This is a genomic window from Klebsiella sp. KE9456, from assembly GCF_043832615.1.
Taxonomy (GTDB): Bacteria; Pseudomonadota; Gammaproteobacteria; order Enterobacterales; family Enterobacteriaceae; genus Klebsiella; species Klebsiella indica.
Genome location: NZ_JBDYQK010000012.1, coordinates 1 through 57671, shown reverse-complemented (window position 1 = coordinate 57671; position 57671 = coordinate 1). Strand labels below are relative to the sequence as shown.

General features: G+C 53.7%; 51 protein-coding genes and 2 pseudogenes (1 of these 53 running past the window's edge). 29 read left to right on the top strand and 24 right to left on the bottom strand.

The genetic code is table 11. The features are described from left to right. From ABK821_RS13870 to ABK821_RS13860, 3 genes are all read right to left on the bottom strand, one after another. A protein-coding gene (locus ABK821_RS13870; protein WP_343178741.1) for a xanthine dehydrogenase family protein molybdopterin-binding subunit crosses the window boundary here: on the bottom strand, positions 1-2066 show its 5' portion. The gene continues 250 nt to the left of window position 1, outside the view; only the first 2066 of its 2316 coding nucleotides appear in the window; it begins with the start codon at positions 2064-2066; the stop codon falls past the left edge of the window. Next, entirely contained in the window at positions 2067-2570 is a 504-nt protein-coding gene (locus ABK821_RS13865; protein ID WP_308563326.1) for a 2Fe-2S iron-sulfur cluster-binding protein, read from the bottom strand. A gap of 708 nt (positions 2571-3278) precedes the next feature. Then, a complete protein-coding gene (locus tag ABK821_RS13860; protein WP_260607817.1) occupies positions 3279-3890 on the bottom strand; it encodes a substrate binding domain-containing protein in 612 nt (203 codons plus the stop codon). On the opposite strand from ABK821_RS13860, the gene ABK821_RS13855 reads away from it, so the two are divergent. Beyond that, positions 3798-4013, top strand: coding sequence for a hypothetical protein (locus tag ABK821_RS13855; RefSeq protein ID WP_260607821.1), 216 nt, complete (start codon positions 3798-3800; stop codon positions 4011-4013). The genes ABK821_RS13860 and ABK821_RS13855 overlap by 93 nt on opposite strands. 27 nt (positions 4014-4040) lie before the next feature. On the opposite strand, the pseudogene ABK821_RS13850 reads toward ABK821_RS13855, so the two are convergent. After that, positions 4041-4151 (bottom strand): annotated as a pseudogene (locus tag ABK821_RS13850) (LysR family transcriptional regulator); the annotation flags it as partial. 629 nt (positions 4152-4780) lie between these two features. Then, complete coding sequence (gene dcp, locus ABK821_RS13845; RefSeq protein ID WP_343178755.1) at positions 4781-6826, bottom strand: peptidyl-dipeptidase Dcp; 2046 nt, start codon at positions 6824-6826, stop codon at positions 4781-4783. A 172-nt stretch (positions 6827-6998) separates the two neighbouring features. Here dcp and ydfG point away from each other — a divergent pair, with 172 nt between their 5' ends. Further along, positions 6999-7748, top strand: a complete 750-nt coding sequence (gene ydfG / locus ABK821_RS13840; protein ID WP_138362178.1) for a bifunctional NADP-dependent 3-hydroxy acid dehydrogenase/3-hydroxypropionate dehydrogenase YdfG — start codon at positions 6999-7001, stop codon at positions 7746-7748. Positions 7749-7838: 90 nt separating this feature from the next. Further along, a complete protein-coding gene (locus tag ABK821_RS13835; protein ID WP_138362177.1) occupies positions 7839-8525 on the top strand; it encodes a GntR family transcriptional regulator in 687 nt (228 codons plus the stop codon). A 62-nt stretch (positions 8526-8587) separates the two neighbouring features. On the opposite strand, the gene ABK821_RS13830 is transcribed toward ABK821_RS13835, so the two are convergent. The 6 genes from ABK821_RS13830 to ABK821_RS13805 all read right to left on the bottom strand — a co-directional run bounded on the left by ABK821_RS13830 (position 8588) and on the right by ABK821_RS13805 (position 15900). Beyond that, complete coding sequence (locus ABK821_RS13830; RefSeq protein ID WP_142501331.1) at positions 8588-9019, bottom strand: universal stress protein; 432 nt, start codon at positions 9017-9019, stop codon at positions 8588-8590. 279 nt (positions 9020-9298) lie between these two features. Then, positions 9299-10762, bottom strand: a complete 1464-nt coding sequence (locus ABK821_RS13825; protein WP_343178742.1) for a fructuronate reductase — start codon at positions 10760-10762, stop codon at positions 9299-9301. Between the two features lie 175 nt (positions 10763-10937). Beyond that, complete coding sequence (locus ABK821_RS13820; RefSeq protein WP_343178743.1) at positions 10938-12488, bottom strand: MFS transporter; 1551 nt, start codon at positions 12486-12488, stop codon at positions 10938-10940. A 26-nt stretch (positions 12489-12514) separates the two neighbouring features. Then, positions 12515-13921 carry a glucuronate isomerase gene (gene uxaC, locus ABK821_RS13815; protein WP_343178744.1) on the bottom strand — a complete coding sequence of 469 codons (1407 nt, stop codon included), beginning with the start codon at positions 13919-13921 and terminating at the stop codon, positions 12515-12517. A 217-nt stretch (positions 13922-14138) separates the two neighbouring features. Next, positions 14139-15353 carry a D-mannonate dehydratase ManD gene (gene manD / locus ABK821_RS13810; RefSeq protein WP_138362170.1) on the bottom strand — a complete coding sequence of 405 codons (1215 nt, stop codon included), beginning with the start codon at positions 15351-15353 and terminating at the stop codon, positions 14139-14141. A gap of 220 nt (positions 15354-15573) precedes the next feature. Next, the gene (locus ABK821_RS13805; RefSeq protein WP_142501334.1) at positions 15574-15900 is read right to left on the bottom strand and encodes a YnfA family protein; all 327 of its coding nucleotides are present in this window, start codon (positions 15898-15900) and stop codon (positions 15574-15576) included. A gap of 136 nt (positions 15901-16036) precedes the next feature. Between ABK821_RS13805 and ABK821_RS13800 the strand changes: the two genes are divergently transcribed. Both ABK821_RS13800 and speG read left to right on the top strand, forming a co-directional pair. Then, on the top strand, positions 16037-16378 hold the full coding sequence (locus ABK821_RS13800) for a DUF1283 family protein (RefSeq protein WP_138362168.1): 342 nt from the start codon (positions 16037-16039) through the stop codon (positions 16376-16378). Between the two features lie 56 nt (positions 16379-16434). Continuing rightward, positions 16435-16995, top strand: coding sequence for a spermidine N1-acetyltransferase (gene speG / locus ABK821_RS13795; protein ID WP_138362167.1), 561 nt, complete (start codon positions 16435-16437; stop codon positions 16993-16995). Here speG and ABK821_RS13790 read toward each other — a convergent pair. After that, on the bottom strand, positions 16989-17675 hold the full coding sequence (locus ABK821_RS13790; RefSeq protein ID WP_374043519.1) for a YnfC family lipoprotein: 687 nt from the start codon (positions 17673-17675) through the stop codon (positions 16989-16991). The two genes, speG and ABK821_RS13790, sit on opposite strands and share 7 nt — an antisense overlap. A gap of 127 nt (positions 17676-17802) precedes the next feature. On the opposite strand from ABK821_RS13790, the gene ABK821_RS13785 reads away from it, so the two are divergent. From ABK821_RS13785 to clcB, 6 genes are all read left to right on the top strand, one after another. Next, positions 17803-18054, top strand: a complete 252-nt coding sequence (locus ABK821_RS13785; RefSeq protein WP_138362165.1) for a DUF1161 domain-containing protein — start codon at positions 17803-17805, stop codon at positions 18052-18054. 272 nt (positions 18055-18326) lie between these two features. Beyond that, entirely contained in the window at positions 18327-20762 is a 2436-nt protein-coding gene (ynfE, locus tag ABK821_RS13780) for a selenate/tellurate reductase subunit YnfE (protein WP_343178745.1), read from the top strand. Between the two features lie 10 nt (positions 20763-20772). Further along, positions 20773-21390 carry a DMSO/selenate family reductase complex B subunit gene (locus tag ABK821_RS13775; RefSeq protein WP_138362163.1) on the top strand — a complete coding sequence of 206 codons (618 nt, stop codon included), beginning with the start codon at positions 20773-20775 and terminating at the stop codon, positions 21388-21390. A gap of 1 nt (position 21391) precedes the next feature. Next, positions 21392-22249 (top strand): DmsC/YnfH family molybdoenzyme membrane anchor subunit, encoded by an 858-nt coding sequence (locus tag ABK821_RS13770; RefSeq protein ID WP_343178746.1) that lies wholly within the window; start codon positions 21392-21394, stop codon positions 22247-22249. A 34-nt stretch (positions 22250-22283) separates the two neighbouring features. Continuing rightward, the gene (gene dmsD / locus ABK821_RS13765; RefSeq protein WP_138362161.1) at positions 22284-22889 is read left to right on the top strand and encodes a Tat proofreading chaperone DmsD; all 606 of its coding nucleotides are present in this window, start codon (positions 22284-22286) and stop codon (positions 22887-22889) included. A gap of 151 nt (positions 22890-23040) precedes the next feature. Then, a complete protein-coding gene (gene clcB, locus ABK821_RS13760; RefSeq protein ID WP_343178747.1) occupies positions 23041-24336 on the top strand; it encodes a voltage-gated ClC-type chloride channel ClcB in 1296 nt (431 codons plus the stop codon). On the opposite strand, the gene bioD is transcribed toward clcB, so the two are convergent. The 3 genes from bioD to ABK821_RS13745 form a co-directional block, all read right to left on the bottom strand. Continuing rightward, positions 24289-24984 (bottom strand): dethiobiotin synthase, encoded by a 696-nt coding sequence (gene bioD / locus ABK821_RS13755; protein WP_138362159.1) that lies wholly within the window; start codon positions 24982-24984, stop codon positions 24289-24291. The genes clcB and bioD overlap by 48 nt on opposite strands. Positions 24985-25111: 127 nt before the next feature. After that, positions 25112-26332, bottom strand: coding sequence for a sugar metabolism global transcriptional regulator Mlc (gene mlc, locus ABK821_RS13750; RefSeq protein WP_395033968.1), 1221 nt, complete (start codon positions 26330-26332; stop codon positions 25112-25114). A gap of 133 nt (positions 26333-26465) precedes the next feature. After that, positions 26466-27359: a LysR family transcriptional regulator gene (locus ABK821_RS13745; RefSeq protein WP_138362157.1), complete on the bottom strand. Its 894-nt coding sequence runs from the start codon at positions 27357-27359 to the stop codon at positions 26466-26468. Between the two features lie 118 nt (positions 27360-27477). Here ABK821_RS13745 and ABK821_RS13740 point away from each other — a divergent pair, with 118 nt between their 5' ends. The 4 genes and pseudogenes from ABK821_RS13740 (at position 27478) to ABK821_RS13725 (ending at position 32650) form a co-directional block, all read left to right on the top strand. Next, complete coding sequence (locus ABK821_RS13740) at positions 27478-28728, top strand: MFS transporter (RefSeq protein ID WP_138362156.1); 1251 nt, start codon at positions 27478-27480, stop codon at positions 28726-28728. 276 nt (positions 28729-29004) lie between these two features. Next, complete coding sequence (locus tag ABK821_RS13735) at positions 29005-30492, top strand: carboxypeptidase M32 (RefSeq protein ID WP_343178748.1); 1488 nt, start codon at positions 29005-29007, stop codon at positions 30490-30492. Positions 30493-30667: 175 nt separating this feature from the next. Then, positions 30668-30973, top strand: a pseudogene (gene asr, locus ABK821_RS13730) (acid resistance repetitive basic protein Asr); the annotation flags it as partial. 864 nt (positions 30974-31837) lie between these two features. Beyond that, positions 31838-32650: a trypsin-like serine peptidase gene (locus tag ABK821_RS13725; RefSeq protein WP_395033967.1), complete on the top strand. Its 813-nt coding sequence runs from the start codon at positions 31838-31840 to the stop codon at positions 32648-32650. An 81-nt stretch (positions 32651-32731) separates the two neighbouring features. On the opposite strand, the gene mdtI is transcribed toward ABK821_RS13725, so the two are convergent. The 3 genes from mdtI to ABK821_RS13710 all read right to left on the bottom strand — a co-directional run bounded on the left by mdtI (position 32732) and on the right by ABK821_RS13710 (position 33716). After that, positions 32732-33064, bottom strand: coding sequence for a multidrug/spermidine efflux SMR transporter subunit MdtI (gene mdtI, locus ABK821_RS13720; protein ID WP_142501342.1), 333 nt, complete (start codon positions 33062-33064; stop codon positions 32732-32734). Then, complete coding sequence (gene mdtJ / locus ABK821_RS13715) at positions 33048-33413, bottom strand: multidrug/spermidine efflux SMR transporter subunit MdtJ (protein ID WP_142501343.1); 366 nt, start codon at positions 33411-33413, stop codon at positions 33048-33050. The genes mdtI and mdtJ overlap by 17 nt, the downstream gene beginning before the upstream one ends. Positions 33414-33530: 117 nt before the next feature. Next, complete coding sequence (locus tag ABK821_RS13710) at positions 33531-33716, bottom strand: hypothetical protein (RefSeq protein ID WP_241675643.1); 186 nt, start codon at positions 33714-33716, stop codon at positions 33531-33533. Between the two features lie 229 nt (positions 33717-33945). Here ABK821_RS13710 and ABK821_RS13705 point away from each other — a divergent pair, with 229 nt between their 5' ends. From ABK821_RS13705 to mdcH, 9 genes are all read left to right on the top strand, one after another. After that, complete coding sequence (locus ABK821_RS13705; protein ID WP_138362151.1) at positions 33946-34980, top strand: AI-2E family transporter; 1035 nt, start codon at positions 33946-33948, stop codon at positions 34978-34980. A 292-nt stretch (positions 34981-35272) separates the two neighbouring features. Next, the gene (gene mdcA, locus ABK821_RS13700) at positions 35273-36928 is read left to right on the top strand and encodes a malonate decarboxylase subunit alpha (RefSeq protein ID WP_138362150.1); all 1656 of its coding nucleotides are present in this window, start codon (positions 35273-35275) and stop codon (positions 36926-36928) included. Then, a complete protein-coding gene (locus ABK821_RS13695; protein ID WP_138362149.1) occupies positions 36928-37770 on the top strand; it encodes a triphosphoribosyl-dephospho-CoA synthase in 843 nt (280 codons plus the stop codon). Before mdcA ends, ABK821_RS13695 begins: the two co-directional genes overlap by 1 nt. 17 nt (positions 37771-37787) lie before the next feature. Next, positions 37788-38087 carry a malonate decarboxylase acyl carrier protein gene (gene mdcC / locus ABK821_RS13690; protein ID WP_138362148.1) on the top strand — a complete coding sequence of 100 codons (300 nt, stop codon included), beginning with the start codon at positions 37788-37790 and terminating at the stop codon, positions 38085-38087. Continuing rightward, positions 38080-38913, top strand: coding sequence for a biotin-independent malonate decarboxylase subunit beta (locus ABK821_RS13685; protein WP_138362147.1), 834 nt, complete (start codon positions 38080-38082; stop codon positions 38911-38913). Before mdcC ends, ABK821_RS13685 begins: the two co-directional genes overlap by 8 nt. After that, positions 38913-39713, top strand: a complete 801-nt coding sequence (mdcE, locus tag ABK821_RS13680) for a biotin-independent malonate decarboxylase subunit gamma (protein WP_308563289.1) — start codon at positions 38913-38915, stop codon at positions 39711-39713. The genes ABK821_RS13685 and mdcE overlap by 1 nt, the downstream gene beginning before the upstream one ends. Before the next feature lie 127 nt (positions 39714-39840). Further along, positions 39841-40800: an AEC family transporter gene (locus ABK821_RS13675; protein ID WP_138362145.1), complete on the top strand. Its 960-nt coding sequence runs from the start codon at positions 39841-39843 to the stop codon at positions 40798-40800. Between the two features lie 2 nt (positions 40801-40802). After that, a complete protein-coding gene (locus ABK821_RS13670; RefSeq protein WP_138362144.1) occupies positions 40803-41423 on the top strand; it encodes a malonate decarboxylase holo-ACP synthase in 621 nt (206 codons plus the stop codon). Then, entirely contained in the window at positions 41420-42322 is a 903-nt protein-coding gene (mdcH, locus tag ABK821_RS13665) for a malonate decarboxylase subunit epsilon (protein WP_395033966.1), read from the top strand. Before ABK821_RS13670 ends, mdcH begins: the two co-directional genes overlap by 4 nt. Here the strand turns inward: mdcH and ABK821_RS13660 are convergent. The 4 genes from ABK821_RS13660 to ABK821_RS13645 all read right to left on the bottom strand — a co-directional run bounded on the left by ABK821_RS13660 (position 42303) and on the right by ABK821_RS13645 (position 47801). Beyond that, a complete protein-coding gene (locus ABK821_RS13660) occupies positions 42303-43238 on the bottom strand; it encodes a LysR family transcriptional regulator (RefSeq protein WP_138362142.1) in 936 nt (311 codons plus the stop codon). The two genes, mdcH and ABK821_RS13660, sit on opposite strands and share 20 nt — an antisense overlap. A 414-nt stretch (positions 43239-43652) precedes the next feature. Further along, the gene (mqo, locus tag ABK821_RS13655) at positions 43653-45263 is read right to left on the bottom strand and encodes a malate dehydrogenase (quinone) (protein WP_374043517.1); all 1611 of its coding nucleotides are present in this window, start codon (positions 45261-45263) and stop codon (positions 43653-43655) included. Between the two features lie 481 nt (positions 45264-45744). Next, the gene (locus ABK821_RS13650) at positions 45745-46650 is read right to left on the bottom strand and encodes an N-acetylmuramic acid 6-phosphate etherase (protein ID WP_142501349.1); all 906 of its coding nucleotides are present in this window, start codon (positions 46648-46650) and stop codon (positions 45745-45747) included. A gap of 410 nt (positions 46651-47060) precedes the next feature. Further along, positions 47061-47801 carry an SDR family oxidoreductase gene (locus ABK821_RS13645; RefSeq protein WP_395033965.1) on the bottom strand — a complete coding sequence of 247 codons (741 nt, stop codon included), beginning with the start codon at positions 47799-47801 and terminating at the stop codon, positions 47061-47063. Between the two features lie 119 nt (positions 47802-47920). Between ABK821_RS13645 and ABK821_RS13640 the strand changes: the two genes are divergently transcribed. The 3 genes from ABK821_RS13640 (at position 47921) to dcuR (ending at position 51333) form a co-directional block, all read left to right on the top strand. Beyond that, complete coding sequence (locus tag ABK821_RS13640; RefSeq protein ID WP_138362139.1) at positions 47921-48808, top strand: LysR family transcriptional regulator; 888 nt, start codon at positions 47921-47923, stop codon at positions 48806-48808. A gap of 195 nt (positions 48809-49003) precedes the next feature. Continuing rightward, complete coding sequence (locus ABK821_RS13635; RefSeq protein ID WP_138362138.1) at positions 49004-50617, top strand: sensor histidine kinase; 1614 nt, start codon at positions 49004-49006, stop codon at positions 50615-50617. After that, entirely contained in the window at positions 50614-51333 is a 720-nt protein-coding gene (gene dcuR / locus ABK821_RS13630; RefSeq protein ID WP_138362137.1) for a two-component system response regulator DcuR, read from the top strand. Before ABK821_RS13635 ends, dcuR begins: the two co-directional genes overlap by 4 nt. On the opposite strand, the gene ABK821_RS13625 is transcribed toward dcuR, so the two are convergent. Further along, entirely contained in the window at positions 51314-52264 is a 951-nt protein-coding gene (locus ABK821_RS13625; RefSeq protein ID WP_138362136.1) for an FAD:protein FMN transferase, read from the bottom strand. The two genes, dcuR and ABK821_RS13625, sit on opposite strands and share 20 nt — an antisense overlap. A 70-nt stretch (positions 52265-52334) precedes the next feature. Continuing rightward, on the bottom strand, positions 52335-55112 hold the full coding sequence (locus ABK821_RS13620) for a flavocytochrome c (protein WP_138362135.1): 2778 nt from the start codon (positions 55110-55112) through the stop codon (positions 52335-52337). A 626-nt stretch (positions 55113-55738) separates the two neighbouring features. On the opposite strand from ABK821_RS13620, the gene ABK821_RS13615 reads away from it, so the two are divergent. Beyond that, a complete protein-coding gene (locus tag ABK821_RS13615; protein WP_138362134.1) occupies positions 55739-57244 on the top strand; it encodes an anion permease in 1506 nt (501 codons plus the stop codon). 54 nt (positions 57245-57298) lie between these two features. Continuing rightward, a partial coding sequence (locus ABK821_RS13610; protein WP_395033964.1) for a fumarate hydratase occupies positions 57299-57671 on the top strand: 373 nt, incomplete at its 3' end.

Sequence of the window (57671 nt, the reverse complement as noted above, 5' to 3'; positions counted from 1 at the left end):
TGAGTGATGGGATCGATAATGTGTTCTTCGTAAATGGCGGTATCAAGAGATGCGGCCCCGATACCTCCCTGGCACTGCATTTCCAGCATCGACGGGTCGATTGTCTGGCCGGAGTCCGTCCCGCCCACCATGCGAACGACATCCACTTTTCCGGTTTCTTTGTTTACCTCCACTTCGATAAGCACCATAAAAAAGTTGGGGGTGGAAAAGTTTTCCAGATGCTGGCCGTAGCCTGTCAGGGTCAGATCCGGCGGAATCAGTTTCTTCCAGCTAACAAACTGGTCAGGCCGCGCTTTACTGCTCACGCCAAAATCGCGTAATTCCATAGCGTCCATCGATATATCAAGATGGTGCACAGCCAGTTCGCACAATTTCTTTTTCGCGTTTTCCGCGGCATTACTGACGGCATGGCCATATGTAATGGTGCCGCGGCTACCGCAAAGGCCGAAACCGGTCGGGTTGATTTTCGTGGACGGCGGCGTCAGCTCAACGCGCTCATAGGGGACGTTAAGTATTTCGGCCACCATTTTCGCTATATTGCTGCGCTGCCCCATGCCGGACTCGGTGATGTCCGTTTGCAGAATGACCCGAGCCTTATCGCCAACCATATCGGGCACGATGCGTACATAAGCTTCGGTGTTATCTTCGCCAACGTCGGCATTACCGATAATGCTGCATCCTACGCCCCGCACCCGAGTCCCGTCTTCGCTGGTCCAGGTCGGCACGCCCCATCCTTTCCACTTGTCTTTCCAGCCAAATTTCGCGGCGGCCGCTTCAATGGCCGGAACATAATTAATGGAATGGGCGATCCACAATCTGCCATCGCGCCAGATATAGGGGTCGCCGTCTGAAACGTAGTTTTTCTTATAGCACTCGACAGGATCAAAATTGCCCGCCTGCATGGCTCTGGCCATCAGGAGCGAGAGACAACTGTTCAGCTCCTGGCCGCCATATCCGCGCACAATACCAGCCGGCTGTTTATTGGTGACAATGCAATAGGTGTCCAGATCCCAGTTGGCGCATTTAGCCATCACTAACTGCGCCTCGCCAATGCCCACGCTGATCTGGCCTTGCGTCGTATTGCAAAAGGCGCCGGTATCGACAAACCACTGGGCTTTGACAGCCCGCACAACGCCCTCTTTGTCCATACCGATTTTCGCTTTAACCTGGCTGCCAAGACGGGTTTCAGAGCAGATCAACTGTTCTGCCTTCGTCTGGTAGAATTTGACCGGACGCCCCGTGTGCCGGGAAAGAATGGCCGCCGAAATCACCGGAACCACCATACTTTGCTTGTTGCCATAGCTGCCGCCGACGTTGAAGCTGCGGACATGAAGATTACAGTCCGGGATGACGCTGACGCCGAATACCTCCAGAATGCGGCAACTTTGCGTGGTGGCCCAAATGCTGTAATCGTTGCCCCCATCCCAACTGACGATTGCGCCGGGCGGTTCCGGTGCGAGCGGCGCGGCCATTTTCGCAAACTCGACGGTGTCTTCAGCGCAAATCGCGCACTCGTCAAACCCTTTTTCCACATCCCCACGGATGAGATGCCAGAACGGCCCGTCCTTCTGGAAGGGAGGATAGCCGGGCGTCACAATGTTATTTTTAAACTCTTTGTATAACTGCGTAACCCCCTCTTTCACCGCATCAATGCCGTTGGTGATAACCGGGAGTTGCTCGTACTCAACCTCGATCAGGTCGATCGCTTCCATCGCTATTTCTGCGCTTTCCGCAGCAACCAGGGCCACCGTATCGCCGATATACTGCATTTCTTGCCCGAGAATAGGTTTTGACGGCGGGTATCCCAGCAGCCAGGTCGGATCGGCCTCTTTATATGTCAATACCGCCGCAACGCCTTTCAACGCTTTGGCCTTTTCCGTATTAATAGAAATAATGCGTGCGTGCGCATAGGGAGACTTCAGGGATTTTCCTGTCAGCATTCTCGGCAGGCTGAAATCGTCGAGGAAGGTCGTCTTCCCGGTGACGATGCCCTGCGCATCTTTACGAGGAACATTGACTTTGCCGATGTAGCGGTAATTTTCAGGCTTGTAATCGTCAGAATACATTTACTGTTCCTCGCTTTTTCTGGTGAAGGCGTCCATGGCCTCAAGCACGTGGTACTGGCTGATACAACGGCAGAAATTACCGCTAAGCGCGTCTTTCACCTGATCCGGCGTAGGAGCCGCTTCCTTATTCAACAACGCCCTGGCGGACATGATGATCCCCGGCGTACAGAAACCGCACTGGAAGGCGTAATGGTCGATAAATGCTTGTTGCACAGGGTCAAGAACCCCTGTCCGGGGGTCAGCCAGTCCCTCAATAGTGGTAATGTCTTTCCCGTCCGTTTCGACCGTCAGCAACATGCAGGACAGGACGGCCCGACCGTCCATGATGACGGTACAGCAGCCGCAGGAGCCTTCCCCACATGCCGCCTTTGTGCCCGTTAAGGCCAGTCGCGTGCGTAACGTTTCCGATAAGGTTTCTCCACAAGGGATCTGCCCGAGTTTATCTCCTACTGAAAAGTCATATTCCAGTCCATTAACATGTAAGGAAATCGATTCGGTTTTCATATAAATGCGTCCTTGATTGAATACAAGGGAATAAGGTAAGGCTGTGTATTGAATTCAATACACAAGATGCGCCTGGATAATTATCCCTTTATATGGCCACAATAAGACACGATATTCACTGGCTTAGCGTCTGCCCCATTAGGGCTATTTCACCTGTTATTTGTCCCTGGGCAGTGTTCACACTAATTCGAGCAGCAGGACAAACAGTTAGCCGATTTGAACAGCGCTGACTCCAAAGGCTGATTTCTGGTGAGGGTCATGGGTATCCCTCATCAATCCCCAGACGTTACTGAAATATGACGGGTATAATCCAATAAAAATGACAATTAAAAACAAGCGACAGGAATACTTATCTGTTGAGGCAGCAATTACCCAACATTTTTTAGATAATGCGCAACATATATTTACTTTTCTTACCCTTAGCCGTGACGCCGTCAGCCCTGAATAAATAACCATGAAAACGCAATCGGTCATTATCTGGATGAATGGAATTTAACACTACTCTGAATATGGATACAGAGGAAAAATGGAAAGTTACATTCAAAAAATGGAATGAAAGAGGCGAAAAACGCTTTGCACATTGATACTACACGGTTGTCCATGCATCAATGTACGGGTTGATCGTCCCTGTGTCGACGTGCTGGACCAATAAGCAGGCTGAATCAGTAAGGATGCATCAGCCTTGACGCCTGTCGTGTTCTGAGAGGGTCAAAGCATGCGGTTCATTTTTTTACAGTGCTCCACCAGAAAGTCGACAAACAGCCTGACGCGTTTCGGTAACTGGCTATTTACCATGACTACACTGAGATCCACACTGGGAAATACCCACCCCGCCAACACCGGAACAAGCGTCCCTGCGGCTAAATATCCGGCGACCATCGGCGGGTCCGCCCAGGTTACTCCGCTCCCCGCCAGCGCAATCTCCAGCGCCAGATTGGGGTTATTAACGGTGTGAGCCGGGTGGATGAGCGTACTTTCTTTTTTGTCACCGTTACTCATCACCCATACATTACCCTGCTGGGAAACGGCGATGCAGGGCAAACCGGCAAGATCCGCCGGGCGTTGCGGGGTGGGATAACGTTTCAGTAACGAAGGGGAACAATAAAGCGAAGGTTGCAGCGATGCCAGTGTATGCACTCTCAGCCCGGAATCAGGCAGGATGCCAGCCCTGATGTCCAAATCATAGGGTTCTAACAGCAAATCGACCCAGCGAGAAGAAAACGTAACATGCAAACATATATCGGGCCATCGCGCGGTGAAATTCCCCACCACGCCCTGAAGATAGCTGTGGTAGATATCCCCGGCGACAGCGAAACGCACGCACCCGGCAGCAACGTTAGCCTCGCGGGCGAGATTTTCACAGGCATCGTCGGCTTCGGCAACGATCGTCTCGCATCGCTTGAAAAAGATCTTCCCGCTTTCCGTCACCTCAACATTCCGTGAGTTCCGCACCAACAAGGGGATTCCCAGCCGTTTTTCCATAGAACTTATTCTGCTCGAAAGCGTGGAAACAGGCATACCGAGGGTATCTGCGGCTCTGGTGAAGCTTTTATGCCGGGCGACAGCAATAAATAATGGCATGTCCCGCAGTACTTTATTCACGATTATTCACTCCATTGGCCGAATGAACAGGATATTGCAGCTAAGCAACAAGCGCAGTCATCCCGGAATACCAGGATAATTGACGGTAGGAGGGAGAATACGGTCAATGCTGCTGCAATCAATATTAACCATACAGTTAGTAATGTCTATGCGGCGTGCTATATTTTGTCTGACCTTTGCTTTTTAACGTCAAAACGTCAGAGTTAATCCTTTAAAAACAAAATGATAAATAACATCATAAAAGGAAAATTTCGACTAAAAGTGACACGCCTTCTGTCACAGCTAACAGTAGCACCGATACCAACGCACACGTCCAGACGGCTCTGATAGCCTGTGATTTTCTCAGAATTTAAAATTTATTTGGGGAAGTGATTCCACCCTCTGGGCCGCCGTGCTGGCGGCCACTCCTTGATGCCCCCACCCCCATCGGTGATGCCGCACTCAGTCAGCGGCCAGCCGGGGGCTGAATGTCATGAAAAAACAGGCGATATCCATCAGCCCTCGCACTGCATCGGAGCAGTAAACAAAACAGCATAAAACGCCGATGGCTCGCTTAACTGACCGGCATTGGGTATCAAGTCCGGTTTCCTTTGACTCGACAAAACGCGCTACTCGCTGAGCCCGCGATTTTCCAGCATCGGGCCAATTTCAGGATCGTGCCCGCGCCACTGGCGGTAAAGTTCCGCTAAATCAGTGCTATTCCCGCGTGACAGAATTGCTTCACGGAAACGCTGGCCATTTTCACGGGTTAAACCGCCCTGTTCGACAAACCACTGATAGCCGTCATCCGCCAGCATCTGCGTCCACAGGTAAGCGTAATAGCCTGCCGCATAACCGCCGCCGAAGATATGGGAGAAATAGCTGCTGCGATAACGTGGCGGGACGGCAGGCAAATCCATCTTTTCCGCATGCAAGGATGCGGCTTCAAAAGTATCAACATCCAGAGGCAGCGTGTCTGCCTTCACGCTGTGCCAGTGCATATCCAGCAGCGCGGCTGCCAGCAGTTCACTCATGTCGTAGCCTTTATTAAACTTCGCCGCGCGGAACATGCCGTCGCGCAGCGCTTCAGGCATCGGCTCGCCAGTCTGGTGATGCCGCGCATAATGGGCAAACACCTGCGGCTCGCTGGCCCAGTGTTCATAAATCTGCGAAGGAAACTCGACAAAATCCCGCGGCGTATTCGTCCCTGACAAACTGGCGTACCGCTGGCTGGCAAACAGGCCGTGCAGCGTATGGCCAAATTCATGGAATAACGTGATAACCTCATCCCAGGAAAGCAATGCGCTGTGACCTGCTTTAGGTTTCTGGTAGTTGCAGACGTTGTAAATAACCGGCCGCTGCGCACGGAGCGTGGATTGCTCGACAAAAACGCCCATCCACGCCCCACCACTTTTGCTGTCACGCGAAAAATAGTCACCGTAGAACAGCGCAATTCCTTCCCCGTTAGCGTCAAAAATTTCCCAAACCCGTACGTCCGGGTGATAAACCGGAATATCAAAGCGCTCAACGAAGCGAATGCCGAAGAGCTGGGTTGCAGCCCAGAACACGCCATCGCGCAGGACACGGTCAAGAGCAAAATAGGGTTTTAGCTGCGCCTCGTCGATAGTAAATCTCGCCCGACGCACCTGCTCTGCATAATAGAGCCAGTCCCAGGCCGCCGCGCGGAAATCACCGCCTTCATCATCAATCACCTGCTGAATATCGGCCAGTTCCCTCTCTGCTCTGGCTCGCGCCGCCGGCGCGATTCGCCGCATAAAAGCAAAGGCCGCTGCCGGCGTGCCCGCCATCTGATCCGCCATCGACCAACTGGCAAAATCGTCAGCGCCCAGCAATTGCGCTTTACGTGCACGGAGCCCCGCCAGCCGCAGAACCAGTTCCCGCGTATCATTGGCATCGCCTTTCTGATTTCGCGTCCAGCCCGTTGCAAACAGATTTTCCCGCGTCTGCCTGTCCTGTAATGCGAGCAGCGCAGGCTGTTGCGTGGTATTGAGTAAAGAAAGAAACCAGCCCCCGCTTAGCCCTTTTTCCTGTGCCGCTTCTGCCGCGGCGAGAATCTCATCTTCACGAAGTCCCGTAAGCTGGTGTGCATATTCGACCACCAGCCCGCCCGACTTCGCCGCCGCCAGCAAACGCTGCTGAAACTGGCTTTGCAGCCCGGCCGCTTCGGTATTCAGCCCCCGCAGCATCGTTTTTTGCGCGTCGTCCAGCGTCGCGCCCGCGAGAGTAAAACGCTGCCAGGTTACCTCCAGCAGACGGCGGGACTCGGCATCCAGAGAGAGCGTCTCTCGCCTTTCCCATACTGTTTTCACTCGCTGAAACAGCGCATCATTAAGCCAGATGTCATTGCTCAGCTCAGCCAGTTCAGCGGAGAACTGTTCATCCAGCGCCTGAATTGTCGGGTTGGTGTTCGCACCTGCCATGGCGAAAAAGACATTCGTCACCCTCGCCAGCATCTGCCCGCTCTGCTCAAGCGCCACCAGCGTATTAGAAAAATCCGCCGCTGCCGGATTATTAACAATTGAGGTAATCTCTTCCCGCTGACGCCGCACACCTTCGTCAAAGGCCGGACGGTAATGGCTCACGTCGATCATATCGAAAGGCGGGGCCTGATAAGGCAGCAGGCTGACGTTTAAAAAAGGATTGTTTTCCAACATCATCATCTCCTGGACACGATTATTCTGTAAGATTAGGCAACTCGTTGATTGACAGCAATGATTACGCCACGCCCCGCCGCAAATATCCCGTTTTAGCAGATGATTTCCATTACCCGTCGCCGGGATCGCGTGCTATGGTATGAAGACACAAAAAGCGTTGAGGAACAGTAAGATGATTATCCTGGTTACCGGTGCAACTGCAGGTTTTGGTGAAAGTATTACTCGCCGTTTTATCGCTAACGGCCACAAAGTGATTGCCACCGGGCGTCGCGAAGAACGCCTGAAAACGCTGAAGGATGAGTTGGGCGGTAACGTTTATACCGCGCAACTGGATGTGCGTAATCGTGCGGCTATCGAAGAGATGATCGCCGGGCTACCTACGGAATGGCAATCGATTGACATTCTTGTCAATAATGCCGGCCTGGCTCTGGGCCTCGAACCAGCGCACAAAGCCAGCGTGGAAGACTGGGAAGACATGATCGATACCAACAATAAAGGACTGGTCTATATGACGCGCGCCGTTCTGCCGGGTATGGTTGAGCGCAATCGCGGCCATATTATAAATATCGGCTCAACGGCCGGGAACTGGCCTTATGCTGGCGGTAATGTCTATGGTGCGACCAAAGCGTTTGTGCGCCAGTTCACTCTGAATCTGCGTACCGACCTTCATGGCACCGCCGTGCGCGTCACTGACATCGAACCGGGACTGGTCGGTGGAACCGAGTTTTCCAACGTACGCTTTAAGGGCGATGATACCAAAGCCAGTAAGGCCTATGAAAATACCCAGGCGCTGACGCCGGAAGATGTGACCGAAGCGGTCTGGTGGGTGGCCACGCTGCCAGAACACGTTAACATCAACACCCTGGAGATGATGCCGGTCAGCCAAAGCTTCGGCGGGCTGAGCGTATACCGTCAGGGTTAAGTCCTGTTACCCGGCCTCATGGCCGGGTCTGGGCTGGAAAGCAAAAAACGCGTAAAATAGCGCATATTTCTCATAAAAAAGTAATCATCAATGGCCGCAGAATCCCAACTGAATCCGACACAGCCTGTAAACCAGCAAATTTACCGTATCCTTCGTCGGGATATCGTCCATTGTCTGATTCCGCCAGGCACCCCATTATCTGAAAAGGAAGTCTCCGTGCGTTTTGACGTTTCTCGTCAACCGGTACGTGAAGCCTTTATTAAACTGGCGGAAAACGGCCTGATTCAAATTCGGCCACAGCGCGGCAGTTATGTGAATAAGATTTCCCTCGCCCAGGTACGTAACGGCTGCTTTGTCCGCCAGGCCATTGAATGTGCCGTCGCTCGCCGCGCCGCCGGAATGATAAATGATAAACAACTGTATCAACTGGAACAAAATCTTAATCAGCAACGTACTGCAGTCGAACGTCAACAGTTAAATGATTTTTTCCTCCTCGATGACGAATTTCACCAGAAGCTGTCCGTCATTGCTGAGTGTCAATTGGCCTGGGATACTGTTGAAAATATTAAAGCGACGATTGACCGGGTTCGTTATATGAGCCTCGATCATATTTCTTCCCCGGAAATGTTGCTGCGCCAGCATTATGATATTTTCCAGCCGCTGCAGGTCCACGATGCGGAGGCGGTGGAAAAAGCGATGAGTTTGCATTTGCAGGAAATCAGCGAATCGGTTTTACTGATTCGTCAGGAAAATAGCGACTGGTTCAGCGATGATTAAAAGCCAGGACTAAAAACAGCGGCAGATTTTATCTCTGCCGCCACAGGTTTATGGTACCGATATTATCTCACCACCAGCACCGGAATGCTGGCGTGACGCAAAACAGACTCAGCGTTAGAGCCCAACAGATGGGTAGAAATACCGGGTTTACGCGAGCCAATCACGATGACGTCAAAGTTTCCGGCGTTACTCATCGCTAAAATTTCATCACGTACGTTGCCAAACACCACCCGGGAGTGAATTCGCTCCGCAGGAATGGAAAACAGACGGACCAGCGTCTGCATTTTTTTCTCTGACTCTTCACGCATATAAACTTCAAACTTACGAATATCGGCCGCAAAGCCCCGCAGAATAGAACGACTGCTGTTCGGCAGAACGTTAAGCAAGGTTATCTCCCCGTCATCCGCTGAGGCCAAAAACTGTGCATGACGAACGGCTTTATCGCTTAAATCCATTTCAAAAACATCTACGGGTAACAATATTTTTTTGTACATTGCCCGTTCTCCTTTTCTGAACAAACTTAGTGAGTTAGCTCATCATGACATATCTATTTCAGTAAGAGAACGATTAATCAGCAAAATAAATATTTAATCCATTAAAATAAATATCAATTATTTATATTTAGTTATTGTTAGCTAAAGTTATGTATTTTCAACGATCTGGATCAATATTTACCATTAATAACAACAGACTTGACTGATACTGGCGGCAATACTGGCAAGAGAGCCTAAATGATAACAATGCCGCCGAAACCGGCGGCACCAGATCGACAGTTAGTTAGCCTGCGCCCAGGCTGCCACTGTCGCTTTTGCGCCATACTTTTGCAGTGACATATAGGCGCCGATGACCTCATCAACGAAGCGAGGTGACTGGCTCAGGCGTTGGCCAAAAATAGCGTCTATTGCCAGCAGGGCCTTTACCCGGTCTTCACCGTCTGTACTGTGTTGTACCGCATGCTGAATGACCGGTAAGAGTGGGTCAGAAATCTCAATCGCCTGTCCCTGGTCGTCAACGCCACTAACATAGCGCATCCAGCCAGCAACTCCCATCGCCAGCAGTCTAAAGTCACTGCCCCGCTCCAGATGCCAGCGAACCGAATCCAGCATACGCTGCGGTAGCTTCTGGCTGCCGTCCATCGCGATCTGCCAGGTACGGTGCTTCAGCGCGGGATTACTATAGCGGTCAATAAGTAATCCGGCATAACGCGCCAGATCAACGCCCTGCACTTTCAGGGTCGGTGCCTGTTCATCCAGCATCAGCGCATGGGCAGCCCGGCGATAGTTATCGTCAAGCATACAGTCATTGATGTGCTGATACCCGGCCAGATACCCCAGATAAGCGAGGAAGGAGTGGCTGCCGTTTAACATACGCAGTTTCATCTCTTCAAACGGCAGGACATCAGTAACCAGCTCAGCACCCGCTTTTTCCCATTCAGGACGACCCGCGACAAAATTATCTTCAATGACCCACTGACGGAACGGCTCGCAGGCGACGGCAGCCGGATCGCGAACACCGGTAAGCTGCTCAATTTTATCCAGCGTCTCTGCGGTCACCGCCGGGACGATACGGTCAACCATTGTCGATGGAAAGGTGACGTTATGCACAATCCACTCGGCCAGATCGGCGTCAATCGCCCGGGCGTAGGCGCAGACCACATTACGCATCACATGACCATTCTCGGGCATATTGTCGCAGGACATCACGCTGAACCCCGCCAGCCCTGCCGCTTTGCGTCGCGCCAGCGCTTCAACCACTACCCCCGGCGCCGATTTTGGCTGATGAGGATGTTGTAAGTCAGCGGCAATCAGCGGGTGATCCAGCTGTAGCTCTCCGCTGGCCGGCGAGTGACAGTAACCTTTTTCGGTGATGGTCAATGAGACAATAGCAACCTGTGGCTCACACATTTTCGCCAGCACGCTTTCCAGACCATCAACCTGGACGTGCATTGCCTGTTTAACGACGCCAACAACTCGGGCGGTCCAGGCATCCGCTGACATTTCAGCGACGGTGTAGAGTAAATCCTGCTGTTGCAGGTCGGCGATCTGCTGTTCGCCGCCAATCAGATTGACCTCTGTATAGCCCCAGTCGCTGTTGTGCTCAGTTGCGAGAATATCGGCATAGACGGCCTGATGGGCGCGATGAAATGCCCCAAAGCCCAGATGAACGATACGCGGAACCAGGCGGTTCCGGTCGTAAGACGGCAGCGTGGCGTTAGCTGTTAAAAGCATGTTTTGCATCTTTGACTCGCTGTATAGAAGAAAGAGAAAAAATTACCTGCCATACTAGTTTAATAATTTGTGTGGCGTATATCTTGATTTACATTATTAAATTGAAAATTGGATGAACAAAACTCGCGTTGTGTGATAACCACAATTCACTATTCAATCAACTGCTGTTATCACACAGACAGACTTAACTCGTCGTAGAAGACGGTGATGATGAAGATGAACGTCCTGACTGAGTGCTGGAATCGCACCACAATTGGTCGTAATTATAGCCAGTGAGATCTTCCACTATATGGCGAACTTCGCCAGTTACGTTTTGCTTCAGCCCGTTATTTTTCAGCCGTTCCACCTCATCAACAAAAATTTTGTGCGTGCGTTTGTTGAGATGAAAAGTTAATGCCTGCCATAGCGCAATTAGCAATAGTGAGGACGTTCCGATAAACAGCAGCATTGCAATAGTGTTAATAGCCTCCTGGGGTTGACTAATACTCCCCTTCACAAAGCCACCGCTTTGCATTAACAACCCCACAACAAAAGTCGCGATGGCGACTGTCGTTTTGCGCGAAAAGGTCATCACTGCGGCAAACAAACCTTCACGACGCTGCCGGGTTATCATTTCGTCGATATCAGGAATGAACGGGAAAACGTTCCATGGGGTAAACTCGAGTACACAACGCCCTACTTGATATACGCCCGCAAGCGCTACCAGCAATAATACTTTGTTATCTGTCGGGAATTGATAAACAAGGAAAAAGCCACCTAAGCACAGCATCATAAGGCAATAGGCAAATACATAGAGACGTGATGGCCCATACTTAATAATCGCCATCCCCGCAAGTAAGGTTACAGGCAATCCTACAATACTCATCGATAACAATGTTCCCGCCAGAGAGGATGAAACATTAAGGCAATACACGCAAAAAAAGACAAAAACAGTATTATAGACATCTTTAGCGGTGAAGGAGAATAAATAAATCGCTAAATGCTTACGGAAGGCTCTGACTTTCAGCGTTGAAGCATATTCTTTGAATAAATTGCCTAATGCTGTCAAATTTTCCAAAAAACTTCTTTTAGGTGTATTACTTTCTAATTCAGCCAACATTTCTGGTGTAAGGTCACGCTCCCAGGTTACTTTCCAGGAAATAAATACGCAAACCATAAATAAGATGGCAAAGACCGCGCCATTAATAAAGTAAGCATTTGCATCATGCTCACCAAAATATTTTATTAACAACCCAGGAATAAATGTTGCTAAAAAAGTACCTGATGCAGAAAGGAACATGCGGCATGTTGACAGTTTCGTGCGTGAGTTAAAATCTTTTGTCATTTCTGACGGCAAAGTTTCCCATGGGATCAGCACCATTGCAGCAATAATTTCAAAGGCCAGATAAACTGCAAGATAAAAAACATAACTCATCCCATCCAGCCAAAGAAGCATATAGACAAGCATTAATGGTGCGCCAATTAAAAGAAAGAATCGACGCCGACCAAACTTTTTGCCTAGATAGTTTTTATAGAAATGATCTGTAAAACTCCCCATGAATAAACTGACGATCGCATCAACAATTCGTGCAATCGCCACGATTGATGCAGCCTCAACTGGAGATAAACCAACGAATGTAGTATAAAAGAAAAGCAGCCACGCGCCAATAACGGTAAATGCTCCCCCACCCATAATATCTGTCATACCGTATCCGATACTTACCGGAATGGTAATTTTTTTGTTAGTACGAGACATGTTCATTCCTCAGACTATGGTGAATATTAAAATTTAAAATATTTTTCTGCATTATCATGACATATGTTTTTTATCATCCTGGTCAAAATAACATTGTCCTGTGGAACTTCGCCATCATCGACCCAACGTCCAATTAAATTGCAAAGAATTCGCCGGAAATAGTCGTGTCGAGGATATGAAACAAGGCTGCGGGAATCAGTGAGCATGCCTACAAAGTTCATTAACAGGCCCTGGTCGGCCAGTGAATTTAACTGGTTTTCCATTCCACGGCGCGTGTCATTAAACCACCACCCTGAACCAAATTGTAATGGTGACTTAACACCCAGTTCGGCACTCTGAAAATTAGCAATTGTCGACGCCACAACATCATTGTAGCTACCATTAAGATTATAAATAATAGTCTTGGGTAAAATAGTCCGTCTGCTGAGAGCATCAAGGAAAAGATTTAAATTTTCTGCAAGTTCTGATTGATCTGCAATTGAGTCAAACCCTGTATTAATACCAATTCTGGCGAGCATAACGCTATTATTGCTACGAATAGCACCAAAATGGATTTGCATAGCCCATTCTCGTTGCTTGTAATGTCTGGCGAGCATGATAAAAATAGCACTATTCAGGCCATTTTGCTCTTCAATGTTGATCGTGTCTCCTGCACGTTTACGAGCAAATATTTCCGCAATCACTTCATAACTAACTTCACGCCAGCTAATGGCAAGAAGGCCATGATCAGAGATACGGCATCCGCGTTCATGGAAATAGTCAATACGACACGCTGCCGCTTTATCAAAATCTTCAAATGTTGTAATTGAAAACCCAACTAATGCAGATAACTTATCCATAAAGACAGAAAATTCATGCGAGCTTTCCAGGAAGAAATCATCCGGGCGGAAAGTCGGCAACACTTTAACTGGAAAAGTGTGATCATCATTCAAAAGTCTATGATAATGTAAGTCGTCTAGTGGTGAATCTGTCGTACAGATCACCTCAACATTTGAGCGCTGAATAAGTTGTCGTGGTGTAAATGCGTCTTCCCGCAACAGTTTATTACAATGCGCCATTATTTCTTTCCAGTTTTGAGAGTTTAACTCTTGTTGACAGTTAAAGTACGCATTTAATTCCAGATGAGTCCAGTGATAAAGAGGATTGCCAAAACATGATTCGACGGTCTCGGCCCATTTGCAGAACTTTTCTTCTGCGGTGGCGCTGCCAGTAATAAAATGCTCATCTACACCATTAGCACGCATTGCCCGCCATTTATAATGATCTCCGGATAACCAGAGGTCGCTCATATTTGCAAAACATTTATTCTCATAAATTTCTTTTGCGACCAGATGACAATGATAATCAATGATAGGTAAATCTTTTGCCACTTCGTTATATAATCTACGCCCGTACTCACTTTTAATCATAAACTTCTCATTGATTAATGGCATAACTCCCCTCCTGATAAAGGTTTGTAATTCAGTATGTAGTTCAACTATTTTTATATCGGTCGCGTTTATCTGCGCGTAAAAAATCAAACTCAGCGCATCAAAAAGATATAGAGTACAGATTCTGATGCGTAAAATTTTCTGGCGGATTAAATTATTAATGGTGACATAGAAAACAGTAAAGTAATCCTGTCACTCTTTATATTGCCCGTCCGGGGATCTACCAGTTCCACAGCGTGCCATCTTCCAGGCGGGCGACCGGTAAATAAGCCGGTTCATAGGGATATTTCGCCGCCAGCTTTTCATCGAACTCAATACCCAGGCCCGGTTTTTCGCCCGGATGCATATAACCGTTATCAAACGTCCAGCTATGTGGGAAGACTTCCAGCATTTGTGCCGAATAGCCCATATACTCCTGAACGCCAAAATTCGGCACCGACAAGTCGAAATGCAGCGCGGCGGCCATGCAAATTGGTGACAGATCGGACGGACCATGTGAACCGGTACGCACCTGATAAAGCGACGCAAAATCGGCGATGCGGCGCATCCCTGTGATCCCGCCCGCGTGAGTGATGGTCGTACGAATGTAGTCAATCAGTTGCTCTTCAATCAGCTGCTTACAATCCCAGATGCTGTTAAACACTTCCCCTACCGCAATTGGCGTAACGGTGTGCTGACGAATTAAGCGGAAACATGCCTGATTCTCCGCCGGAGTGGGATCTTCCATCCAGAACAGACGGTAATCTTCGATGCTCTTACCAAAACGGGCCGCTTCAATCGGCGTCAGGCGGTGATGCATGTCATGAAGTAAGTGCTCGTTGAAGCCAAATTTTTCCCGCACGGCGGCAAACAACTGCGGCGTAAAATCAAGGTATTTTTCTGTTGACCATAGCTGTTCTTCCGGCCACTGGCCTTTGGTCGCAGGTTCGTAGGCCTGGCCTTTACCTTTCGCCATCCCGTAGGTGGTTTTCATACCCGGCACCCCGCACTGTACGCGAATGGCCTTGAACCCCATCTCTTTATGACGCGCATAATCATCAAGCACTTCATCAATCGAATGACCGGTGGTATGGCAGTAAACCATCACGCCTTCCCGCGATGCTCCCCCCAGCAATTGATACAACGGCATGCCCGCCGCTTTGGCCTTAATATCCCACAGCGCCATATCGATGGCGGAAATCGCCGACACCGTTACCGGCCCACGACGCCAGTAAGCGCCCTTGTAGAAAAACTGCCAGATATCTTCAATACGGTGCGCATCACGCCCCACCAGTTGCGGACAAAGGTGATCCCGTAAATACGATGCAACGGACAGCTCGCGGCCGTTCAGCGTGGCGTCACCTAAGCCGACGATGCCATCATCCGTGGTGATCTTAAGAGTGACAAAGTTACGTCCCGGACAGGTGACGAAAACTTCAGCGGCAACGATCTTCATTTCTTATTCCTTACTTCTGTGCGGTTAGTAGAGAAAATTAAATCATCAGACCTACTACCATACAAGTATAACGATCAAAAAACATGCTGCCGATCACGTTATCTCGTAAGGCAAAAAAAGAAGAAAAAAGAAAAAATCAAGCAGCCCGTTGAGGAAAAACATAACAATAAAAGCAACCGGGACAGTATCTTCTGCCCCTCGTCTTAACCGCGAAAACGCACTATGCGCGCCCCCAGCCCGCGACAATGATCAGCATCCCGCACAGCGCAATCAGCGCGCCAGCCCAGTCATAATGGCTGAGTTTTACGCCATCGACGAAACGCAACCACAGCAGCGCGGTGCAAACATAAACCCCGCCGTAAGCAGCATATACACGGCCGCTGGCTTCCGGGTGAAGCGTGAGAAGCCAGACAAACAGCGTCAGCGCCACGCCGGTCGGCAGCAGCAACCAGGGGGTCGCCCCGCGTTTTAACCATAACCAGGGGAGATAACAACCAATGATTTCACACAGCGCAGTAGCAAAGAAAAGCAGCGTCGTTTTTAACATTCAAAGATTCATGAGTTTAATAATCGTTAACACATTCTACGCAATAATAACCGCAGGTTACTCTGTTTTGTCGGATATGCTGCCGAAAAGAGATATAGTAAACTGAGTCGAAGGGGATCACTTAAAGGAAATCGTGATGAATATGACACTGAACAAACGCTGGTGCCTGACCGCCCTGCTGGCAATGAGCGCGATGGTCTTTACCGCATCGTCATTTGCCAAAACCGACACGCTGGTGATTGAGTCCGGCGATAGCGCCCAAAGCCGCCAGCAGGCCGCAATGGAAAAAGAGCAGTGGAACGATACCCGTTCGTTACGCCAGAAGGTCAACAAACGCGTAGAGAAAGAGTGGGACAAAGCCGACGTGGCTTTTGATGCCCAGGACAATTGCCAGAAGAGCGCGAACGTTAACGCCTACTGGGAACCTAATACCCTGCGCTGCCTTGATCGTCGTACTGGCCGCGTTATCACGCCGTAATATCTGGCGCCTGCGGGCGCCATCATTCATCCCCGCACAAACGCACAGGAATTCCCATGACTGACGCTTATCACGTCAAACTCCGCCCGCTAGAACGCGAAGACCTGCGTTTCGTCCATCAGCTCGACAACAACGCCAGCGTCATGCGCTACTGGTTTGAAGAACCCTATGAAGCCTTTGTAGAGCTTTCTGACCTGTATGATAAACATATCCACGATCAAAGTGAGCGCCGCTTTGTTATTGAGTGCGACGAACAGAAGGCTGGTCTGGTTGAACTGGTGGAAATAAACCATGTTCACCGCCGCGCTGAATTCCAGATAATTATCTCCCCGGATTATCAGGGAAAAGGCCTGGCCACCCGCGCGGCGAAACTGGCGATGGACTACGGTTTTATGGTGCTCAACCTCTATAAGCTGTACCTCATCGTGGATAAAGAGAATGAAAAAGCGATCCATATCTACCGCAAACTCGGTTTTATGGTGGAAGGCGAACTGATTCACGAATTCTTTATTAACGGTGAATACCGCAACACCATCCGCATGTGCCTGTTCCAGCACCAGTACCTGGCAGAGCATAAAACGCCGGGCCAGACGCTGCTGAAGCCAACGGCTCAGTAATACTCAATGCTATTTTTAATGGTATAACGGCGTGTTACCGACGGCTGTACGCTGTCATCAATGACCTGAAGCTCGCAACTGACCGGGTTGTCATGGCTATCGTAATCACAGCTCTGACTCACGTGGCCCAACGTGCGATGGTTGAATATGCTTACTGCGGTATAGTCCAGTTTTTTCCGCGGATCGGCGGATGGGGTTGAGCTCACCGTCAAACGATCATCGTTAGCAACCGTCGTTTTACCTAACGGATAGCCTTCGCTATCGTAGCGGTATGTCGTGACGCTCGCCCCGGCACGGGCGGTGGCGACGAACCCGTTATCATCGGTTTCCCACAACACGCCCGCCGATGGCATCTCCGCCAGTTGGCATTTCCCCTGCAAACGCAGGCGCTTTTCATGACTTTGCGCATCAAGATAGTAGTTAGCGTCAAGGACTAAAACCGCGCCGGTGCGATTCTCCCGATCCTGAAACGCCAGCAGATCGAAACAGCCTTCACGGGACAGGCGCCCTTTCACCCACTTCACTTCTTCATCGTGTTGATTATACAGTTTCTGGCTAAACGCTTTCACTGGCCCGCGTAGCGGATCGAATTCAAACTCATTGGAAAAGCTGGCCATTTCCGGCGTAAACGCCTGCGGCGGCGCTTTTTCATCACAGCCGCTGAGTGCCCATATTGCCATTAGCAGAAAAAATCGTATTTTCACCTGCGATTCCTTTTTTGCATCATACAATCATATTAGCAAATACAATTGTTTACCTGACTTCTGCTATGCTTAAAATCTGGATAATATCAATCAGGAGTTTGTGATGAAACGTTCCCCCTGGCTATGCGCGGCACTGCTGCTGGGTTCGGCATCCGCTTTGGCTGCGCCGAACTCATGCGAACGGGTTAAAAACGAGATTCAGCAAAAAATCATCAATAACGGCGTTCCCGCCTCTGGCTTCAGCCTGACGATTGTGCCGAGCGATCAACCCGATCAGCCCGGGGCGCAAGTTGTTGGCCATTGCGCCAATGATACCTTTAAAATCATCTACACTCGCGACAGCGACGCGCAGTAACCCCGCCGTTTTGTTGTATACCCAAAATAATTTGAGTTGCGTGAAGGCGGCAAGTGAGAGAATCCCCAGGAGCTTACAGGAGTAAGTGACTGGGGTGTACGAACGTAGCCAACGCACAAGCAACTTGAAGTATGACGGGTATAAAGGTCTTATCCCTCGGTTGACCGGGGATAAGATCTGCCTGACCCCTTTTAAGTATGATTTCTCACTCTACATGCTGAACAGCAGCAGTGTCGTTGCATGCGCATTATAACAAGATCATGGAGTGAGAAATGTCTAATCATGAAAATCACGGCGGGGTTAGCCGTCGAACGCTAATTAAATCATCGGCTCTTGGTTCCCTGGCCCTTGCGGCTGGTGGCCTGTCGTTGCCTTTCAGTTTGCGCAACGCCGCCGCTGCCGTACAGGACGCCACGCGCGGCGAGGAACGCATTGTCTGGGGCGCCTGTTCGGTCAACTGCGGTAGCCGCTGCGCCCTGCGTTCGCATGTGCGCGATGACGAAGTTATCTGGGTCGAAACGGATAACACCGGCACGGATATTTATGGCGATCATCAGGTGCGCGCCTGTCTGCGTGGCCGCTCTATTCGCCGACGCATCAACCACCCGGACCGTCTCAATTACCCAATGAAACGCATTGGCAAACGCGGCGAAGGCAAGTTTGCGCGTATCAGTTGGGATGAGGCGCTGGATACGATTGCCGACAATCTCAAAAGAATCGTTCAGGATTACGGTAACGAAGCGGTCTATATTAACTACACCTCCGGGATCGTTGGCGGCAATATAACCCGTTCCTCACCATCGGCCTCCACCGTAAGACGCCTGATGAACTGCTATGGCGGTTCGCTAAATCAGTATGGTACCTATAGCACCGCGCAAATTGCCTGCGCCATGCCCTACACTTACGGCAGCAACCTTGGCAACAGCACCTCCGATATTGAAAACAGCAAACTGGTGGTGATGTTTGGCAATAACCCGGCGGAAACCCGCATGAGCGGCGGTGGTATCACTTATTACTTAGAACAGGCGCGCGCGCGTTCAAACGCGCGAATGATTGTTATCGATCCCCGTTATACCGACACCGCCGCCGGGCGGGAGGATGAGTGGCTGCCAATCCGTCCCGGCACCGACGCCGCGCTGGTAGCGGGGCTCGCCTGGGTTCTGATTAATGAAAACCTGGTTGATCAGCCGTTCCTCGACCACTATTGCATCGGTTACGATGAAAAAACACTGCCGGCTGATGCCCCGGCGAACGGGCATTACAAGGCATATATCCTTGGCGACGGTGATGATGGCATTGCCAAAACCCCGCAATGGGCCTCACGCATCACCGGCATCCCTGCCGACCGCATTGTCAAACTGGCCCGGGAAATCGGCAGCGCTAAGCCTGCCTATATTTGCCAGGGATGGGGGCCTCAGCGCCAGGCTAACGGTGAGCTGACCGCCCGCGCCATCGCCATGTTACCCATACTCACCGGCAACGTTGGCATTAGCGGCGGCAACAGCGGCGCGCGCGAATCCACGTATACCATCACCATTGAACGGCTACCGGTGCTGGAAAATCCGGTGAAAACCGCTATCTCCTGCTTTAGCTGGACCGACGCCATCGCGCGCGGCCCGGAAATGACCGCCACCCGCGACGGCGTGCGCGGTAAGGATAAGCTGGATGTGCCGATTAAATTCCTCTGGAACTACGCCGGTAACACCATCACCAACCAGCACTCCGATATTAATAAGACTCACACGATCCTGCAGGATGAGAGCAAATGCGAGATGATCGTGGTTATCGAAAACTTTATGACCTCATCGGCAAAATACGCCGACATCCTGCTGCCGGACCTGATGACCGTGGAGCAAGAAGATATCATCCCTAACGATTATGCCGGTAACATGGGCTATCTTATTTTCAGTCAACCGGTCACCTCTGCCAAATTCGAACGCAAGCCAATCTACTGGATCCTCAGCGAAGTGGCGAAACGTCTTGGCGATGATATCTATCAGAAATTTACCGAAGGCCGCACCCAGGAGCAGTGGCTACGCTATCTGTATACAAAAATGCTGGCCAGAGATCCCGCGCTGCCGGGCTATGACGAACTGAAAAAAATGGGGATTTACAAACGTAAAGATCCCAACGGTCATTTTGTTGCCTATCGTGATTTCCGCGAAGACCCCATTGCCAACCCGTTAAAAACCCCCTCGGGTAAAATCGAAATTTACGCCAGCCGCCTGGCGGACATTGCCGCGACATGGCAACTGGAAAAGGACGAGACCATCAGCCCGCTGCCGATCTACGCCGCCACCTTCGAAGGCTGGGATGACCCGTTGCGCGATAAGTTTCCGCTGCAACTGTTTGGCTTCCACTATAAAGCACGCACCCACTCCAGCTATGGCAACGTTGATGTGCTCCAGGCCGCCTGCCGCCAGGAAGTGTGGATTAACCCGCTGGATGCTGAAAAACGCGGGATCCAAAACGGCGATATGGTGCGCGTATTCAACACCCGCGGCGAGTTACGTATCCCGGCTAAAGTCACCCCGCGGATCATGCCCGGCGTGTCGGCAATGGGCCAGGGAGCCTGGCATGACGCCAATATGAACGGCGATCGCGTCGATTACGGCTCCTGTATCAATACGCTGACCACTCAGCGTCCTTCACCGCTGGCGAAAGGCAATCCGCAGCACACCAATCTGGTCGAAATCGAGAAGGTTTAAGGAGTAAACCATGAGCGTTCAATATGGATTTTTTATCGATTCCGCCCGCTGTACCGGTTGTAAAACCTGCGAGCTGGCCTGTAAGGATTATAAAAACTTAACCCCTGACGTCAGCTTTCGCCGCATCTATGAGTATGCCGGCGGCGACTGGCTGGAAGATAACGGCGTCTGGAATCAAAACGTCTTCGCCTATTACCTCTCCATCGCCTGTAACCACTGCGAAGACCCGGCCTGCACGAAAGTGTGTCCCAGCGGAGCAATGCATAAACGCGATGACGGTTTTGTGGTGGTGGATGAAGCGGTCTGTATCGGCTGCCGCTACTGCCATATGGCCTGTCCGTACGGCGCACCGCAGTACAATGCGACAAAAGGCCATATGACAAAATGCGACGGCTGCTACGACAGAGTCGCCGAAGGTAAAAAGCCGATTTGCGTCGAGTCCTGCCCGCTGCGGGCGCTCGACTTTGGCCCGATCGATGCGCTACGTGAAAAATACGGCCCGCTTTCCGCCGTCGCGCCGCTGCCATCTGCGCACTTCACCAGGCCGAGTATTGTCATCAGGCCAAACGTTAATGCGCGCCCTTGCGGCGATACCACCGGCTATCTGGCCAATCCAGAGGAGGTTTAAAATGGGAAATGGATGGCATGAATGGCCGCTGGTGCTCTTTACGGTACTGGGGCAAAGCGTTGCCGGCGCAATGATCGTGGCCGGGCCTGGCTGGCTATCGCTGAATAATAACACCGACGCCCGCCAGCGCCTGGTGCGCAGCATGTTTTTTATCTGGCTGTTGATGGGAGTGGGTTTTCTGGCGTCAGTCCTTCATCTCGGTTCACCGTTCCGGGCATTTAATTCCCTTAACCGCATCGGGTCATCGGCATTAAGTAATGAAATTGCCGCTGGGGCGCTCTTCTTCGCGGCAGGCGGAATCTGGTGGCTACTCAGCTTTCTCGGAAAAATGCCGCGGATGTTGGCAAAAACCTGGCTCCTGATCACCATGCTGCTCGGCTGCCTGTTCGTCCTTGCAATGACCCTGGTGTACCAAATCGATACCGTTCCCACCTGGTATAATGGCTACACCACCGCCGCATTCTTCCTGACGATGCTACTCTGCGGGCCGCTGTTTGCCGCCCTGCTGTTGCGCATGGCCAACGTGACGTTCAACGGTACAGTGTTCGCCTCCATCAGCACTTTCGCACTGCTGGCAAGCCTCGCGGTTGTCATTTTGCAAAGTAGCGAACTGGCGAGCATTCACAGTTCCGTGCAACAGGCCAGCAAGCTGTTGCCAGATTATGGCTGGCTGCAAACATTACGCTTCGTCCTGTTGACGCTGGGTCTTGGCTGCTGGATCTGCCCGCTGGCAAGGCGGAAAACGCCACAGATCGTCAGCTTACTGTCCGGCCTGATACTGGTATTACTCGGCGAGTTTATCGGCCGCGGCCTGTTTTATGGCCTGCATATGACGGTCGGCACAGCCATTGCCGGTTAAGCAACTGAGTCACCTGCTAAGGAACAATAGAACCATGCATTCCGATGACCGTAACGCAATCTCTTTAAGCGCCCGTACGCTGGGCGCGTTGTTTACTTTTGCTCCGGATAGCGAGCAGGCGGCCCCCTTAGTGGCCGCCCTGCGCGATGGCAGCTGGCGAAGTCAGTGGCCCTGGTCGGTCCCGGACATTCTGGCGGCGCAGTTCGCTGTTGTCGACGAGGAACCGTTGCCCGAGGCCTGGCAACGGTTGTTTATCGGCCCGTGGGCTTTGCCCGCGCCGCCGTGGGGCTCGGTCTGGCTGGATAAAGAGAGCGTGTTGTTCGGCGACTCAACGCTGGAGTTGCGTGAGTGGATGCGGGCGAACGGCATCAGTCTGGCGGCGCAACGCACAGAACCTGAAGACCACTTCGGGACGCTGCTGCTGCTGGCCGCCTGGCTCTGCGAGTCCGGTCAGGATGAAACCTTCTCCCAGCTTCTTGCCTGGCACCTGCTTCCGTGGTCAGGCCGCTTTTTAAGCGTATTTGTCGCCGACGCGGGAAACGCTTTTTATCAGGCGCTGGGCATGTTGGCGCAAGAAACGCTGGCACACTGGCAGACGCAACTGTCCTGCGCGGTGGCTGAAAAACCCCTCTACCGTTAAACCGTGCATCATGCCTGTCAGGCAGGCATGATGTTTTTGTGACAATGTCACGTATTCACATTTATACACGTTTATCCATGCTTATAGCTTTTGCGTATATTCTTATTTCCCAGCACAATAAGCCTCTGTTTCCTGTTAATCGTATCCACTGATGCAACGTCTCCATAGCTATCCTGATCTTCAGGTGATGTTCCGTCGCTTATTGTTTGCCATGTTAGTCGGCGCCTTTGCCGCGCTGGCGGTCGCCCTGTTTCGCCATGCGATGGTCGGACTGGAAGACCTGTTTCTGGACAATGACAGCGGCGGCCTGGTCAATGCCGCAAAGGCGCTTCCCTGGTGGCGTCGGATGTTAACTCCGGCGCTTGGCGGCCTGGGCGCAGGCATTCTGCTTTGGCTCTGGCAACGCCGGACGGTCGATCGGCCGCATGCGCCGACCGATTATATGGAAGCCCTTGAGACAGGTGACGGCGTGTTTGATACGCCAGCCAGCCTGGTGAAGTCGCTGGCCTCCCTGCTGGTGGTGACCACCGGCAGCGCCATTGGCCGCGAGGGGGCGATGATCCTGCTGGCGGCCCTGGCGGCCTCGCTGTTCGCGCGCCGTTTTACCCCCAAAGAAGAATGGAAACTGTGGGTCGCCTGTGGTGCCGCCGCCGGGATGGCCAGCGCTTATCACGCGCCGTTAGCTGGCAGCCTGTTTATCGCTGAGATCTTATTTGGCACGCTGATGCTGGCGTCGCTGGGCCCGGTGGTGATTGCCGCCGTGATCGCCCTGCTACTGACGAATCTGATGAACGGTAGCGCGGCGCCGTTGTATCAGGTTGAATTCCATCAAAACATGGGGGCGACACAATATGCACTGATGCTGGCTACCGGGTTGCTGGCCGGACTGTGCGGCCCTCTGTTCATCAGGCTGATGGGGTTTAGCCATCACTGTTTCGTCCGACTACGCCTTTCACCGCCGTGGCAACTGGCGCTGGGCGGCATTATCGTCGGCCTGTTGTCGCTGGTCGCGCCCGCCGTCTGGGGCAACGGCTACAGTGTGGTGCAGCGCTATCTCCTGGCGCCACCGCTCTTCGGCGTGATGCTGATGGTATTCGTCTGCAAGCTGTTTGCGGTGCTGGCCAGCAGCGGTTCCGGCGCGCCGGGCGGGATTTTTACGCCGACACTCTTTGTCGGCCTGGGCATTGGTATGTTGTTTGCCAGCCTGACAGGGATCTGGCTACAGGGCGGCGCCGAAATGGCGATCATGATGGGTTTAACCGGCATGGCGGCGTTCCTGGCGGCCACTACTCACGCGCCGATTATGTCAACGCTGATGATATGCGAAATGACCGGACAATACGTTTTACTGCCCGGTTTATTGATTGCCAGCGTACTGGCATCAGTGCTGTCGCGGACGCTATGCCGAGATTCTATCTATCGCCATCACCTCGCCGAGCATCGATAGATCAATATACCGGCCCAGTTCGCGCTGTTCGGCTCGTGGCAAATAAGGCAGTTCGCCGATCAGCGGCGCAGGCAGTTTCTTGCTCAGCACGTCGATAATTTCGGCATAATGCGCCAGACCGGGATTGATGCGGTTAGCGACCCAGCCAATCAGCGGCAAACCATCATTGGCAATAGCCTGCGCAGTCAGTAAGGCATGATTAATACACCCTTCCTGAATCCCCACCACCATTAATACCGGCAGTTGCTCCTGTACTACCCATTCCGAGAGCGGACGCAGATCGTTCATCAGGCTGCGCCAGCCGCCGGTCCCTTCGACGACCACGTGCTCGACCTGACTGCTCAGACGCTGCAGCCCATCCGACAGCAGGCCGTAGTTGATCGGGAAACTATGCGCCACGCTGCTTTCATCTTCGCTTAATGCGATGGGATTGACAGCATCATACGGTAACGTCAACGACGACACACTCTGTAACACCAGCGCGTCTTTGTTGCGCAATCCGTCCGGCGTCTCTTTGCTACTCTTCGCCACAGGCTTGTACCCGGCGACGCTTTTGCCGCTGGCCGCCAGAGCCTGCAACAGCGCACGGGAAACCACTGTCTTCCCGACAGCGGTGTCAGTACCTGTTATGAAGAAACGCTTAAACATCACTAACCCCACAGTTATTTTGATGAAATATACAGGAGAGAAATAATCAACGGTGGAAAAAGTCTACGCGATGCCATATGAGGTCAGCTTGAGATAGCGCAATTTTTGGTGTGAATATGAAAAAATGTTAACCCTGTAACAGTCGTATCAACAACGATCCGTTATAGAGGGCGTCCTTGACCAGCGCCGCGCCAGCCATCGTACCCCGGTTAGAGAACTGGGTGCTTTCTACCGCGATATGGCGACTGTACGCCGGTAAGGACTGCTGCCGAATACAATCAGATATCGCCGGAAACAGGATATCCGACGCCTGGTTAAAGGGGGAACCAATAAGGATTTTTTGCGGATTAAAGAGATTGACCATAATCGTCAGGATCCGTCCGACATGGTTCCCGACGCCGCTGATAATGTCCCGCGCCAGTAGATCCCCCTGCAATGCCGCCTGACATAGCCACTCCACGCTTAACGGCTGCTGATGCAGCATCGAACTCATCGATTTCGCCATTCTCACCCGGGCTAACTCCAGCACGCTCTCCACGCTGGCGATGGTTTCCAGACAGCCGTGGTTGCCGCAATAGCAGCGCTTACCGTAAGGATCGACCTGGGTATGACCGATTTCCACCAGGCTGCTGCTGCCGGCATGCAGCAGGCGACCGTCGGTGATCACGCCTGCGCCGACATTATGATCGATAACCACCTGAATCACATCCCGCGCCCCTCGCGATGCGCCAAACAGCGATTCCGCCATCGTCCAGGCGCTGATATCGTGCTGAATGTAGACCGACACCCCGGTATGATTAGCCAGTATTTCCCCAAGCGGCATATCCTTAACGTCATCATAAAAAGGCATCCGGTGGATGATGCCATTCTCGGTGTCAATAATTCCCGGCATGGTGATGGCGATAGCGGTTAAACGCTCCAGTTTTTTCTGATGGCGTATAAAAAACTGGTCAACATGATCAAGTAATCGCGTCGCAAAAGGTTGCACGTGTTGCAATGCCAGTTCCAGTTGCTCTTCCACCACCAGCGCACTGCTTAAATCCCGCAGCGCAAGGTGGATTTCACCGCGATTAATACGGATGGAAAGATAGTGCCAGGCCTCCGTTTCCACCATCAGCCCCACCGCAGGGCGCCCCCGGCTTCCCGGCTCCTGGATTTCCGTCTCCTGCACCAGGTGCGCTTCCAGCATTTCGCGCACGATTTTCGTGATACTGGCAGGCGCCAGTTGCGCAAAGCGCGAAAGATCGATACGCGAAACCGGGCCAAGCTGATCAATCAGGCGGTAAACAGCGCCCGCATTGGTCTGCTTAATTTGATCGATATGCCCTGGCTGACTGTCCGCTACCACCGTTGACTCCCTTTATTTTCGCGCTTCGAAATAAAATCTGGGCTATGGTGAAGCACTTCAACGTCACTCGTCAAATTTTTGCTTAGCCTTGTGATTTACTGCACATTTTTAAGCGATTTTTGTCTTAAAAAAATCATTCGGCGCTGGCAAGAAGCGATTCGCGTAAGCGCTGAGCCGCCAGCCCCTGTTCGTGATGTTTCGACCAGACTAGCCACATTTCCGAGACCGCATCCTGTTCTTTAATCGGCAACCAGCGCATTTCCGGCAACTGAACTCGCTTAAACGAAGCAGGTAAAATGGACACCCCAAGCCCGGCGGCAACCAGTCCGATAATGGTCATCGCCTCCCCCACCTCCTGGGTAATAACCGGCGACAGGCCATAGCGGCGCATTAACCCCAGAATATCGTCGTACAGCCCGGTGCCTACATGGGGATCGAAAAACACGAACGGTTCCCGCGCCAGCTCCCGCAAACTCACGCCGGGCTGGCTGGCCAGCGGATGATCGCAAGGGACCATTGCCAGGAGCGGTTCACGCAAAATTCGTTCCCAGACCAGCGTATCCGGCAGTTGCGTATTACGCATCAGCCCGAGATCGAGCCCGCCTTCGTTAAGCGGCACAATTTGTTCGCGGGTATTGGTTTCCCGGGTCTGGATATGAACATCAGGGTAGCGGCGGCGGAAAGTCGACAGGGTGTCGGATACCGTCTTAATCAACGGCGCTGAAGAGGTAAAACCAATGCGCAATTCGCCGGTTTCGCCATGATGCAGGCGGGCGGCCCGCGCGGCGGCATCATCTACCTGAGAGAGGATTTGTCGGCTGTCGGCCAGAAACTGTTTTCCGGCCTCCGTCAGGCTCACGCTACGGTTAGTGCGGGCAAAAAGACGTGCGCCAATTTGCTGTTCGAGAATTTGAATCTGCTGGCTAAGGGGCGGCTGGGAAATGTTTAACCGCGCGGCGGCATGGCCAAAATGCAGCTCTTCAGCCACCGCGATAAAGTAACGCAAATGACGCAGCTCGATATTCATATTTAAAACGTCTTATTTGAGATTATTAATATATTAGACAGAATATTTTGCTTTTCATACCCTTAAATACGTGCAGCGTCTGGCACTTAACACACTGTTTATCACCAAGGATTTTTCCGTGAGTCGTACAACTACCGTTGACACCGTCCCGGCAAGCGATGTCAGCGACATTATCGTTCCTCAGCCAAATCAGTTTATTAAACGCGGTACCCCCCAATTTATTCGTGTCACCCTCGCTCTCTTTTCCGCCGGACTGGCAACCTTTGCGCTGCTCTATTGCGTACAGCCGATCCTGCCGGTGCTCTCCCGCGAATTCGGTATCTCACCGGCCAGCAGCAGTATCTCGCTGTCGATTTCCACCGCCATGCTGGCGATTGGGCTGCTGTTTACCGGCCCGCTTTCCGACGCCATTGGCCGCAAGCAGGTGATGGTGACCGCGCTGGTGCTGGCCTCCTGCTGCTCCCTGCTGTCCACAATGATGTCCGGCTGGCATGGGATCCTGATAATGCGCGCGCTAATTGGCCTGTCGCTGAGCGGCGTCGCGGCGGTCGGTATGACCTATCTGAGTGAAGAGATTCACCCCAGCGTCGTCGCCTTCTCGATGGGGCTTTATATCAGCGGTAACTCTATTGGCGGTATGAGCGGGCGTCTGTTGACCGGGGTGTTTACCGATTTCTTTGGCTGGCGCATTGCGCTGGCGGTAATCAGCGGTTTCGCCCTGGCGGCGGCAATTATGTTCTGGCGTATCCTGCCGGAGTCGCGTCACTTCCGCCCGACCTCGCTGCGGCCTAAATCGTTGCTAATCAACTTTCGCCTGCACTGGCGCGATCGCGGATTGCCGTTGTTGTTCCTCGAAGGTTTTCTGTTAATGGGGTCGTTTGTCACCCTGTTTAACTATATCGGTTATCGACTGATGCTCTCGCCGTGGTCGCTGAGCCAGGCCGTTGTCGGCCTGTTATCAGTGGTCTATTTGACCGGCACCTGGAGTTCGCCAAAAGCCGGCGCCATGTCGGTCCGCTACGGTCGCGGCCCGGTGATGCTGTTCTTTATCGCAGTGATGCTCATCGGCCTGCTGCTCACGTTGTTCTCTTCACTCTGGCTGATTTTTATCGGTATGCTGCTGTTCTCGGCCGGTTTTTTCGCTGCTCACTCGGTAGCCAGTAGCTGGATTGGCCCGCGTGCGCGCCGCGCCCGCGGTCAGGCATCATCGCTCTATTTATTCAGCTACTATGTAGGTTCCAGCGTCGCGGGCACGCTGGGCGGCATCTTCTGGCATAACTACGGCTGGAATGGCGTGGGAGGGTTTATCACCCTGATGCTGATGGTGGCCCTGCTGACCGGCTGGTGTTTGCACAATCGTCTGAAATAGTATTTGTTCACGTGGCCTGAACTGGTCACGTGACTCACCTCTCGCCTCAGTGCTCTACGTCGTAAAAGAGCTGAGGGTAAACCATCAGCCACGCGCCTCCCACCTCGTTATGGGCTGCTGCCGCAGCACCGGCCCGTTATTGCTCATACTCTTCTCTGATTGTCCGCAAGATTTAGGCAGGAAGTTCTCGCATCCCTCGACCTGACGATGGTATCAGGATAGTGTAGAAGCCAACGAATCATTTACTTTTCATTAGCAACATCCCAGAGTGTAACTATGACAAAAAACGAAAACTATCATCTGCTTACTCACACCTTTCAGCGCCTTTCACGCTTTTCGCACCTCTCCGCCATTGCCGGCTGGGATATGTTCACGATGATGCCGCCTGGCGGCAGCGCGGCCCGCAGCGAAGCGTTAGCGGAACTCGGCGTTTTGCAGCATCAGATTCTGACCGATAAAAAAGTAGGGGAATGGCTGAACAACGCGCTTCAGGAAGATCTGAACGATGTCGAACAGGCCAATCTGCGCGAAATGACCCGCCAGTATGAGCAGGCGGCGCTGCTGCCGGAAAGTCTGGTTGAAGCCAGATCGCTGGCGGGAAGCCGCTGCGAGCACGCCTGGCGCAGCCAGCGCCCGGCCAATGACTGGTCAGGGTTTGCCGAAAACCTGCGTGAAGTGGTCAGGCTCAGCCGCGAAGAGGCGCAAATCCGGGCCGCAGCAAAAGGCTGTTCCCGCTATGATGCGCTGCTGGATATCTTTGAGCCAGATATGACCAGCGCGCGGCTTGACGTCCTGTTCGCCGATCTTAAATCCTGGCTTCCCTCGCTGCTGGCACAGGTTGTGGAGAAGCAGGCGCATACGCCGCTCATCGCGCCAGAGGGGCCGTTCCCGATTGCCGACCAGCGTGAACTGGGGCTGGAAACGATGCGCGTACTGGGGTTTGATTTTGACAGCGGGCGCCTGGATATCAGCGCCCATCCGTTCTGCGGCGGCGTGCCGCAGGATGTCCGCATCACCACCCGTTACAATGAAAATGACCTGCTCAGCGCCCTGTTTGGCGTGATTCATGAAACCGGCCACGCGCGCTATGAACAAAATCTGCCGCGTAACTGGCTCGGTCAGCCCATCGCCCATGCCCGTTCGACGGCAATCCACGAGTCGCAAAGCCTGTTTTTTGAAATGCAACTTGGCCGCAGCAACCCCTTCCTGCAGCGCCTGCTGCCTACGGTACGCCAGTACTTCGGCGATCAACCGGCCTTTAGTCAGCAGAACTTCATTGCCTGGAATCAGCGCGTCAAACCAGGCTTTATCCGCGTCGATGCCGATGAAGTGAGCTACCCGGCACATATTATTCTGCGTTACGAAATCGAACGCCCATTGATTGATGGCGAAATCGAGGTCGATGATATTCCGGCTTTATGGGATGAAAAAATGCAGCACTGGCTCGGGCTGTCCACCAACGGCAACTACCGCGATGGTTGTATGCAGGATATCCACTGGACTGACGGCGGCTTTGGCTACTTCCCGTCTTATACCTTAGGGGCAATGTACGCCGCTCAACTGATGGCATCGGCCAAACGCGCCCTGCCGAAGTTAGAAAGCGACATCGCCAGCGGCAACCTTAGCGCCCTTTTCGACTGGCTGCGGCAGAATATCTGGCAGCACGGTAGCCGTTTCAGCACCTCACAGTTGATTCAACATGCTACCGGGGAAGACCTTAACAGCGACTTTTTCCGCCAGCACCTCATCGCGCGCTATCTTTAATTTCTCCGGCGTCGGGCTCAGCCTGACGCCGTGTCTCTCTTTGTCGCACGAGATTGTACATACCGTTACACGCCGATACCAAACACTCACGGAAACCCCGAAAAGACAAGCATATAGTTATTTCAACGGCCCCGCAGTGGGGTTGAAATGAAGAAACCTTTTCGAGGATATCAGAATGAATAAAGTATTAGCTCTGGTCGTTGCCGCTGCTATGGGTCTGTCATCTGCTGCTTTCGCTGCCGACGCGGCCACCACCACCACCACGGCTCCGGCTGCTGCAACTCACAGCACCACCGCTAAAGTGGTTCACCACAAGAAACACAAAAAAGCGGTTAAACCGGCAGCAGAGCAGAAAGCACAGGCTGCTAAAAAACACAAAAAAGTAAAAGCTAAACCTGCTGCAACCCAGAAAGCGCAGGCTGCTAAAAAACACAAAAAAATCACCAAGCATCACGCCGCTAAACCGGCGACACAACCGGCTGCTTAATCTCCACGGTTAGGTTGTTAGGTTGGTTGACATCAGATCGGCGCTGTCTCCTTCAGCGCCGTTTTTTCTGGAGAGCACCCATGCTGCAGCGCTATCGTTTTGAGCTCATCCTGATCCTGCTGATTATCTGCGCGCTGGTCGCCAGCCGTTTTTTTCTCGACTAAATACTGATACCTGCCAGAAGCAACCAGAAAATCCCCGGTCGCTGTTAAACGTTCGGGTTGCATCCGCAACGGTCACATGTCCTCAACGTCCCCTCCCTCGCGGATCAAAGCCTGATTACAGAACGTGAACGGCCTTAACCAGTAGATAACCGGTAGCGCCCCAGATCATCGCAGACGCCAGCGAAACATAGACTAATGCGCGAATACCTTGTTTAGACATCGATCCTCCCGTACAACGGATATAAGAAATTGCCGGTATCATCGCCGGGCTAACATCACTGTTTGCTCAACAAGGTCGTCGCAATCACACTGTTTACGGTGAGAAAATGTTTCGCTTTTAACGTCATTCATAAACACGTAAAGAAATGCTCTTTTCCGCTAAAGTTATCTCTTTTTTCGCAATGGTTACGCTAACCGGCGCTCAGAGAACGCGCATATTGATATTGCGTTATTTCTCACGGACTCTCGTACGTTCGGATACACGATTTATATTGCTTCCACTTCCTTTTTCTGCGGAAATAGCGCTAACGGAAATCGACGTTAAACTATTGAAATCACGCCATTCGCCTGATTGTCACCGGCGACTTTTGCTGATTTTTCCTGCCGTTCGGCTTGATTGGAATTATTCTTAACTTTCATAAACTTAAATCTGCTGCTACTTTCAATATACAGAATTATCTCCCCTGAGAGTGATATGCGTAGAGACGTACTGTTATTACTGTGTTCAATTTGCCTGCTGCCTTCGTGGGTCCTGGCTGACGACGATGGCATGAGTGCAAAAGATATTAAAACGTTATTTTTCGGTCACGATGACCGTAAACCGGTAAGCACGCAGGCTGATGATCCCTGGGATGCCATTGGGCAACTGGAAACCGCCAGCGGCAATCTCTGCACCGCCACGCTTATCTCTCCTCATCTGGCCCTCACCGCCGGACACTGCCTGCTTACGCCACCCAACGGTAAACCGGATAAACCTGTCGCGTTGCGCTTTATCTCTCACAAGGGGCGCTGGGTTTACGAAATTCACGGGATTGAAGGCCGCGTTACGCCATCACTGGCAAAGCGGCTTAAAGCCGATGGCGACGGCTGGATAGTGCCAACGACAGCGGCGCCCTGGGACTTCGGCCTTATCATGATCCGCTATGCGCCGTCCGGGATTACGCCGGTGCCGATTTTTAGCGGCACGAAAGCCGAGCTGACCGCCGCGCTGAAAACCGCAGAACGTAAAGTGACTCAGGCAGGCTATCCGGAAGATCATCTGGATAACCTTTACGCGCATGAGGATTGCGTGGTGACCGGCTGGGCACAGAGTTCGGTCCTCTCCCATCAATGCGATACCCTGCCGGGGGACAGTGGCTCGCCGCTGTTGCTAAAAACGGCTAACGGCTGGCAGGTCATTGCGGTACAGAGCTCAGCGCCTGGCGCAAAAGATCGATGGCGAGCCGATAACCGCGCCATCGCCGTTACCGGTTTTCGCGACAAACTGGAAGCGCTGGCCGCCCAATAAGTGGCCAGCCCTGCCGTTGATTTATCTGCAATAACAGAGTGAAATCGTGCTTCTGAGCCAAAGCCCGGTATTTCACCAGATTCAGGCAAGTTTAATTAAGACCATGCCCGCCACCAGCAGGATTAAACCGATCCAGCCTTTCCTGTTCAGACGCTGACCAAACAGTATCCACCCGGCGGCAATGGTTACTGCGATACCAAAACCGCCCCACAGCGCGTAGGCTACCGACAAATCAATCCCTTTAACCGCCTGCGAAAGTGCGCTAAAGGCGCCGAGGACTGCCGCCAGCGACATCATGCCGTACAATTTGCGGCGAAAGCCATCAGAAAACTTCAGAAACACGTTGGCAATAATTTCCAGTACAATAGCCAGCGCCAGCCAGGCGGCGTGAACCCACTCAAACTGTTGTGGCATGACGGCCCTCCTTACACGGACTCACGGCTTTCTGCGTCCCGGATTTAATCAATACAATTCCGGCAATCAGCGTGATCAAACCGGCGATTTTTATTGTTGACAGTGCCTCATCAAACAGCAGAACGCTGAAAATAGTGATCAGTAAAATACCTGTCCCTTCCCATAAGGCATAAGCCACGCCGAGGGCGATTTTTTTCACCGCGAAAGCCAGAAAAATATAAGAGAGCGTGATCATCACCAGCATTAAAATAAATCCCGAATGACCACCGCTGACACCCGCCCATTTCATCGACAAGGTGCCGGTAATTTCAGCAACGATGGCAAGCGCTAATAAAAGCCAATAAAACATGATCCCTTCTCCTGCTTGAGAATATAATTCGTTGCGGTTTACGGCGTCGTAAACCGGAAAAATATCGACGTTATTTTAGCCGTGCGCGAAGCGCCAGCTCAGGCAGAAAGAAGAAGACTAAAGCGCCGAGCGCCAGTGCTGTTCGCCAGAAAAACAGGCGTTAAAGAGGGAAACTACAGGGTGATGGGAAATATACATCCTGAACTGATTGTCCATAAAATTACAATTATCCGCGGGATTGCTTCTCGTCATTTGCGGATGGAAATTGTCCTCAGTCGTTATACACCCGGAGATTTGTACCATAATGTCACATTTAACTCAAAGTCTTTGCAGTTCTTTACTGCGGATATTTGATTTTGATTAGTTTTTCTCTTGTCGCCTGCCATTATGATGGCGCCCCATCGATTATTTATTACAGGCGGCTTTTTGAGGGAGCACAGGCGAATTAGGCAGCAAAAGCATTGAGACACTGACTTTAGTAACGTCTACAATGGCTCATATTAAACTCCATTTTTCTCGCGCAGGGAACGGTATGGCGAAACCCATCATCACGCTTAACGGCTTAAAAATAGTCATCATGCTCGGCATGCTGGTTATCATCCTCACCGGCATTCGCTTCGCGGCGGATATCATCGTGCCCTTCGTCCTGGCGCTCTTTCTGGCGGTGGTGATTAATCCCCTGGTCCAGTTGATGGTGCGCTGCCGGGTGCCGCGGGTGCTGGCTATTTCGCTGCTGGTGGGCGTGATTGTCCTGCTGGCGGTGGTGCTGTTGGCTTCGCTCGGCACGTCGCTAAATGAACTGGCGCGTACCCTGCCGCAATATCGCAATTATCTCTATGAACCGATGCAGACCGTTGCGCCGTGGTTACAGCGTTTCGGTTTTACTGTTTCTGTGGTTGAGCTTAATAAGTATATTGACCCGAATGCGGTCATGACGCTGGTTACCAGTCTGCTTACCCAGCTTTCCAATGCCATGTCCTCTATCTTTCTGCTGCTGCTGACGGTGGTGTTTATGCTGCTGGAAGTGCCGCAGCTTCCCGCCAAGCTGCAACAGCTGATGTCGCGACCGGTGGAAGGTATGGGGGCGATTCAGCGCGCGCTGGATAGCGTCTCCCACTATCTGGTATTAAAAACGGCCATCAGCCTGGTCACCGGTCTGGTGGTCTGGGGAATGCTGGTGCTGCTGGACGTCCGTTTCGCCTTTATGTGGGGGCTGCTGGCTTTTGCGCTCAACTATATTCCCAATATTGGTTCCGTTCTCGCGGCGATCCCGCCAATTTTACAGGTACTGGTGTTTGGCGGCCTGTACGACGCGCTGGTGGTGCTGGCGGGCTACCTCGTCATTAACCTGGTGTTCGGCAACATCCTCGAACCGAGAATTATGGGACGCGGGCTGGGACTGTCGACGCTGGTGGTCTTCCTGTCATTGATCTTCTGGGGCTGGCTGTTAGGCCCTGTTGGTATGCTGCTCTCAGTACCGCTAACGATTATCGTCAAAATCGCCCTCGAACAGACGGTAGCCGGGCAAGGCATCGCCTACCTGCTAAGCGATTTGAGCAAAGATTAATTCGAAAACAAATGGTTAACACCTGGCGCATATTCCGCCGGATGACGGCTAATGCTGTCCGGCCTGCGTGAGCTACGCAAAAATTCCCTCTCCATTTTCTCTCTACGGGCCGCCCGGCCCGTAGAGCAACGCTTCTCCCTCATTATTGATCTCCCTCACATCTTTCGCCTGCTAATTATTACTCTCAGGCTAATAATTTGCTGCGAGCCTTAATTGATGCGTGCCGCGCCGGGACGCACACTAACTTCCACAGCAGGCAATCAAAACGATTTGTCGAATCAGGAGGTTAATAATGAATGCCGAACAAACGACGGGGCGAGTCTGGAACCGCCGCCGTACGGAAAAACAGCGGCGACTGACCGAGGCCGGGATCTCAGGCAAGGTGATCCCCGGCGATCGGCTGGTTGCCGTACTGGAACATCTGCTGGCCCCCGGGGATCGGGTGGTGCTGGAAGGCAACAACCAGAAACAAGCGGATTTCCTCTCCCGGATGCTGGCGGAAGTCAACCCGCAAAAAATCCATGACCTGCATATGATTATGCCAAGCGTCGGGCGCAGCGAGCACCTGGATCTCTTTGAAAAAGGTATCGCCCGTAAGCTCGATTTCTCCTTCTCCGGTACCCAGAGTCTGCGGATTTCACAACTGCTGGAAGATGGCTTACTGGAAATCGGCGCGATCCACACCTACATCGAACTCTACTCGCGTCTGTATGTCGACCTGTCGCCAAACGTGGCGCTGATCGCCGGTTATAAAGCCGATCGCAAAGGCAATCTTTACACCGGGCCGAGCACCGAAGATACCCCCGCGCTGGTTGAAGCCGCCGCTTTCCATGACGGTATCGTCATTGCGCAGGTTAATGAACTGGTGGATGACGAATGCGACCTGCCGCGGGTGGACATTCCCGGCTCGTGGATTGATTACGTCGTTGTGGCCGATAAACCGTTCTTTATCGAACCGTTGTTTACCCGCGACCCGCGCCTGATCAAGCAAGAACATATCCTGATGGCGATGATGGCGATTAAAGGTATCTATGCCGAACATCAGGTGCAGTCGCTGAACCACGGTATCGGCTTTAACACCGCCGCTATCGAACTGCTGCTGCCTACCTACGGCGAACAGCTCGGTCTGAAGGGTAAAATCTGTAAACACTGGACGCTGAATCCGCATCCCACCCTTATCCCGGCCATCGAAAGCGGTTGGGTAGAAAGCGTGCACTGCTTCGGCGGCGAACTGGGCATGGAAGAGTATATTCGCGCGCGGCCGGATATCTTCTTCACCGGCGCCGATGGCTCCATGCGCTCCAACCGCGCCTTCTGCCAGTTGGCGGGCCAGTACGCGGTAGATATGTTTATCGGTTCCACGCTGCAAATTGATGGCTACGCCAATTCATCAACCGTGACTCGCGGGCGCCTCTCCGGCTTCGGCGGCGCGCCGAATATGGGCCACGACCCGCACGGCCGCCGCCACGCCACGCCGGCATGGTTAAACATGATCACCGAACCGGACCCGATGCAGCGGGGTAAAAAGCTGGTCGTACAGATGGTGGAAACCTTCCAGGCGGGCGTCAAACCCACCTTCGTGGAAAAACTCGACGCCGTTGACGTCGCCAGAAGCGCCGGAATGCCGCTGGCGCCGGTAATGATTTACGGCGATGACGTCACCCACGTTCTGACCGAGGAAGGCATTGCCTATCTCTATCGCGCGGAAAGCCTTGAAGAGCGCCGGGCAATGGTTGCGGCCGTCGCGGGTATCACCGATATCGGCCTCGGGGTCGACGCCAGACGCGTGGCCGGGCTGCGCCGTAGCGGCAAAGTCGTCTATCCGGAAGATATCGCGATTCGTCGCAGTGACGCCACCCGCTCGCTACTCGCGGCCGGTAGCGTGGCCGACCTGGTGGAGTGGTCTGACGGCCTTTACAACCCACCGGCAAAATTCCGGAGCTGGTAATGAAAAAACTCTCTCCCCAATTCGCCGAATCGCGGACCCGCTGGCTGGCGCATACCGCCAGCGCCTGTCTGGTCGCCGAAGCCCGCCTGAGTCCGAAACCCGGTCTGGTCGATCGGCGCGGCAGCGGTGCCCATCAGGATCTGAATCTGGCGCTGATGGAACGCTCGGCCCGTAGTCTGAAACCAACGTTTCACGCCCTGGCCCAACAAAGCTGGCTGCGTCCGGCCGATGTCGCCCTGCGCGAGACGATTGGTCGCCTGGGGCGCGAAGGTGAAGCCCGAATGATGCAGGTAACGTCGGGGGTAAATACCCATCGGGGCGCGATCTGGGCGCTCGGTCTGCTGGTCAGCGCCACGGCCATGCTGGGGGGAGACGCTCATGCACAGAGGATAGCGGAAACCGCCGCCGCCCTCGCCCGTTTGCCGGACGTCTGCGCGCCAAAAACCTTCAGTAAGGGTCTGCGCGCCAGCCGCCGCTGGCAGGTACCCGGCGCGCGGGAAGAAGCACAGCGCGCGTTTCCGCACATCACCACCCTGGCGCTGCCGCAGTTATTGCGCAGCCGTGCTCAGGGGGCCAGTGAGCCACAGGCCCGGCTTGACGCGCTGATGGCGATTATGACTTCGCTTAGCGATACCTGCGTGCTCTCCCGCGCCGGAATGGCGGGCCTTGAAGCCATGCGGTACGGCGCGGGCGAAGTGCTGGCCGCCGGAGGATGTGCGACGGCGTCGGGTCGGGCCGCGCTGGCGCGTCTTGATGCGCAGATGCTGGCGCAGAACGCCTCACCGGGTGGCGCGGCCGATCTCCTTGCCGCCACCCTGTTTCTCGATCGGGTTTCCGCCTAACGCATTCAGAGGATGTTATGGAACAGATTAAATTTTCACTTCCTGCCAACCGCGCCCTCAGCGGCAAAGCGCTGGCAGGCATTGTAGGCTCTGGCGATATGGAAGTGCTCTATACCGCCGGAGAGAGCGATACGCTCGACATCGAGATCACCACCTCCGTGGATAACAGCCAGGCCCGCTGGCACGCATTGTTCGAACGGCTGAACCTGATTAACGGCCTGCCCGGCGGACAACTGGTCATCCACGACTTTGGCGCCACCCCCGGCGTCGCACGGATCCGTATTGAACAGGTTTTTGAGGAGGTGACTTATGCGTAACGATCGCAGTTTCATTGAACTGCGCGCCCGCGAACGCGCCCGTACTCTGCTGGATGACGGCAGCTATCGCGAACTGCTGGACCCGTTCGAAGGCATTATGTCGCCATGGCTTGGCGCGCAGGGTATCGTCCCGCAGTCCGACGACGGCATGGTGGTGGCAAAAGGCACCATTAACGGCCGACCGGCGGTCGTTGTCGCCATCGAGGGAACCTTTCAGGGCGGGAGCATGGGCGAAGTTTCCGGCGCCAAAATGGCCGCCGCCCTTGAACTGGCGGCGGAAGATAACCGCAACGGCATTCCCACCCTGGCGGTACTGTGTCTGGAAACCGGCGGCGTGCGCCTGCAGGAAGCCAATCTGGGGCTTGCCGCCATCGCCGATATTCATGCCGCGATTGTCGACCTGCGTCGCTATACCCCGGTGGTCGGTATTGTCGCCGGCACCGTCGGCTGCTTCGGCGGCATGTCCATCGCCGCGGCGCTGTGCAGCTACCTGATCGTCACCCGCGAAGCCCGCCTCGGTCTCAACGGGCCACAGGTTATCGAACAGGAGGCCGGGATTGAAGAGTACGACTCCCGCGACCGGCCATTTATCTGGAGCATGACCGGCGGTGAAATTCGCTATGCCAGCGGCCTGGTGGATGCCCTGGTGGCTGACGGCGTCAATGCGGTGAAAACGGCCATGAACGAGGCAATTGCCAAAGGCGTACCGGCCCAACATCGCAGCGACAAATATGATGATTTCCTGAGCCGTCTGACCCGCTTCGATACCCGCCAGCAGGCAGACGCCGCACAGATCAAACAGCTATTCGCCCGGGAGGAAAAATAATGCGTCAGTTCACTAACCGTGCCGCGCTGTGGCTAAACCAGCTGGCGTCGGATACCCCGCTTATGGCCGGCCTGTGCCCATCGGTACAGGTTGCCGACGCCGATTTGAACGGCGAAACCGTGCGTTTTATCGCCGTGGTGCCGGATGCTGACAACCACTATCCGCGCGCCGCTAAAGGCGAAATCGGCCTGCTTGAAGGCTGGACGCTGGCAAAAGTGGTCAATGAGACCATTGACGCTGACGGGGATAACGCGGTGAAACGCCCGATTATTGCAATTATTGATGTGCCAAGTCAGGCCTATGGTCGCCGCGAAGAAGCCTTCGGAATTCATCAGGCGCTGGCCGGTGCCGCAGGCGCGTATGCAAAGGCACGCCTTGCCGGGCATCCGGTGATTGGCCTGATCGTCGGCAAAGCCATGTCCGGCGCTTTTCTGGCCCACGGTTACCAGGCCAACCGTCTGATTGCCTTCAACGATCGCGGCGTACAGGTCCACGCGATGGGCAAAGCCTCGGCTGCGCGCATCACCCTGCGTACCGTTGACGCGCTGGAGAAACTGGCGGCGACCATCCCGCCAATGGCCTATGACGTCAGCAACTACGCGACGCTTGGCCTGCTCTCCGCACTGCTTGACATCAGTAACCCGGATGCCCCGGCCGCCAGCGATCTGACGCTGGTCACCGCCACCCTGCGCGACGCCATCGCTGACGCGCGTCAGGATGCCTCTCTGAAGTGCCGACTTGGCGCGGAGAACCGCCGGTGTTCCCGACAGGTACGCGATCGTATGCGCGCCAGCTGGTAGTCAGTTCATAAATAGAAAAACCTGCCGGAAGCGGTCGTCTGAGGCACTCGGTGAGTGCCTCAGAAAGAGGCTGCTTTTAGAAAATATAACAATCGCGCCAGTACCTTATTCTCTCTACAGGTGATTTATGACTTATGTGATTATTCATGCCCTCGCGCCGATTTTTGTCATCATGCTGCTGGGCTTCTGGGCCGGTAAGGCCAAAATGGTTGACAACAAAAACGTCTCGCTACTCAACATCTTCGTGATGGATTTCGCCCTACCCGCCGCACTGTTCAGCGCCACAGTGCAAACGCCGTGGCGCGGTATTGTCGCCCAATCGCCGCTGATCCTGGTGCTCACCGGGGCCATGTGGATCACCTACGCGGTTATCTATTTTCTTGCCACCCGCGTCTTTAAACGTACGCCGCAGGACGCTGCCGTACTGACCCTTACCGTAGCGTTGCCTAACTACGCTGCCCTTGGTCTGCCCATTCTGGGTAGCGTACTTGGCGAAGGCGCGTCAACATCGCTTTCGGTCGCCGTCTCCATCGCCTGCGGTTCGGTACTGATGACGCCCTTCTGCCTGCTGATCCTGGAACGCGAAAAAGCATGCGCCGCAGGAGAAAACAGCGGTTCGACGCTGGCAATGCTGCCGGTGCTGATGTGGCGTTCGGTGAAAAAACCGATTGTCTGGGGGCCGCTGTTGGGCGTGGTGCTTTCCGCCATTGGAATCAAAATGCCGGACCTCCTGCTGGCATCCATTAAACCACTGGGGCTGGCGGCCACCGCCGCAGCGCTGTTCCTGACCGGGGTGATTCTGTCAGCACGTAAACTGCAGCTCAACACGCTGATCGCCACATCCACCATCGTTAAACTGCTGGTGCAACCCTTTATCGCCTGGGGTCTGGTGATGATACTGGGTCTGCAGGGTTCTATTGCCATTACCGCCATTCTGATGATTGCCCTTGCGGCGGGTTTCTTCGGCGTGGTCTTCGGTAACCGTTTTGGCGTGCAGTCGCCGGATGCGGAAGCGGTGCTGCTGTTAAGCTCGGTTCTGTGTATCCTGTCACTGCCGCTGTTTATCACTTTAACGTCAGGGATCTAACGATGTCATTAACGCCGCGTCCTCACGATTTAGTCTGGTTGAATCATACCGCCGCGCTGGAAGCAATTGAGGAATTGTGGGTTGCACAGCACTGGCGTATCAGCCTGCCGGTGGTGGTGCGACGCGACGTTGACGCCAACGCCCGTATTCCTGTGGGGGTAAGGGGCATGAAACGCGATCAGCGGGCCGCCGGCTGGGTACAGGAAGAAAATATCATCCGCATTGTCAGTCCGGAAATGCTCGCCGAACGGCAACGGCTTCTGCGTTCACCATTTGTCTCCCAGCCGCCGGTACAGGCGGCTGTTACCCTGACTCGGCATCACTGGCCGTGGTGCTGGGGCATTACCGGCAGTACCGGCTATGCCCTGGCTACCGAAATCCCCGTTATACACGCGACCAGCGATCTTGATCTGCTGATCCGCGCGCCGCTCCCCGTCGCCCGCGCGGAACTGCTCACGTGGCAATCCTGCGTCGCGCAACTCCCCTGCCGGGTAGATACTCAGGTCGAAACGCCTGAAGGGGCTTTCGCGCTCAATGAATGGCTGCGCGAGGGGCGAGCGCTGCTGAAAACGTCCCGCGGCGCATATCTGACCACTGCGCCATGGGCCAGGGAGGATGTATGAAAATTCTCTTTACCTTTCCCGGTCAGGGAAGCCAGCGACCGGGTATGCTCGCCACGATCCCCGATCGCCAGAATATTCTCACCGTCGCGCGGGCCGTGCTCGGCGAGGAAGTCGATCATCTGGATAGCGCCGCCGCATTAAAACACACCCGCGCGGTGCAGCTCTGCCTGCTGATTACGGGCGTCGCCTGGGCGCGAGAACTTCAGCGTGAAGGTGTGCCCCCGGATATAGTCTGCGGCCTGTCGATAGGCGCTTTCCCTGCGGCGGTCATTGCCGACGCGCTGGATTTCGCCGATGCCCTGCGGCTGGTGGCGCTACGCGGCGATTTAATGGAGCAGGCCTGGCCGCACGGCTACGGGCTCACCGCTATTATGGGGCTGCCTGTCGATCGCATAGAAAAACTGATCGCTGCCAGCGAACTCTATATCGCCAATCTGAATGCCGAAACGCAGGTTGTGATTGCCGGACGCGACGAAGAGATGGCGCGAGTCGCCCAACTGGCGCTGAAAGCGGGCGCAACCAAAGCGCAGCGCCTGGCGGTCAGCGTCCCTTCACACTGCGCGCTACTGGATAAACCGGCGTCAGCGCTGGCGAAGGCCTTCGCTGACGTCTCGCTCCGACGACCGCGCTGCGCGTATTTAAGCGGCTCCACGGCGCGCGTTTTATGGGATCCGTTAAAGATTGCTGACGATCTGGCGCTAAATATGGCGCGAACCGTGCGCTGGCAGGACGCGATGGTTGCCGCTGATGAACGGGAGGCGCGTCTGGCGATCGAGATGCCGCCGGGCGGCGTGCTGACCGGCCTCACCCGCCAGGCAGGCTGGCAAGGAGAGTGTATTTCGCTGGAGCACAATGGCGTCAGCGTTGCGCGTCACCGGGTTACCCGGCTGAGTGACTGAGGCTGCGGGCATACATTCTCCCTTCAGCCGCCAGCGCCAGCAGATCGGCGTCACGCTCGCGATGATGTGAATAGACAATCGAGATCGACTGGCGCATCTGATAACACTCAGCCAGCTTTAACAACTGCACGTCATTTTCATAGACTTTTTTCATTCGCCCTGGCAGCAGCGCAAACCCCACGCCCGCCTGCACCAGGCTAATCATCGAAAAGATATCGTTAACCCGGGTGACGATTTCAGGTTCAAATCCGGCTACCTGAAACGCCTCCTGAAAACCCGCATAGGTTGCGAACCCTTCTGCCAGCGAAACAAATTTACGGTCGGCATAATCGCGCAATTCAGCAGGCCCGGCGGTATTCAGATGCTCCGTCGCCGGGGCTGCGAGGAAAATATCATCCTCAAACAGCGGGACCACATCAAAATCCGCCTGGCTGTACTCGCCTTCGTTGGTGGCAATCAGAATCGCATCCAGCGCGTCATCTTCCAGCATATCCAGCAGCATCTGATTCGACCCCATTGTGAGATCTAATTCCAGCGCAGGACGCCGTAGCTTCATGCCCATGATAATGCGCGGTACGGTTTCCAGAGTCAGTGAGTAAAGCGTGCCGATGCGCAGTCGCCCCTGCCCGATACCAGCGACTTTACGTGTCGCTTCCAGCCCGCGGTTCATCAGATTTATCACATCCTGGCAGTACTCCAGCAGCGTCCATGCCGCCGGGAGCGGCAGCAGATTGCGCCCTTTATGGCTAAACAGCGGGCAGCCAACGCCCTCTTCCAGGGTATGCAACGCCCGGTGAACGCTGACGCCGCTCAGTTGCATGGCCTCTGCGGTTCTGGCGATATTGCCCTTCGCCATAAACACCATAAATACCGACAGTTTGCGGAAAGTGATCTCCTGGTTAATATCGTCTTTCATTGCCCTGCGCTCCGCGTTTCCGTCTTCAGTATCTTTTTTATGTGTGATTTCAATACAGTATAACCACAATGGACGATTAAAAAATTAGCCGGAACCGGGATATGCCTGCAGAGACATAACTTATTGCAATTTAGCGGTTTCGCCCGGCTGGCAGTCGCGAGGAGATAATCCCGGGTAAAAGGATTGCGGCAATGAGCAGGATTTATTCATTCACGACCGATGCCGGATAGCGCAAATTAATCCATAGCGAAGCGGGCAAAGAAAAACCCCGACTTGCGGGGTCTGAGGCTGGCGAACAACCGTTTGGCTATGACGCTCGCATTGCTGTCGGGCGGAGGCTGGCGCCTTGCCAGACCTGCAACACCCATCCCGTAGGCCCGGTAAGACGCCACCGGGCATTTCAACGAAACGGACTTACAGCGCCATATCGTGCTGCGGTGACGTTTCCGCCTGCGGCGCTGCCGGTTTGGCGGTCATAACCGGCGCGGTCGCGTTCATCTCAATCACCGGCGGTTTGGTTAACTGCAGCGCCGCCGCCGTATCATCCCAGACCTGCTGAGTGAGCGCGACATTGCCGTTCAGCGTCTGGCCGTAGCTCGGCACGATATCGCGAATGCGGCTTTGCCATTGCGGTGAATTAAACTGCTCCGGGAACATTTGCTTAAGCACATTCAGGGCGATCGGCGCGGCGGTGGAAGCCCCTGGTGATGCCCCCAGCAGTGCGGAGAGCGTTTTCTGCTGATCGACCACCACTTCGGTGCCCAGTTTCAGGACGCCACCCTTCTCCGCATCTTTTTTGATGATCTGTACACGCTGTCCGGCCTGAATCAACTTCCAGTCCTCTTTGCGCGCGTCCGGATAATACGCTTTCAGCGCCGCAAAACGGTCGTCGTCGCTCAGCATGACCTGGCTAATAAGATATTTCACCAGATCAAAGTTATCCAGACCAACCTGTGTCATCGGTAGCACGTTACTGGTGGTGGTTGTGCTCAGCAGATCAAAGAACGAGCCATTTTTAAGGAACTTCGTTGAGAAGGTGGCAAATGGCCCAAACAGCACCACCCGCTTACCGTCAATGAAACGCGCATCAAGATGCGGTACCGACATCGGTGGCGCGCCAACCGAGGCCTGACCGTACACTTTCTGTCGGTGCTCGTTGGTCACTGCCGGGTTTTCAGTCATCAGGAAGGAGCCGCCAACCGGGAAACCGGCATAATTATCCGCTTCCGGGATGCCGGTTTTTTGCAGTAATTTCAGCGCCCCGCCGCCCGCGCCGATAAATACGTATTTTGCATCGATCGCCTGCTCTTCGCCGCTATTAACGTTTTTGACCGTCACATGCCAGGAATTATCCGCATTACGTTTAAAATCGGTGACTTCGGAAGAAGTTTGCAGCGTGAAGTTATTATTTTTTTTCAGACTACCGATTAACTGACGGGTTATTTCCCCATAGTTAACGTCGGTACCAACCGGCGTCCATGTCGCCGCCACGCTTTGCTGCGGATCGCGGCCTTCCATCACCAGCGGCGCCCACTGTTTTATTTGCGCGTGATCGGTGGAAAATTTCATTCCCTGGAATAGAGTGGTTTGTTGCAATGCAGCATAACGTTTTTGCAGATAATCCACATTATCGCCCCAGACAAAACTCATATGTGGGGTGGAGTTAATAAACGAGTGCGGATCGTGCAAAATGCCGCGTTTGACCTGCGCCGTCCAGAACTGGCGGGAGATCATAAACTGTTCGTTAATATTCAGCGCCTTGCTGATATCAATAGACCCATCCGGGCGTTGCGGCGTATAGTTCAGTTCCATATTGGCGGAGTGCCCGGTACCGGCATTATTCCAGCCGTTCGAGGACTCCAGCGCCACGCCATCGAGTTTTTCGACCATCACCTGTTTCCACTCCGGCTGTAATTCTTGCAGCCAGGTTCCCAGCGACGCGCTCATAATGCCGCCGCCAATCAACAGGAAATCGGTTTTATTTGAGGTATTGTCATTGGCGAAAGCGATCGGGCTAACCAGCATCGCTAATGCGGTCATCGATATAATCGTTTTTTTAATTGCAGGCATAATAAAAATATCACATAGCACAAGTGTAATAAGGATGTGCATATTAACGCAGTTTTACTTTATTTTAAAATGCCATTTACACATTCACTTGCAGTCATGATTATTATTCTGGTTTTTTAACTTAAAAAAGTAAAATAATGACAAAAATTACGGGACAGGGGAATTCGCGGGCGGCCAGACAATAACGGAATAAGAGCCTATCCTACCAGGCGTTATTGGCGCAGACAGATTGAACACGGCCAGCGCGGAAGAACCGGAGCGTACACCTAGTACGTGAGGATTCTGAGCACTGCCCAGGTTCAAAATGACAAGCAAAATAGCCCTAATGGGATAGGCTCTAAGCACAGACCAACCGTGTGGATATAATATCCCCCTGAAAAAGATTATTTTCATTCATTCGGCGTGTATCGCGAAAATACACGCCCGATGACTGAGTTTACGCGACCGGCTGCATCGCACGCAGCGCAATGCGCAAATGACCGTTATTCTCTGCCAGCAGTTCACGCGCCTGCCAGGCATCAAGCCCGCTGATGATCATCAATATCGCCGTCCGGCAGTGCTGATTGCAACTGGTCAGCGCCGCTTTCGCTTCGCTGCGCGAACAGGCCGTTGCCGCCATCACAATAGCAATCTGGCGCTCGGCCCAGCGCGGTGTACTGGCCTGGAGATCGACACGCAGGTTTTCGTAGACTCGCCCCTCGCGAATCGCCAGCCCGGTGGTCAGCATATTGAGGATCTGCCGCTGCGCGATTTGCGCTTTCGGATTACCAAAACCCGCTACCGCCTCTGGCCCGGTTTGCGGGGCAATAATGATATCCGCCAGTTGTGCGGCTTCACTGTCGGCTTCCTGCGTCACAACCGCAATGGGCGCGCCGAGCGACCAGGCGTGACGCATCGCTCCCCACACCCACGGAGTTTTGCCGCTTACCGTCAGCGCCAGCAGCATATCCTGGTTGCTGAACTGTATGGCCTGTAGCTCAAAGGCGCCAAGATCGTAATTATTCGCGGCGGTTTCCATCTCCTGGAGCGCGGCTGCCGCGCCTCCGGCGATCAGCGCAACCAGAGCATGTTTTCCCTCAGGCGCAAATTCATTTACCGTTTGCACGGCGGCACGCCCGGATGCGCCAGCCCCGACAATAACCAGTCGCCCTCCCCGGCTCAACGCCGCCGTGGCGTTATCAATCAGACGGGCAATCTCCGGCAAACAGGCCGCAACAGCGTCGACAATCTGCTTATTATCCTTATCCAGCATCGCCAGCATATCGAGTGTGGCAAGCGTATCAATATGGGTGGTTTCAGGGTGGCGTCGTTCCATCATTGAAGCGGTTGGCTTACTGCTCATAAAAACCTCCATTTAACACAGAAACAACTTACAGGGGCGAAAGTGAGAACCTGGGGCAAACCCTTTCATTAACCATGGTTATAAATGGAAGTGTAAAGCATTCCTGACATGCTTAATTCCACGGTAGTCACAGTTTTATCGCCGATGAAATTTTCCATCTGTCGATTGTCTGTTTTCCAGCCAGTGGCAATGGCATTGAGATAAGATGCAATAGCATCACAGATTGCTGACAAAGTGCGTTTTTCCGGAATTGCCCGGCGGCGCTTCGCTTGCGCGGGCCTACGAAAAACCCATAACATAATGATATTATTGGTTTTATATGCCAGGTAAGGCGATAGCCGCCACCCGGCAGAAATGTGAGCACAATATCTAAATCAGGTTTGTCATCAGCCTCAGATGCAATAGCATCATTAGCGCAGCGTCAGGCCGCCATCAACAAAGTACTGGCTTCCGCTGACATATGACGCGGCATCGGATAAAAGAAAAAGCGCCACTTCCGCGGCTTCAACCGCCGTCCCCTGACGGGTAAGCGCCAGACGACTGACCACCGATGCTTCAAATTCGCCACGAACATCTTCACGCATAAAATGGCGAAAATCGGTATCAATCGGTCCCGGAACTAGCGTGTTAACCCGAATATTTTTCGCGCCCAGCGCGGACGCCCAGCAGCGAGATAATGAAACCAGCGCGGCTTTTGCCGCCGAATAAAGACTTGCCGCCGCGGCGCCCTCATAAGCCGAAGTGGATGCCGTCACGACCACCGAAGCGCCCTCATTAAGCATCCCGGCAAGCGCCGCCAGTTGAAGAACGGGCCCGCGCACATTGGTCGCCATCATGTTGTCAAATGCGTTGGCATCAACCTGTGTCAGTTCGCCAATGGCGGCATATCCGGCATTCAACCACAGGCCATCCAGTTTGCCCATTGACTGAACCTCCTGAGCCAGCGCCTCCCCGGTCGCGGGCGCGCTGGCATCGTTATAAATCACGCGCGCCCGATCCGAAAGCTGCTGACGGAGTGCGTCCAGGCGCAGGGGATCGCGGCCAGTGGCAATCACGAAACCGCCCTCGCGGTCAATGATCTTTGCCCCGGCAAGCCCAATACCGCTTGTCGCGCCGGTGATAAGAATGTTTTTTGCAGTAAATCTTGCCATTGTCGTTACCCTGATGATCATTGGTGGTCAATTAATGAAATCCATCAAGATGGTAACCAGCGAAGGACTATTTGATAATATTACTATTATCAACAGAACTGTTTGGGAAAATAGATATAATGCGTGGAAGTGATTTTGCTGAATTACGCGCCTTTGCCATGGTGGTTGAGCAAGGCAGTTTCACCCGTGCTGCCGCGCATCTTGGTGTTACGACCTCCACATTAAGCGCAACCATTCGTCGGCTCGAAGCGCGTATCGGCGTGCGTTTACTGCACCGCACCACGCGCAGCGTCGCGCCCAGCGAGGCCGGGATACGTATGATGCAACAGCTGGGCCCCGCACTGACTGCGCTGGAAGACGCGGTTACCGAGGCACAAACGACTCACGCCCCCGCAGGGCGTTTGCGGCTCAATGTATCACGCGTCGCCGCTATTCATTATCTGGCCCCGATGCTGGGCGATTTTATGCAACGCTACCCTAACATTACGCTGGATATCATTACCGATGATGCTCTGATTGATATCGTATCGTCAGGGTTTGATGCGGGAATTCGTCTGGGCGAGAAGCTTCATCAGGATATGATTGCCGTCAGGCTAAGCGGCGATCTTGAGATGAAAGTCGTGGCATCACCGCACTATCTGGCGCAGGCGACGCCTCCCCGCAAACCACAGGATTTGTTGCAGCACCCCTGCCTGACTTATCGACGACCAAGCGACGGCAGCGTTTATCGATGGGAGTTTCAGCGCCATGACGAACGCTGCGAGATTGCGGTCAATGGGCCAATCATCGTGGATGAACCAGCCATGCTTACGCCATTAGCGCTCGCGGGCGTGGGCATCGCATATCAGTTCGCCCATCAGGTTGATCCCTGGCTGGAAACAGGTCAACTGGTTCAGTTACTCAAAACATGGACGCCTGCTTTCCCCGGCTTTTATCTCTACTACCCCAGTCGAAAACACATGGCGACACCACTGCGGGCATTTGTCGACTCTCTGCTGAGAACCTGAGATAAAAATGCAGCGGAGAGAATTATCCGCGGGTTGTCGAACTCAGGTTTCCTTGACGCCGCCTGGCCGGTAAAGAACGAGGACAACAGGTAAAACAGTTTTGTCATCCATCTTATTTCGCTTTTTTTACACAGCTTTATGAAAGCCCCCCGTTCAGCGATAATACGCATCTATACGTTTTGCCATGGGGTTGGTATGAGTGAACTGGCACAGCAGACGGCGCGCAAACGCTCAATGAGTATGAAGCTGAGTACCGCCGTCACCTTAATGATTGGCAGCGTGATCGGTTCAGTGCTGATCCTGGTCTATATCCTGTGGTTTATGCAGATTGGCGATGCCACCCGCGACGGTGTAAAAGATACGGCGCTTGCGGTGGCGCGGACGCTGGCTGACACGCCGGAAGTAAAGCGCGGCCTGACGCGGTCGCCGGACAGCGGCATCATTCAGCCACTGGCGCTGGCCGCCGCCAGACGCAATGGCCTGCTGTTTGCCGTGGTCACCAATATGGACGGCATCCGCTATTCGCATCCCGATAGCCAGATGATCGGTCACCCCTTTATCGGCGATGATATCCTGCCAACGCTGAAAGGCCGAGAAAACGTCGCCGTCAATCACGGTGTCCTGGCCCCAGCGTTGCGGGTATTCACGCCGGTCTTTGACGATAACCACCGGCAAATCGGCGTGGTGGCGATTGGTATTTCACTGAGCAAAGTAGACCAGCAAATCGCCGCCAGCCGTTGGGATGTGATTTTAACCGTGCTGTTCAGCGCGCTGGTTTGCGCGATGGGGACCTGGTGCCTGGTCCGCGGCCTGAAACGCGTTCTGCTGGGGCTTGAGCCGCAAGAGATCTCAACGCAGTTCCAGCAGCGCCAGGCGATGCTGCATTCGCTAAAAGAGGGCGTGGTGGCGGTGGATGCTGACGGCCAGGTGACGCTGATTAACCCTGCCGCACGGAATATTCTGTTTAGCGGCCCCGATAATGATATCTCTCAGACGCCTCTGCTGGCGGACCTGCAGGCAGTTCTGCAAACCGGACAGCCTATTTACGATCGGGAACTGGGATGTAACGGTTTTTTACTGCTCAGCAACACGGTTCCCGTCCGCAGCCAGAATGATGTGGTCGGTGCGATTAGCACCTTCCGTGATAAGACCGAAGTCAGCCAGCTACTGCAACGGCTGGACGGGATGGTAAACTATGTGGATGCGCTGCGTACCACTTCACATGAGTTTATGAATAAACTGCACGTGATTCTTGGCCTGCTGAATATGAAACGTTACGACAAGCTGGAAGAGTACGTACTGCAAACCGCCCATACTTATCAGGCGGATATTGGTGAAATCCAGCACCGTATTAAATCACCGGTGGTCGCCGGTTTTTTAATTGGCAAAATTCAACGCGCGAAAGAGTGCGGGTTTACCCTGACCCTCGCCGACGAAAGTCTGGTACCAGACTGCCCGAATGAAAAACAGGTGACCGTGCTGGTCACCGTACTGGGTAATTTGATCGAGAATGCGCTGGATGCCATGAACGGCCAGGCCGAAGGTGAAATCAGCCTGCTGCTGCACTATCAGAATGGCTGGCTAAGCGGCGAGGTCAGCGATGATGGCCCCGGGATCCCGGAAGCGTTCATCGAAGATATCTTTAATAAAGGCTTCTCCACCAAGGGCGAGAATCGCGGCGTCGGGCTATTTCTTGCCAGTCAGCAGCTTCACGATCTGGGCGGATCGCTGGCTGTCGAATCCGAACCCGGCGTTTTTACTCAATTTTTTGTTCACCTTCCCTGGGACAGTAAAAGGAACAGTGCGTGATAAATGTATTAATTGTTGACGATGATGCCATGGTCGCCGAACTGAACCGCCTCTACGTGGCGCGAGTCAGTGGTTTTCGCTGTATCGCCACGGCATCTACGCTGAGTAAAGCCAGGGAGATGATTAACGACAAGACGCTGGAGATAGACCTGGTGCTGCTCGACGTCTATATGCAGCAGGATAGCGGTCTGGATCTGCTGCCCACGATCCGCGCTTCCGGGCGCGCCATCGATGTCATTATGATTACTTCCGCCGCGGACGCCGCAACGGTGCAGGCATCAATGCACTATGGTGTGGTCGACTATCTGATCAAACCTTTCCAGTTTCCGCGCTTTGAAGAAGCGCTGACCGCCTGGCGAGAAAAACGTAAACTGATGATTGGCCAGCCTTACTATGAGCAAGCGGATGTTGACCGACTGCTGCACGGCGGCGTCGCGGAAGCCACCGATGCGCGCAAACTACCAAAAGGCCTGACCGCTCAGACATTGCGCACCCTGTGCCAGTGGATCGATGCTCACCCGGACGTTGAATTTTCCACCGACGAACTGGCGGCGGCGGTGAACATCTCCCGCGTATCGTGCCGTAAATACCTGATTTGGCTGGCACAAATTAATATTCTGTATACCAACATTCACTATGGCGCCACCGGTCGCCCGGTGTACCGCTATCATCTGATCGCCGAGCAGTACGGCCTGCTTAAGCAGTACAGTCAATAAGCCGGTAGCCATCATCCAGCAACTGGAAGCGGAAACCGCGCTGTGAAGAGAGGATAACGTCGCGATTTTTAGTGACGAAAATCGCGTCGATATCCTCACGCTGACGCAGGGCCGCGCAGCCTTTCTCCACCCCAAGACCGTAAATCAGGGTAGTCCAGATATCGCCATCGAGAGAGTTTGTGGCAATAATCGTCACGCTTTCCAGTTCGTTATCCAGCGGATAGCCGCTACGCGGGTCGAGAATATGGTGCCAGCGTTGACCATCCTGCTCAAAATAGCGCTCATAAATCCCTGATGTCACCACCGACTGCCCCGTCACCGCAATACTGCCAATCAGCGCATCCGTTGTTGAGAAGGGTTTTTTCAGCCCTATCGACCATCTCCCAAGGGTATGCACGTTACCACCGAGGTTAATCAGCGCGTCACTCACCCGCTGCTGTTGCAAATAATCCCGCACCCGATCGGCGATATAGCCTTTGGCGATGGCCCCAAGATCGATCTCCATTCCCGCCTGTGCGAGATAAACGCTGCCGGCAGCATCATCAAGGATCACATCCTGCGGGCGCGTTAACGCCAGTCGGGCGGCGATATCCTGCGCCGCAGGCACACGATGGCCCTGAAAACCAATACGCCACAGTTTCACCAGCGGGCCTATCGCCAGATTGAACGCACTGTCCCGCACCATGCTGGCGGCTTTAGCGCATTTAATCAGCGTATAGACCGGCCGACTTACGGTGACGGGGTGACGCCCGGCAGCATGGTTAATATCCATCACCTGCGACCGGGCGCGGTTAACGGTAAGCAGATCTTCATAGCCTTTAATCAACTGAAAGACGCGTGACGCGAGGGCTTCATCATGAACATAGAGCTTAAGCAGAATGGGAGATCCCATCAGAACAGCGGAATAACTGTAGATGCGGTTGTCGGACATAATACACTCCCTGAGAGAGGTAATAAGCCGGGCCGCATATTTGCCTGCCCGGCCGGTGTCGCTTTACACATTACCCTCTGGCACATTTCGCCGCATGATGGCCCGCGAGAGTGCCGAAGATAATAATATCCGCCACCGCGTTACCGCCGATGCGGTTACCGCCGTGAATGCCGCCAACCACTTCGCCTGCCGCATACGCCCCTGGGATCGGCTGATGCTCATCGTTCAGCACCGCAGTTTCGCTGTTGATGGTCACGCCGCCCATGGTGTGGTGAACCCCCGGTGCGATGCGAATCGCGTGGTACGGGCCTTCATTAATCGGCGCCCGCAGTGCGGTAGTGCGACCAAAATCATCATCATGCTGTTTTTCAACAAAGCCATTGTAGCGTTCCAGGGTAGCAAGGAAAGCGTGATAATCCATCCCCAGTTTCTCTGCCAGTTCGCGGGGCGAGCTGGCGCTGGTAACAAAGCCTTTGGCGATATATTCATCGGCGGCTCTGTTTTTCGCCCTGACGTGCTCGTCGAACACGATGTACGCAAAGTTTTCCGGCAGCGCGATAATCGACGCTGAAACTTTATCGCGGGTCTCCATCTCGTTGAAGAAACGGTTGCCCTGCTGGTTCACCAGAATCGCCCCGCCGCCGCGAATTGATTCGGAAATCAGGTACGAGGTTTGCTGCTCCACCGTCGGGTGAATCTGGATTTCCCCCATATCCACCGTGCCCGCGCCGATGCGCTCTAACAGCGCAATCCCACCGCCAGTGGCGCCTTTGTGGTTGGTGGTCACAAAGCCCGCCAGATCCGGGCGGTATTTCACCACCATCGCGCTGTTGGCGCTGAAACCACCGGTGGCGACGACAATACTCTTCGTCTGAACCGACACCGTTTCCTGTTCATCGTTGATCAGGCGCACGCCGTTCACCGCACCGTCGGTCATCAGGATCTCTTCCACCGAAGTGTCCAGCAGAACATCAATACCGCGTTTAGTGATATTGCGCAGCAGGCCGCTGATCAGATAGCCGCCAACCGCCGATCCGTCGCGCGGACGGTGGGTACGGTCAATGCTCATGCCGCCAGTGGTGGTGATATCGTTAAGCATAATGCCGCGCCGTGCCAGCCATTCGATGGCTTCCGGCGCATTCTCCACAAAGCAGCGCAGCAGTTGCGGGTTGTTTTTGTTTTTACCGCCCTTCAGCGTTTCCTGGTAAAACAGTTCTTTACTGTCTTTAATACCTTTCACGCGCTGGAAGCGGGTCTCCGCCGCGTTCATCCCGGCTGAGGCCTTAATGGTGTTGCCGCCGATGGTCGGCATTTTCTCGACGATCAGCACGCTGGCCCCTTCATCGTGCGCCTGAATAGCCGCCGCCAGCCCGGCCCCGCCGCTACCGACGACCACAACATCGTAGCTTTTCGGCGTTACCACGCCTTCGCCCTCTTCAGCGGCCAACGCTTTACTCGATTTCAGCATCGCTTTGGAGACGGCTTTTTTCACCGCTTCGCTCTGGCTGGTCGCGCCGGAAATGGCATCAACGTGCGGCGTATTGGCGGTCAGAATACGCTCGCGGATCTCTTCAAAACTGGTGGTGAACTCGACGGTCTGTCGCGGGCTGGCAGCCAGTTCGATATCGGCAATGCGATCGTTTTCCAGACTGACATTAATAACCAGTTCATTGACATCGTCCTGAACGGTTTCAACGAACACCCCTGGTTTGAATTTCGCGTCGCCCATGCTCATATCGCGGATCATCGCTTCTACCAGCGAAAAACGCCACAGCGGTTCCGGAATGGTCAGCGCTTCTCGCCGGGTACTGTCGATAAACAACTCCAGCTCTTCGCCGGCGGCAATTCGCGCCGCCCAGTCAGGATAAGCGATACAGGCACGCCCTACCGCCATCAGATCGTAACCGTGATCCAGCCCCTGTTCCGCATCGGCGGCGTTAACCACGCCGCCCACCCCCATCACCGGCACCTGAGCCAGCGTTTCCGAGCGCATGGCGCAATACTTTTCAATCAGCGGTGTCGGATCGCTGGTGTCAACAATCGACGGACGCAGAGTTGCGCCAACCGAAAAGTGCAGATAATCCACGCCGCGAGCAGCCAGCTTTTCCAGCAGATACATGGTGTCGTCGAAGCGAATGCCAGGGACTTCCATCTCTTCCGGCGAGAAGCGATAGCCGATGATAAAGGCGTCGTCAGCGTATTGGCGGACCATTTTATGGGTAATATCCAGCACCGCCAGCGGGAATCTGGCGCGGTTGTCGCGGCTGCCGCCCCATTCATCGTCGCGCTGGTTGGAATTTGGCGAGTAGAACTGCTGGATCAGGTAGGTGTTCGCGCCGTGAATTTCTACGCCGTCGAAACCGGCCTGGATCGCACGGCGCACGCCTTCGCCGAACTTAGCGATCATGCCTTCCACTTCTTCAGCGCTCAGCGCGCGCGGCGTCGCTGCGCCCTCACGCGGCGCGGCAATCGCGCTGGGAGCCACGGGCTGGCGTCCGCCGATAAGCTGCGGGTCAACCATCCGGCCACCGTGATAAATCTGCAGAATCGCTTTTGATCCTTCCGCTTTAATGGCAGCGGCGATTTTTGCCAGACCGGCCACCTTTTCATCATTATCAATACCGATGGCGCCTGGAAATGCCAGACCGAAATCATCAACAAAGCAGCATTCAACAATAATGGCGCCGATGCTTCCGGCACGCGCACGATAGTACTCCACCAGTTCGCTGGTGACGGTACCATCAAAATAACCAGTACAGGTCGTCATCGGCGCCATTAACAGGCGGTTTTTAAGTTCAGTGCCGTTCGGTAAAGTAAAAGGATGCAGAATTCGTTGGTTACTGGTCATAATGACGCTCCAGATTTAAATATTAAAAATTCAAAATTGGGTGACGGAATCGTTTTTATTTTTATTTGGTAATCCCTTAAGTCATGCTCATAATATAGCGCCATTTTTAGTTACTAAAGCAATTACATTAGTTAAAAAACTATTTAATACCAGCAATAACACCAATACCTCGATTGTATTATTAATAAAAAATAATTCATTCACACGATTGCAAGGAATGATAACAAAACAGAAACTTTTGTTAATAGCAGCAGAAAACAAATAAGCAATAAAACACATAATTATCAATGTTTTATAATGAAGTTCAATTTTTATCTGTTTTATTATTTAACATCTAACTATATTTTATACAAAATAACCACATCATCATATAGGGTTATTATAAATAATAAAAAAGTAACCAATAATCCGTTTTTCTTGATCTCAATCAATTGCAATGTAGCATGAAGGCGCAATATATAAATAACCATGAATTTTAATTTATCGCTCAATTAAACAGCGCTAAATAGCTATCACCGTAATGACCAAAACCAACAATTAATAATTAAAGAAAGTTTTGCAACTAAAGAAATTGGTCGTTTTCCCGGTAACCAGAATCTATTTTTAACTACTTGCAGATACGCATTATGAAAGAGAAAAAGACAACCATACCGCCTGCCGGTGCAGCCACCAATGCTGCTTATAAACGTCTGCTGATGATGGCAATGCCCATTATCGTCGCCGTCCTCCTGCTGTTTATCCCGGTGCCTGATGGCCTGCCTCCTTATGCCTGGCACTATTTTGCAATTTTTGTCGGCGTTATCGTCGGCCTGATCTTCGAACCGCTGCCTGGCGCGGTTATTGGACTCACCGGGGTGGTGGTGATTGCCCTGTGCAGCCAGTGGCTGCTGTTCAGCCCGGAACAGGTGGCCGCGCCGAACTTCAAACTGGCCAGCGCCTCCTTTAAATGGGCGGTGAGCGGCTTCGGTAACTCCACCGTATGGCTTATTTTCGGCGCTTTTATGTTTGCCGCAGGCTACGATAAAACCCAGTTCGGTCGCCGCCTGGCGCTGATTCTGGTGAAATATCTTGGCCGCCGCAGCCTGACGCTGGGCTACGCCATCACTTTCGCCGACCTGCTGCTGGCGCCGTTTACACCGTCCAACACCGCGCGCAGCGGCGGCACCATCTACCCGATTATCGCTAACCTGCCGCCGCTGTACGGCTCTAAACCCAACGACCCGAGCGCGCGCCGCATTGGCTCTTACCTGATGTGGGTGGCGATCACCGCCGCCTGTATCACCAGTTCCATGTTCCTCTCCGCGCTGGCGCCGAACCTGCTGGCGCTGGCGCTGGTAAAAAGCATCGTCGGCATTAATATCTCCTGGGGCACCTGGTTTATCGCCTTCCTGCCGCTGGGTATTCTGCTGATCCTGGTCATGCCGCTGCTGGCCTACTGGTTCTATCCGCCGGAAGTGAAGGTCAACGATGAAGTGCCGCTGTGGGCCGCCCGCGAGCTGGAAAAACTCGGTCGCCTGTCGCGTAATGAAATTCTGCTGCTGGTCTTTGTCTGCTGTGCGCTGATGATGTGGATCTTTGCCGCCCAGTGGATTGAACCGGCGCTGGCCGCCCTGCTGGTTATCGTGCTGATGCTGTGGACTGGCGTGCTCTCCTGGAACGATATCACCAGCAACAAAGCGGCATGGAACACCTTTGCCTGGTTCGCCACCCTTGTGGCGCTGGCCGACGGCCTCTCCTCCACCGGCTTTATCGCCTGGCTGGGTAAAGAAGGCGGCGCGTTGATGAACGGTATCTCCCCCGGCGTGGCGACTGTCGTACTGCTGCTGGCGTTCTATCTGCTGCACTACTTGTTTGCCAGCACCACCGCGCACACTACCGCCCTGCTGCCCGCGATGCTGACCATCGCCGCGACGATTCCGGGCATGAACATGCAGGTATTCGTTCTGCTGATGGTGACCTCGCTCGGCGTGATGGGGATTATCACGCCGTACGGTACCGGCCCCAGCCCAATCTACTATGGCAGCGGCTATCTGCCGACCAAAGACTACTGGCGTCTTGGCACTATCTTCGGCGCGATCTTCCTGGCCGCCCTGCTGCTGATTGGCTATCCGTGGATGTCCATGATGTTCTGATTCATAACCGCCGGGATCTAACTCCCGGCGGTTTTACTCTTAGGGAGCATAGCAATGTCAACTAAACCATTTGTATATCAGGATCCTTTTCCACTGAAAAAGGACGATACCGAGTATTATCTTCTCAGCAGTGATTACGTCTCCGTCGCCGAATTTGCAGGCCAGGAGATTCTGAAAGTTGAACCTCAGGCGCTAACGCTACTGGCACAACACGCTTTCCACGACGCCTCCTTTATGCTTCGCCCCGCTCATCAGCAGCAGGTTGCCGATATCCTTAACGACCCGCAAGCCAGCGAAAACGATAAATACGTGGCCCTGCAGTTCCTGCGCAACTCGGATATCGCCGCTAAAGGCGTGCTGCCGACCTGCCAGGATACCGGCACCGCGATTATTATGGGCAAGAAAGGCCAGCGCGTATGGACCGGCG

Coding starts and splice junctions, on each gene's coding strand:
- ABK821_RS13725 (WP_395033967.1), top strand. CDS start 31,838: ATGCGTAGAGACGTACTGTTATTACTGTGTTCAATTTGCCTGCTGCCT.
- ABK821_RS13660 (WP_138362142.1), bottom strand. CDS start 43,238: ATGAAAGACGATATTAACCAGGAGATCACTTTCCGCAAACTGTCGGTA.
- ABK821_RS13695 (WP_138362149.1), top strand. CDS start 36,928: ATGAAAAAACTCTCTCCCCAATTCGCCGAATCGCGGACCCGCTGGCTG.
- ABK821_RS13640 (WP_138362139.1), top strand. CDS start 47,921: ATGCGTGGAAGTGATTTTGCTGAATTACGCGCCTTTGCCATGGTGGTT.
- ydfG (WP_138362178.1), top strand. CDS start 6,999: ATGATTATCCTGGTTACCGGTGCAACTGCAGGTTTTGGTGAAAGTATT.
- ABK821_RS13735 (WP_343178748.1), top strand. CDS start 29,005: ATGACAAAAAACGAAAACTATCATCTGCTTACTCACACCTTTCAGCGC.
- mdcE (WP_308563289.1), top strand. CDS start 38,913: ATGCGTCAGTTCACTAACCGTGCCGCGCTGTGGCTAAACCAGCTGGCG.
- ABK821_RS13710 (WP_241675643.1), bottom strand. CDS start 33,716: ATGGTACAAATCTCCGGGTGTATAACGACTGAGGACAATTTCCATCCG.
- ABK821_RS13865 (WP_308563326.1), bottom strand. CDS start 2,570: ATGAAAACCGAATCGATTTCCTTACATGTTAATGGACTGGAATATGAC.
- dcp (WP_343178755.1), bottom strand. CDS start 6,826: ATGTTGGAAAACAATCCTTTTTTAAACGTCAGCCTGCTGCCTTATCAG.
- ABK821_RS13825 (WP_343178742.1), bottom strand. CDS start 10,762: ATGCAAAACATGCTTTTAACAGCTAACGCCACGCTGCCGTCTTACGAC.
- ABK821_RS13790 (WP_374043519.1), bottom strand. CDS start 17,675: ATGGCAATATGGGCACTCAGCGGCTGTGATGAAAAAGCGCCGCCGCAG.
- mdcA (WP_138362150.1), top strand. CDS start 35,273: ATGAATGCCGAACAAACGACGGGGCGAGTCTGGAACCGCCGCCGTACG.
- ABK821_RS13670 (WP_138362144.1), top strand. CDS start 40,803: ATGTCATTAACGCCGCGTCCTCACGATTTAGTCTGGTTGAATCATACC.
- ABK821_RS13770 (WP_343178746.1), top strand. CDS start 21,392: ATGGGAAATGGATGGCATGAATGGCCGCTGGTGCTCTTTACGGTACTG.
- ABK821_RS13835 (WP_138362177.1), top strand. CDS start 7,839: ATGGCCGCAGAATCCCAACTGAATCCGACACAGCCTGTAAACCAGCAA.
- ABK821_RS13830 (WP_142501331.1), bottom strand. CDS start 9,019: ATGTACAAAAAAATATTGTTACCCGTAGATGTTTTTGAAATGGATTTA.
- clcB (WP_343178747.1), top strand. CDS start 23,041: ATGCAACGTCTCCATAGCTATCCTGATCTTCAGGTGATGTTCCGTCGC.
- speG (WP_138362167.1), top strand. CDS start 16,435: ATGACTGACGCTTATCACGTCAAACTCCGCCCGCTAGAACGCGAAGAC.
- bioD (WP_138362159.1), bottom strand. CDS start 24,984: ATGTTTAAGCGTTTCTTCATAACAGGTACTGACACCGCTGTCGGGAAG.
- ABK821_RS13785 (WP_138362165.1), top strand. CDS start 17,803: ATGAAACGTTCCCCCTGGCTATGCGCGGCACTGCTGCTGGGTTCGGCA.
- mqo (WP_374043517.1), bottom strand. CDS start 45,263: ATGCTGGTTAGCCCGATCGCTTTCGCCAATGACAATACCTCAAATAAA.
- ABK821_RS13855 (WP_260607821.1), top strand. CDS start 3,798: ATGCAAACATATATCGGGCCATCGCGCGGTGAAATTCCCCACCACGCC.
- manD (WP_138362170.1), bottom strand. CDS start 15,353: ATGAAGATCGTTGCCGCTGAAGTTTTCGTCACCTGTCCGGGACGTAAC.
- ABK821_RS13635 (WP_138362138.1), top strand. CDS start 49,004: ATGAGTGAACTGGCACAGCAGACGGCGCGCAAACGCTCAATGAGTATG.
- ABK821_RS13775 (WP_138362163.1), top strand. CDS start 20,773: ATGAGCGTTCAATATGGATTTTTTATCGATTCCGCCCGCTGTACCGGT.
- ABK821_RS13620 (WP_138362135.1), bottom strand. CDS start 55,112: ATGACCAGTAACCAACGAATTCTGCATCCTTTTACTTTACCGAACGGC.
- ABK821_RS13675 (WP_138362145.1), top strand. CDS start 39,841: ATGACTTATGTGATTATTCATGCCCTCGCGCCGATTTTTGTCATCATG.
- ABK821_RS13745 (WP_138362157.1), bottom strand. CDS start 27,359: ATGAATATCGAGCTGCGTCATTTGCGTTACTTTATCGCGGTGGCTGAA.
- dmsD (WP_138362161.1), top strand. CDS start 22,284: ATGCATTCCGATGACCGTAACGCAATCTCTTTAAGCGCCCGTACGCTG.
- ABK821_RS13650 (WP_142501349.1), bottom strand. CDS start 46,650: ATGAGCAGTAAGCCAACCGCTTCAATGATGGAACGACGCCACCCTGAA.
- ABK821_RS13805 (WP_142501334.1), bottom strand. CDS start 15,900: ATGTTAAAAACGACGCTGCTTTTCTTTGCTACTGCGCTGTGTGAAATC.
- ABK821_RS13615 (WP_138362134.1), top strand. CDS start 55,739: ATGAAAGAGAAAAAGACAACCATACCGCCTGCCGGTGCAGCCACCAAT.
- ABK821_RS13800 (WP_138362168.1), top strand. CDS start 16,037: ATGAATATGACACTGAACAAACGCTGGTGCCTGACCGCCCTGCTGGCA.
- mdcH (WP_395033966.1), top strand. CDS start 41,420: ATGAAAATTCTCTTTACCTTTCCCGGTCAGGGAAGCCAGCGACCGGGT.
- ABK821_RS13820 (WP_343178743.1), bottom strand. CDS start 12,488: ATGTCTCGTACTAACAAAAAAATTACCATTCCGGTAAGTATCGGATAC.
- mdtJ (WP_142501343.1), bottom strand. CDS start 33,413: ATGTTTTATTGGCTTTTATTAGCGCTTGCCATCGTTGCTGAAATTACC.
- uxaC (WP_343178744.1), bottom strand. CDS start 13,921: ATGCCATTAATCAATGAGAAGTTTATGATTAAAAGTGAGTACGGGCGT.
- mdtI (WP_142501342.1), bottom strand. CDS start 33,064: ATGCCACAACAGTTTGAGTGGGTTCACGCCGCCTGGCTGGCGCTGGCT.
- mdcC (WP_138362148.1), top strand. CDS start 37,788: ATGGAACAGATTAAATTTTCACTTCCTGCCAACCGCGCCCTCAGCGGC.
- ABK821_RS13625 (WP_138362136.1), bottom strand. CDS start 52,264: ATGTCCGACAACCGCATCTACAGTTATTCCGCTGTTCTGATGGGATCT.
- ABK821_RS13645 (WP_395033965.1), bottom strand. CDS start 47,801: ATGGCAAGATTTACTGCAAAAAACATTCTTATCACCGGCGCGACAAGC.
- ABK821_RS13705 (WP_138362151.1), top strand. CDS start 33,946: ATGGCGAAACCCATCATCACGCTTAACGGCTTAAAAATAGTCATCATG.
- ABK821_RS13685 (WP_138362147.1), top strand. CDS start 38,080: ATGCGTAACGATCGCAGTTTCATTGAACTGCGCGCCCGCGAACGCGCC.
- ynfE (WP_343178745.1), top strand. CDS start 18,327: ATGTCTAATCATGAAAATCACGGCGGGGTTAGCCGTCGAACGCTAATT.